Genomic DNA, 40,420 nt, shown 5'->3' with positions numbered 1-40,420 from the left:
TCGGGCGGATAGACCTTCTGGATGCGAACCGTTCCGACGGCCCAGAGCAACCCGAGAGCCGAGAGCGCTTGGCGGAAGGGAGCACTGATGCCGTAGCCCGCATCGGCCAGAACCGCCCCGAAGCTCACGCCCGCTTGCATGATCCGCTCAAGTTCGGCCAGCGCGATCTCGGGCTTGGAGCGCTCTGTCCAGAATGCCTCGGGCACACCCGCGTGCTGCAGGCGTTTGGGATCGTGGATCCAGGTGTCGGGCAGGAACAGCCGCAACAGAATGGGGATCGGCACCTCATCTTTGGCCAAGGTGAGCGAGACCAGGGTCTGACAATTCGCTTTCTTGCCCAGAGCTCCGGCGTATTGCGGACCGACACCGACCGAATGAATGCCCTTCTTCGGCAGAGCGGTGTCATCGATCACCAAGACAGCCTCGGGGCCACCCACGAGCCGGTTCGCCTGGGCCAGGAGTTCGGCTTCGAGCGGTGCCTCGTCCCAGGGGCCGACCGCCACGAAGTGGTGCAGTTGATCGTAATCGGCGGGCGCGAGCCGCGCCGCAATGGGCTGCAGGCTCTTGCGCTCACCCGGACCGATCAGCCCGGCCACATAGAGCGGGCCCATGCGCCGGCGCGCCGGATGATGAAGATGGGCGAGGAAGGGTTCAAGCCAGGACTGGAGCCCGCGTTCCCAAGCGACTGAAGGGCTCATGGCTCGCCTCCAACTGAGATCCCTCAGCCAGAGAAGTCGGCAAAGCTCATCCAGCTCCTCAAACCTGCCAAAGTAGTGCTAGAGCATCGTGCGGAAAAGTGGACCCGGTATTCGCTAGCGCGGCCCTTCGGGTCGCTGACGCGGACCTCCGGTTCCGCATCAACGATGCGCTCGTCAATGGGAGAGAGCATCGGATTGACCCCAAAAGTGGATTCCACTCTTGGGTCCGATGCTTTAGAAACCAGTTCATCTTTCTTCCTCGTCTTTCGGATCCACTCAGATCTGCGATAATGTTGTCAGTGAGCGTCGCAGCAGATGGGCCTCATTGTTTGCGAACAGGTGTTCCGTGCGAGAATGAAACCGGCCCCAAATGGGGATGGCAGCGGCCAACAGGTCTTTGCCGGTCGGCGTCAGCGTGAGCGTACGGCCGCGGCTGTCGTCCGGATTGACCGTAACCGCGACAAGTCCGCGTTGCGTCAACGGCTTGAGGATTGCGGTAATCGTTGTGCGATCTCTGCCGAGACGTTCGGCGACCGCAGCAATCCGCCCTGCGGGTGTCCGCCTGATCAAGACGAGGAGCTCAAACTGTCCGTTGGTCAGGTTGAGCGGTCGTAACGCTTCGTCGAAGCGTCGCGCGGCCACGCGGGCGGCGCGCTGCAGATGCAGGCCAAGGCAGTGATCGAGAATGTGGCGGGTTGTCTCGAGCGGAACGTCGTCGTGCACCTGAAATACTTGTCATCGTTCAGAGCCCATGGCTCAGATCTGCGCTATTCAGCTGCCGCAGCAACGACGGGAAGCCTTTGCGGCTCAGTGCCTTGCATTGCCTCATGTTCCTCATTGACGACCTCAGGCTTGATCCGGAACCACGCCGCATAGAGCGCAGGGAGGAAGAGCAGGATCAGCGCCGTGCCGACCGCAGTGCCGCCGATCAGCGTATAGGCCATCGATCCCCAGAAGACGGAGCTCGTGAGAGGGATGAAGGCCAGCACAGCAGCAAGTGCGGTCAGGATCACGGGCCTCGTGCGTTGCACCGTGGCCTCGATGACGGCGTGATAATCGCCGAGGCCGGCAGCGCGGTTCTCCTTGATCTGTTCGGTCAGGATCAGCGTATTGCGCATCAGGATGCCGGCCAGTCCGATCAGGCCCAGAATGGCGTTGAATCCGAAGGGCTGGTTGAAGGTGAGCAACATAGGCACGACGCCGACGAGGCCAAGCGGTGCCGTCAACAGCACCATGGCCATTGTCGAGAAGGATCGCACCTGCAGCATGATGACGATCAGCGTGACGGCGATCATGGCCGGGAAGACTTTACCCAACGCGGCGTTGGCCTTGGCCGCCTCCTCGATCGATCCACCCAATTCGATGCGATAGCCGACCGGAAGGGATGCGATCAGCGGCTGAAGGGCCGTCATGATCTGCTTGGAAACCTCTGGAGGCTGGGTCGCCTCATTGATGTCCGAGCGGATCGTGATGACGGGCGTGCGATCGCGGCGCTTCAGGATCGGCTCTTCCAGACGGACTTCCGAATGGCCGATCTGGTCGAGCGGAATCTGGCGGCCGTCCCGGCTCATCAGTGAGAAATCCGCCAGACGCGTCGGATCCAGCCGCTCGCCGCCGGCGCTGCGTGCCACGATGGGGACATTGCGGATGTCCTCGCGGACCTGCGTAACGGCGATGCCGGTGAGGAGGAACTGGAGCTGCCGGCCCACCTCCGCCGGCGAGAGGCCGATGAGGTTCAGTCGATCCTGATCCGGAATGAAGCGCAGCACGGGCGTGCGGTTGCCCCAATCGCGGTTGGCCTGCCGCACGTCCGGGACGCCCCGCATCGTATCGAGGGCTTTTTCAGAGATCGCGTACAGTTGTGCGGGATCAGGTCCCATGACCCGGAACTCGACCGGGAACGGCGTGTAGGGTCCGAACACAAGCTGAGTGACGCGCACATAGGCCTCGGGTGCGAGCCCCTGTGACACCGCCTCTCGGAGCCGGCGCTTCAAAGCCTCGCGCGTCTCAGCGTCCGGTGTCAGCACGACGATCTTGGCGAAGGCAGGATCAGGCAGCTCCGGCGCCATCGCGAAGAAGAAGCGGGGAGCGCCCTGACCGACATAGCTCGTGACGATCTTGGCCTCGGGCTGGTCGTCCAGCCAGTGTTCGAGCTTCTCGACTGTGGCGGTCGTCGTCTCGATGCTGGTGCCTTCCGGCAGACGAACCTCCACCAGCACTTCGGGGCGGTCGGATGTCGGGAAGAACTGCTGTTTCACGGCACTCATGCCCACGCCAGAGAGCGCGAAGGCGATGCCGACGATGCCGCAGGTGACGAACTTGTGGCGCACGGCAAAGGTGATGAGCCGTCGCAGGCGCCGATAGTTCGGCGTGTCGTAAATCGCGTGGTGACCGCCTTCGATCGGTTTGATCGCGGGCAGCATCTTGACGCCGAGATAGGGCGTGAAGACCACCGCCACGATCCAGGAGACGATGAGGGCGAACCCCACGACCCAGAAGATGTTGCCGGCATATTCGCCGGCCGTCGAGCGTGCGAAGCCCACCGGCAGGAATCCGGCGATCGTCACGAGTGTTCCGGACAGCATCGGCGCCGCCGTGTGGCTCCACGCATAGGCCGCCGCCTTGATGCGGTCCATGCCCTCTTCCATTTTAACCACCATCACCTCGATGGCGATGATCGCGTCGTCCACGAGAAGACCAAGCGCCAGGATGAGGGCGCCGAGCGTGATGCGGTCGAAGAACCGGCCGGTTTCGAGCATGATGAGGAACACGACGGCAAGCGTCAGAGGGACGGCGGCCGCCACAACGATGCCGACGCGCCAGCCGAGGCTGAGCAGGCTCACCAGCAGCACCACGCCGAGCGCCATCGCGAACTTCATCATGAATTCGTCAACCGCCGAGGTGATGTTGACGGCCTGGTCGGTCACCTTATCGAGCGTCATCCCGAGCGGCAGTGTTTGTGCGATGGCCGCCGTCCTGTCCTCCAGCGCCTTGCCGAGTGCGAGACCATCCCAGCCTTCCTGCATCACCGCCGCGAGCATGATGGTGGGCTCACCCTGACGTCGGATGAGGTAGGTGGGAGGATCCTCGTAGCCGCGGCGGACCTCGGCGATGTCGGAGAGCTTCAGCGTCCGCCCCGCAGCGACAATCGGCGTGTCGGCGATCGCCTGGACACTGTCATAAGCGCCGTCGACCCGGATGAAGACCCGCGGCCCCCGGGTGTCGATCGAACCTGCCGGTGTGACGGTGTTCTGCCGCTGCAAGGCGGCGACGATGTCCTGTGCCGATACGCCGAGGGTTGCCAGTTTGGCATAGGAGAATTCGACGAATATCTGTTCGGGGCGTTCACCGAGAATGTTGATCTTCTTGACACCGGGCACATGCAGGAGGTCCTGGCGGATCACCTCGGCCTGCCGAACCAGCTCACGCATCGGCATGCCCTTCGCCTTGAGGGCGTAAAGGGCGAAGCTCACGTCCGAATATTCGTCATTGACGAAGGGGCCGAAGACGCCGGACGGCAGGTTGCGCGCTTCGTCCCCGAGTTTCTTACGGGCCTGGTAGAACTCCTCCTGTACGACAGATGGCGGTGTGCTGTCCTTCAGCGTAACCGTCATATACGCATAGCCTGGCCGTGTGGTCGTCTCCACCCGGTCGTACCAGGTCAGTTCCTGAAGCCGCTTCTCCAACGGTTCGGCGACGAGGTCCTGCATCTCGCGCGCGGTCGCGCCCGGCCATGCCGTCGTGACCGTCAGGGTCTTGATGGTGAAGGAGGGGTCCTCCGCCCGTCCAAGCATGACGAAGGCGTAGGCGCCGGCGGCCACCAGTAGGAGGATGAAGAACAGGGTGACGGCCCGTTCGCGAACGGCGAGAGCGGAAAGATTGAGGCTCATCAGTTGCTCCTGCTTTCAAACGCAGTCCTGACGCGAGCGCCCTCCTGCAGGAGATGAGCGCCGAGCGAAACAATCGGATCACCAGAGCTCAGTCCGGAGATCACGGCGGTTTCGCCGCTCACCCGAACAAGCTTGACGGGCTGAAAGCGTACGGTCGAGGTGGCGCTGTCCAAGACCCAAACGCCGGTCTTCCGGCCGTCGTCGAGCACGGCTCCCAGCGGCACCTGGACTTCCGGCTGGCCCGCCTGGCTGGCCAGCCGAATGGTTACCGTCGCGCCAAGCGGTGCTGCCGCGGCCTCACCGTCGAGCACATAGCGGGCCTCATAGGTACGGGTCTGGGCATCGGCGGCGTCCGATAACTGCCGGAGATGTGCCGTATAGCGATGTCCATCGCTTCCATACACGCTGGCCTCGGCCACCGAGCCGATCGCCGGCCGGATCGTTTCGGGAAGCGCGACCACTGCTTCACGGGGGCCGGCCTGGGCAAGCCGAACCACGGTCTGGCCGGCGGAGACGACCTGTCCCGGCTCGCCAAGCGTTTCAATGACCGTTCCATCCGCATCCGCCACCAGGACCGAGTAGGTCGCCTCGTTCTCGGCGACGCGTGCTTCGGCTTCAGCGGCGGCGAGTTGCGCCTCGGCTGTATCCGACGCGGCTTTCGCTTGCTCATAGCGCTGTCGGGAAGCCCATCCGTTGCTGACTAAGTTGGCGTATCGCCGCTCATCCGCATCCGTCTGAACGACGGATGCACGCGCTGCGGCAACGGCGTTGCGCTTCGCCGTGAGCGCAAGGCGAAGGTCGGTTTCGTCGATCCGCATCAGCGGCTGACCGGCTTTGACCTGCTGACCGACATTCACAAGCCGTTCCACGATCTTGCCGGCGACGCGAAAACCGAGGTTGCTCTGCACCCTTGCCCCTATGATGCCCGTGAAGCTGCGTTCGGATCCGGTCACCCGCGCCGCCGTCACCAATCTGACGATCGGTGGTTCCTGCCTCGGGTCGCTCACGGCAGAGGCTTCCTGCGGGCGAAAGGAAAGAGTGAGGACTGCGGCCATCCCCAACCCAGCGGTTAGGACGCCTGCCAGCAAAATTGCGGGTCTCTTCTTCATGCCCGTCGCCTCGATAAAATTAGATTGCGTTCACACTCTATATCGGATATAGATTACGAATGCAATCTAAAAAAGAGGAGATCGACGATGCGCGTGAGTCGCGTTCAGGCTGAGAAAAACCGGCAAACCGTGATCGATGTTGCCAGCCGCCTCTTTCGGGAACACGGCTTTGACGGCATCGGCCTCAAGGACCTGATGGAGAGTGCCGGGCTGACTCAAGGCGCGTTTTACAAGCAGTTCGCATCCAAGGACGACCTGGCGGCGCAGGCGTCCAGACGGGCGTTGGAGAGTGCCTCCCGCCGGTGGTCCGCTGCCGCCGAGGCTAATCCGCAGGACCCGCTTGGCGCCGTGGTCGGGTTCTATCTCAGCACGGGGCATCGCGCGGAGAGGATGGACGGCTGCCCGGTGGTCGCGCTCGGCTCGGATGCCGCGAGGCAGGGCGCCGACGTGAAGGCGTCATTTGAAGCCGGGGTCCGGGAGTACCTCAAGATGCTCGGCAGCTGGGTTGGTGAGCCGGGCGGCGAGGAGCCCAGCGGCAAGGCCATGGCCATTCTCTCGACGATGGTCGGTGCGGTGCTCCTCTCTCGCGCCGTCAACGACGAGCAGTTGTCGAAGCGGTTCCTGCAGGCGGCCGCCGAGAGCGTGCTGACGGAGTCGTCTGCCGGCGATGCCCAACGAGGATCGCTCCAATGACGATGGATTCTCCAACCGAGGCGCGCAACGCAACGGCTCCTATCGCGGAGTTGGCGCGATGCTCCGGGCTTGAGCTCGTTGCGAGGCTGGCAGACGGGAGCATCCGCCGCCCATCGATGGCGGAAACGCTCCCTTTCACCCTGCTCCCCCCGGAGGAAGGCAAGGTCGGGCTCCTGGCCACCCCCGAGCCGCGCTTTTGCAATCTGACGAATACCGTCCACGGCGGCTGGATCATGACGATGCTCGATACCGCCATGTCGCTTGCCGCCCAGACTACTCTTTCGCCTGGCGAAACCTGTCCGTCGCACGAAACCACCGCCAAATTTGTCCGCCCGATATTCAGCGATTCCGGCGTAATGCACGTCATCGGCCATGTGGTTTCGCGCGGCCGGACCGTCATCACGCTGGAGGGCAGGATCGAGGACGCCGAAGGCAGGCTCCATGCTCATGGCACGTCGACATGCCTGGTCGTGAGCAGGAAGTCGTGATGTCCGCGCTTTTGATCACGAAACCCGCGCCCTCCGAGCGCCGTCTGACCGGGGGAATCCTGTTCCTGCTCGCCGGGCTGGCCGCGCTCGGCGCACTTGCCACCAACATCGTCCTTCCTGCCTTTCCACGGATTGGCGCCAGCCTCGGCGTTTCTTCCCAGGAACTCGGCCTGACGTTGAGCAGCTTCTTCGTTGCCTTCGCGTTCGGACAGCTTCTGGCCGGACCGCTCTCCGACCGCTTCGGCCGCAAATGGCTGGTGCTGGGGGGCCTTGCAGTCTTTGCCGCGGGCAGTGGCCTTTGTGCCTTCGCCGACACCTTGTCCTTCCTGGTCCTCGGCCGCGTCATCCAGGCGCTCGGGGCTTGCGCCGCCTCGGTCCTGTCGCGTGCCATCGCACGTGACCTGTTCGACGGTGAGGCGCTCGCGCGGGCTCTGGCGCTGACCATGATCGCCGGGGCGGCTGCACCGGGCTTTTCGCCTCTGCTCGGAAGCGCACTTGACAGCCTGTTTGGCTGGCGGATCACCTTCCTCGTCGTTGCGGCATTTGGCGTGCTGCTCGCGCTGCATTATTCGACGAGCGTCGGCGAAACTCATCTGGTCGACCGCAGGTCGTCCCTGGCGGCTTCGGCCGCGACATCAGCCTATGGCCGCCTGGCCGTCGATTCGCGCTTTCTCCTTCCCGCCGTTTCAGTGAGCCTTGTCATCGGCGGGCTCTACACCTTCTTCGCGGCGGCGCCCGCCATCCTGATGAGTGAGCTGGGCCTTACTGCCTTTCAGCTCGGATTGTCCTTCGCGACGACGGTTCTGATCGTCTTCGTGGCTGGGTTTCTCGCGCCGCGCCTGGCTCACCGCTGGGGCCAGCGCACCATTGGCATGATCGGCCTCGTCATCGCGCTGGCTGGCAGCCTCTTTCTGTTCGCATTCGCCGCCGCGCCGGCCTTCATCCCCTTCACCACGGCCATCGCGCTGTATCTGCTCGGCATGGGATTGATCAATCCGCTCGGCACCGCGATCGCGCTGCATCCGTTTGGAAGGCAGGCCGGGCTGGCATCCGCGCTGCTCGGTTTCCTGCAGATGGGCTGCGCGGCCATCGGCGCGTCGTTCGCAAGCATTCTGCCTCTTCAGCCGTCTGCTTCCCTTGCTGTCATCCTGACGACGGGTTCGGCGCTTGCCCTTCTGGTCTTTCTCCCTGTCGCAAAGCGTCAGCCCAAAACGGAGGTGCAAGCATGAAACACGTTCAGCGCGACGCTCTGTATCGCAGGAGAAGCAAGCGGCGGTCGCGAGCGCGTGTCCGCACAGGATTGAGCCACGGCTGGGCAGCGCTGCCCACGGACCCAGATCGAGAGGAAGAGTGATGCGACGGGTTGTTGTAACAGGGATGGGCGCGGTCACGCCCCTTGCCGCAGATGTCGAAACGTCCTGGTCGCGTCTCCTGGCCGGTCGCTCGGGCATCCGGAGGCTTCCGGACGATATGGTGGGAGACCTGCCGGCGAAGATTGGCGGCGTAGTTCCCTCCTTGGAAGAAGACCCCGACGCCGGCTTCGATCCGAATACCGTCTTTGCGCCGAAGGACCAGCGCAAGGTAGACCGGTTCATCCTCTTCGGGCTCGCCGCTGCACAAGAGGCACTCGCTCAAGCGAAGTGGACACCCGTCTCGGAAGCGGATCGCTTGCGCACAGCCACGATCATCGCTTCGGGCATCGGCGGGTTCCCCGCCATCACCGAGGCGGTGCGCACGGTCGACCAGCGCGGCGTCCGCCGTCTGTCGCCTTTCACGGTGCCATCCTTCCTCGTGAACCTCGCGGCGGGCCACATCTCGATCCGCTACGGCTTCAAGGGGCCACTCGGCGCACCGGTGACCGCGTGCGCGGCCGGCATCCAGGCGATCGGCGATGCCGCTCGTCTTATCCGCGCAAGCGAAGCCGATATCGCCGTCTGCGGTGGAACGGAAGCATGCATGAACATCGTCAGTCTCGGTGGTTTCGCCGCAGCACGCTCTCTTTCCACCGGCTTCAATGAGACGCCGGCTCAAGCCTCGCGCCCCTTCGACGTGTCGCGGGATGGCTTCGTCATGGGCGAAGGGGCCGGCATCCTGGTCATTGAGGAATTGAACCACGCGCTTGCGCGCGGTGCGAAACCGCTCGCTGAGTTCGTCGGCTACGGCACGACGGCGGACGCTCATCACGTCACCTCCGGTCCCGAGGACGGCGATGGTGCGCGCAGAGCCATGGAGATCGCGATTGCCCAAGCCGGCATTTCTGCGCGTGAGATTCGCCACCTCAATGCGCACGCGACCTCCACGCCAGTCGGCGATCTGGGGGAAATCCAAGCGATCAGAAGGGTCTTCGGCACCGATTCCACCCTAGCCGTCAGCGCAACGAAGTCGGCAACTGGACACTTGCTCGGAGCCGCCGGCGGGCTTGGAGCCATCTTCGCAATCCTGGCGCTCAGGGATCAGGTGGCGCCGCCGACACTCAATTTGGGCGCTCCCGATCCAGCCGGCGACGGGATCGACTTCGTCGCAATCCAGGCCCGGCCATTGGAGATGGACTACGCGATCTCCAACGGCTTCGGCTTCGGAGGCGTCAATGCCAGCGCGCTATTCCGACGCTGGACGGACGAGCTGGCCGGCGCGAGCGCCGGAGGGTCCCAACATTGAAGCCTTGCCTCCAACCGTTCCTGTTGTCCCAAGCCACTGGAGCTGCGGCTGACGAACAGGTCAGGGACGACGAGGCAAGCGATCCATCGCACTCCCGATAAGAAAGATGTGAATTCCATGAACAAGACCAATCTCGGCGTCGCCCTGGTGACGGGGGCATCCACCGGCATCGGGCACGCCACGGCGAAAGCCCTGCAGGATGCGGGCTTTCGCGTGTTCGGAACCAGCCGTCGCGCGGCCGCCGAACGATCCGACAGCGTAACCATGCTGTCCTGCGACGTGACCGATGACGCGTCCGTGGCGAAACTGGTCGATGAGGTGCTGGCCAAGGCCGGGCGCATCGACCTGCTTGTCAATAATGCCGGAATTGGCCTGCTCGGCGGCGCGGAGGAGTCCTCGATTGCCCAGGCCCAGGCGCTGTTCGACGTGAATGTCTTCGGCGTTCTGCGCGTGACTAACGCGGTGTTGCCGACAATGCGACGTCAAGGGATGGGCAGAATCGTTAATTTGAGTTCGGTGCTGGGTTTAATCCCAGCTCCCTATTCCGCACTTTATTCGTCGACCAAACATGCCATTGAAGGCTATTCCGAATCGCTTGACCATGAACTGCGCCCGTTCGGGATTCGCGTTGTGTTGGTTGAGCCTGCATATACCCGTACGTCATTTGAAGAAAATCTCGCCAAGCCGGATCAGTTGCTTGATATCTATGATTCCGCGCGCGCCGGCATGAATGGGATCCTGCGGAAAGCGATGGCAACAGGCGATGCGCCCGAAGTTGTAGCCAGGACGGTCTTGAAAGCAGCCACCGATACCGTCCCGAGGAGGCGCTACACCGCTGGAAAAATGGCGCGCCAAGTCAGTATCCTGCGCCGTTTCGTCCCCGCATCCGCCTTCGACAAAAGCCTGCGAAAGCAGAACGGGCTGCCGGTCTGACGTCGATATCAACGACATCCTGTTTCGCTCGATGCGGCAGGAGTTGTGAGCGCATCTCAGGAGGTGATACTTTTGGTGTTGCGCGAGGAAGGCGCGCATCTCCCAAGCGCCCGCATCCGCGACTGAGGCGGGCGCTCTTCCACATTCACGAAAGGACATCCCATCAAGATCGGGATCATCGGCGCTGGAAACATCGGCGCCACGTTGGCGCGAAAGCTTGCCGCCAGCGGCCATGAGGTCAAACTCGCGAACTCGAAAGGACCGGACTCCCTTCGCGGCCTCGCTCATGACCTCGGCGCCGTCGCCGTCAGCAAGGAGCAGGCGGTCAAGGACGTCGATGTCGTCGTTCTGTCGATTCCGTTCGCGAGGTACCCTGATCTGGCCGGTCTTTTTAAGCGATGTCCCGGCCAAGGTCGTGGTGATCGACACCTCGAACTACTATCCCTTCCGCGACGGCGCGATCACCGAGGTCGATAACGGCAAGCCCGAAAGCGTCTGGGTCAGCGAACAGATTGGCCGACCGATCACCAAGGCGTGGAACGCGGTGCTGGCCGACACCCTGTCCGACAGGGGAAAGCCGGCAGGCACGCCTGGACGCATCGCCATCCCGGTCGCCGGCGACGACGCAAACGCAAAGGCAACGGCGTTCCGGCTGGTGGACGCCACGGGGTTCGACGCGCGGGATGCGGGCACGCTCGCCGAGTCCTGGCGTCAGCAGCCCGGCACCCCGGGCTACTGCACGGAACTCACACTGAACGAATTGAAAGCCGCTCTGGTGGCCGCCGACAGGCGGCGCGCTCCGGAGAACCGCGAGGCGCTGGTCAAGGCATTCACAGCAGTGGGCGCCAAGTTCACCCATGACGAGATTGTCGCCCGAAATCGCGCCGTCACTGCGTGATGGCCAAGTTGCTCACCTCTGACAGGACGAAAGATGTATTGGTTTTGTCGGCTCGGGCTCAATAGCCCGACGCCGACGCGCGAGTTCAGCGTGGTGGACACAGCGCTCTCGTGGCGAATTCACGCGGCCTGGAAACGATCGCGACCGGGAAGCGGGATCATGCGGTGGGTATGTATGTCCGCACTGGGTCAGACACAGCCATTCAGCGCGGCCGTGACAAGGTCCGCTCTTCACGCCTGACCTGCCCTCCCCTCTCCTGCTGCCGTAAATGCCCATTGGACAGCCAATAGTTTCGCGCCCTTGCTCTGATCGTGACAGCAGAAGCGCCGTGCGGGTCTCTGCGGCCCCAACTCGGGTTTAGGCGGGCAATCCAGAATGGTTAGGAGTACCGCCGGACTACTTGGTGACCAGCAGCATCGGCGGCAGCGGATTTGGTCGTTAGCCTTCCTTGAAAACAGAACTTCAGTGGATGGGTACTATTGGCTCTCGCGCACGCGTGCTGTTGGCGCTGATTGTCAGGATACACCTGCTGGAGGCTATCGGAAAACCACGGTCTTGTTCCCGTTCAGGAGCACACGGTGCTCGATATGGAATTTGACCGCACGCGACAAGGCGAGACTCTCCACATCACGACCAATGGCGGTCAGGTCGTCCGGCGAGTGCTCACGGCTCACGCGCTGCACCTCCTGCTCGATAATCGGACCTTCATCCAGCTCAGGAGTCACGTAGTGAGCGGTCGCACCAATGAGCTTGACTCCACGGGTATAGGCTTGGGTGTAGGGAGCAGCACCCTTGAAGCTCGGGAGGAATGAGTGGTGGATATTGATCGCCCGGCCCGACAGGTATTGGCACATCTCGTCGGACAGCACCTGCATATAGCGGGCCAGCACGACCAGGTCCGCGCTGGTGGCCTCGATGATGTCACGCAACTGCGCTTCCTGCTGCGCCTTCGTCTCTTTCGTTACAGGCAGATAGTGAAATGGGATGTTGCGGCTCGTTCCGAGATCCTCAAAGTCCCGGTGATTGGAGACGATACCAACCACGTCCATGTTCAAGGCGCCGATGCGCTGGCGGTAGAGAAGATCGTTGAGGCAATGCCCGAAGCGCGACACCATGAGCAGTACCTTCGCCCGGGTGCTTGTCTCGTGCAGGCTCCAGTCCATCCGGTAGCGCTCGGCGATCGGCTTGAAGAGTCCCTCGAGCGCCGAGCGCTCCGTCCGCGGATCGATTGGCGTGAAGGCGACGCGCATGAAGAAGCGCTCCGTCTCGCGATCGCCGAACTGCGAACTCGTCACGATGTTGCAGCCATTATGAACCAGAAAACTCGATATAGCCTGGATTATGCCAATCGTGTCGTAGCACGAGAATTTCAGAACATAGCGTGGATCTTCGAGCTTCATGATCTGCTGTCTCGGTCCAATGTTAGGCTTTCGATGTTGATCAGGCCTTGAGACGGCGGAGGTTTGCCCCGCCGCTCTCCAGGCCTGTCGTGCCCGATGGCGTCCGTCACCTGTAGATCGGGAATTGGCCGCAGAGCGCCTTGACCTCCCGACGGACCTGCCTCTCCGTTGCCTCGTTGGCCGTCTCGCCATTCTGAGCGAGTCCAATCAGCACCTGGGCAATCCAATCGCCGACCTGCTCGAATTCCTTAGTGCCAAACCCGCGAGAGGTGGCGGCCGGCGTACCAAGACGGATACCCGACGTCACGGCCGGCTTCTCGGGATCGAACGGAATGCCATTCTTGTTGCAGGTAAGCCCGGCCCGCTCAAGGGCAGCTTCGGCGGCTTTGCCGGTCACCCCGATAGGGCGCAGATCGACCAGGACGACATGGCTGTCCGTGCCACCGGATACGATAGCGGCGCCGCGCTCGACCAAGCAGGTAGCCAGCGCGCGGGCATTCTCCACTACGGCGGTAGCATAGGCTTTGAATTCAGGTTGCAGTGCCTCGCCAAAGGCTACTGCCTTGGCGGCAATTACATGCATTAGCGGACCGCCCTGCATGCCGGGGAACACCGCGGAGTTGATCTTTTTGGCGATGGCCTCATCGTTGGTGAGGATCATTCCGCCGCGTGGACCACGGAGGGTCTTGTGCGTTGTAGTTGAGACCACGTGGGCATGCGGAAACGGGGATGGATAGACGCCTGCGGCCACGAGCCCGGCGAAGTGAGCCATGTCCACGAACAAATAGGCACCGACTGCATCTGCAATCGAGCGGAAGCGTGCGAAGTCGATGATACGGGGATAGCTGGAGCCGCCAGCAATGATTATCTTGGGCTGATGCTCCTGCGCTAATCTTTCGACCTCGTCATAGTCGATCTGCGCGTCATCTCGGCGAACGCCGTAGCCTACGGCCTTGAACCACTTGCCCGACATGGTCGGCGGGGCTCCATGGGTCAGGTGGCCGCCGGCGGACAGTGCCATACCCAGGATTGTGTCGCCGGGCTGCAGCAGGGCCATAAACACGGCGCCATTTGCTTGAGCGCCCGAGTGCGGCTGCACATTGGCAAAGCTGCATCCAAACAGCTTGCAGGCGCGATCGATCGCAAGTGCCTCCACTGTATCGGAGTGCTCACAGCCGCCGTAGTAGCGCCGGCCTGGATAGCCTTCGGCGTACTTGTTGGTGAAGACCGAGCCCTGAGCTGCGAGGACTGCTTCCGACACAATGTTTTCGGATGCGATCAGCTCGATCTGATCCTGCTGCCGTTGCAGCTCAGCGCGTATCGCGTCAAAGACCTCCCTGTCATACTGCCCTACGCCCGGCAGGTCGCTGTTCACGAGAGGCGTCGCGAGTGGATGCGTAAACATATCTGATCTCCCTTAACATTCGGCAACATTGACAGCGAGCCCGCCTAACGACGTCTCCTTGTACTTCGACTGCATGTCCAAACCGGTCTGACGCATCGTCTCGATCACTTCATCGAGGGATACGCGATGTGTTCCGTCTCCGCGCAGCGCGAGTGACGCAGCTGCGATGGCCTTGTTTGCGCCAAATGCGTTTCGCTCGATGCAGGGGATCTGCACCAGTCCACCGATGGGATCGCAGGTCATGCCAAGATGGTGCTCGATGGCAATCTCCGCGGCGTTTTCGATTTGGGCTGGCGTGGCGCCCAGCACTGCCGCCAAGCCGGCGGCGGCCATCGAGGCGGCAGATCCCACCTCGCCTTGGCAGCCGACCTCGGCGCCTGAGATCGAGGCATTGCGCTTGATCAGGCTGCCAATTGCGGCGGCGGTCAGCAGGAACGTGTGACTGCCTTCCGGCGTGTACTCGGAGCAGAAATCGCGGTAGTAGCGCAGGACCGCCGGGACGATGCCAGCGGCACCGTTCGTGGGGGCCGTGACCACGCGGCCGCCGGAGGCATTCTCCTCGTTGACAGCGATGGCGTAGGTGCTGATCCAGTCCATCACCTCGTGCGAGGTGCGCTGGTTCTTGTTGCGCCTTTCCTGCAGTTCGTCGTAGAGGCCTTTCGCCCGGCGCTTGACCCGAAGGCCGCCGGGCAATTCGCCCTCCATGCGCAATCCCCTATCAATGCAAGCGAACATGGCGTCGCGGATGGCATCCAGGCGCTGATCGATCTCCTCGCGGAACCTTGCGGCCAGCTCGTTGGCGAGTTGAACCTCGGCGATTGTCAGGTTCTCTTTCGTGCAGATGTGCAGAAGCTCTTCGGCCGTGCAGAACGGGTAAGGCACGGGCGTGACCTTGCCGTCCGCAGGCTCGCCCTCGAGCACGACGAACCCGCCGCCGATTGAGTAATAGATCTTCTCGGAGATGACGGAGCCATCCGCGTCGAGGGCCGAAAAACGCATGCCATTGGAATGACCTGGCAACACGTCCTTCATGTTGAAGATAATGTCCCGGGCCGGATTGAACTCAGCCAGGACGTTGTTACCAGCCGGAACCTGCTTGATCTCTTGAACATGATGGACGAGATCCGCGACCCCGTTCGGATCAACTGTGTCCGGGGCCTCACCGAGAAGGCCAAGGCAAATCGCCGTATCCGTTCCGTGCCCGCGGCCAGTCCAGGCCAGCGATCCGTAAATCTCGGCCTCGATCCGCCTCGGAACGAGACCATCACGCTCCAGCGCATCGATGAAGCGCTTCGCGGCCACCATGGGGCCTACCGTATGCGAGCTTGATGGCCCGATGCCGATCTTGAACAGTTCAAAAGCACTGGTCACGGGAGCCTCGCGTCTCGATCAGGCGATGGAAGGTTCGAACTCACGGGCCGCTTCGATCAGGTAGTCGTGCACGTAGGTCGAGAACGATCTCCAGCACTCCACCTGGTAGGTCGGCGTATCATCGAGCCTCATGAGCACGATCTCGGCCTTGCCCATCAGCGTGCGGGTCGCCATGCCTGCTGGAAATGCGGCCTCGGCGAGATCCAACGGGCAGCCACTGTTGAGCACGTCGGCCGCGCGACGACCGGAAACTATGAAGCCAACATTGCGATGGCTGACATCCACGAGGGTGTAGAAGCGGCCGCCGAGTGCCGCGTCGATCTGGCCCGCGATGACTTCCGCATCGCGGTAGGGTCCGGTCAGGAGCCACTCGTTGGGTCCGAGGCGGATCGAGGACCGCTCGGCCAAACCCAAGCGGGTGTTGATCGGAATATCGAGGGTGAACCCCGCGGCAGTCTCGGCGCCTTCCAGATCGGCCTCATTCAGCCGAAGCGAAAAGCGAGCCTGGGTCGGAAGAGGTCGGATCAGGACCTGCGCCGTTGTGTCAGGTCTCGCGACAGGTTGCTCGATCAGCAGCGACAGATCGCGGCGGGCGGCATGGCTGGTCTTAAGCATTGACGCGTTCCCCTGCAGGATCAAAGAACACCGGCTCACAGACCCTCGCGGTCGTAAAGCCCATCGGTGTCGTGACATAGACGCGGTTGCCCATGCGTAAGCGTCCCCCGGCCAGCAACGCAAGCGCGATGGAGCGATCACAATTCGAGCTCCAATAGCTGGAGGTCACGTGTCCCACCATCCGCATCGGAATCGCCTGGTTAGGGTCCATCACGATCTGAGCGCCCTCTTCGAGCACCTCGTTCGGGTTATCCGTCACCAGCCCAACCAGCTGCTTGCGACCTGCGCCCACAATGTCAGGACGCGAGAGCGAGCGCTTGCCCACGAAGTCGGGCTTGGTCTTGGCAATGAGACCCGACAGGCCGAGATCGTCCGGCGTCACGGTTCCGTCCGTTTCCTGGCCGACGATGATAAAGCCTTTTTCGGCTCGCAGTACATGCATGGTCTCGGTGCCGTAGGGCGTGATGCCATAGGGTTTGCCGCGTTCGAAAATCGCCTCCCATACGGATTGCCCATAATCAGAAGGGACGTTGATCTCGAAGCCGAGTTCGCCTGTGAACGACACGCGGAAAAGGCGGCAGGGAATGCCGCAGATGAAGCCAGTTCGCACGGACATATGCGGGAACGCCTCGGGCGACAGGTCAATGTCCGTCACCAGCGGCTCGATCACCTCCCGAGCCTTCGGGCCTTGGAGTGCGATGACTGCATATTGCTCGGTGATCGAGGTCAGGAACACCTTGAGGTCTGGCCACTCGGTCTGGAGGTAGTCCTCCATATGGGCGAGCACACGGGGCGCACCGCCAGTCGTCGTGGTCACGTGGAATCGGTCATGGGCAAGACGGGCAACGACGCCGTCATCCATGATGTAACCGTCTTCCTTCAGCATCAGGCCATAGCGGCACTTGCCCGGCTCGAGCTTCAACCACGCATTCGTATAGATGCGGTTCATGAACTCGGCTGCGTCCGGGCCCACGACTTCAATCTTGCCAAGCGTCGAGGCATCGAAGATGCCGACACTCGTACGTGCGGCCTTGCACTCGCGTGCCACGGCGGCATGCATATCCTCGCTCGCTTCCGGGAAGTACCAAGCGCGCTTCCACAGCCCGACATTCTCGAACTCCGCCCCATGGGCCGCCGCCCATTCATGGATCGGCGTGGTGCGGATCGGATCGAACAGGTGGTGACGGCTCGGACCGACAAAGGTGCCGAAAGTGGTCGGGGTATAGGGCAGCCGGAAGGTGGTCGTGCCGACGGCCGGGATCGGACGGTCGAGAATGCCCGCCACCAGGCCGAGCGCGTTCATGTTCGACGTCTTGCCCTGATCCGTCGCCATTCCGGTGGTGGTATAGCGCTTGACGTGCTCGATGGACTCGAAGCCCTCGCGCACCGCAAGCCTGATGTCCTTTGCCGTCACGTCGTTCTGGAAGTCGATGAAGGCACGCAGGCGTTTCGGATTGACGTCGGTCGGGAGTACCCGCACCGGCTTGAAGCCGACCGGGCTGTGGGTGGCATCAAAGGTCCGCTCGGACGCATGCTCCGCCGCTTCAGCACCGGCCATCCAGCCCTGCCTTAGACACTCGCCAAGCTGGTATGCCCCCTTGGCGGCGCCGGCCGAACGCTCAGCCTGCACTGAAGTGCCCGGCACGAAGGCGTCCAACGAGGGCTCGTAGAGGGCCTTGGCGCGTGATTGAGAGAACAGGTGGATAGCGGGTGTCCAGCCGCCGGACATGCCCACGCAGTCGCAGCGCAGCGTGCGGCGTGCGCCGACACGTCCATCCGCACTGACTGGAGCCACGATGAGGCCGGTAACGCGCTTGCGTCCCTGCGAGGCGACGACGGTATGGCCGGTCAGCACCTCGCAGCCCATAGACCGCAACTTAGCGACCTCCGGTCCACACTCCGCCTCACTGCGGAAATCGACCACCGAGACGGCGAGCCCCGCCACCTTGGCATCAGCTGCCGGTGTGTAAGCGGATGAGCCGCTGGTGGCGAACACGATCTGGCGCCCCGGCGCGACGCCGTAGCGATTGATAAAGGCACGGACGCTCTCCGCCAGCATGATGCCAGGACGATCATTGTCGGCGAAAACGAGCGGGCGCTCATGAGAGCCAGTCGCGAGGACAACCTGCTTGGCACGCACCTGCCAGAGCCGCTCGCGCGGGAGGTTCGACGATGGATCGGCTAAGTGATCCGTCACGCGTTCCGCCAGGGCAATATGGTTGTGATTGTAGTATCCGAAGGCCGTCGTGCGGGGCAGCACCACGACGTTTGCACGAGAATCCAGCGTATCGACCGCCTGCCGGACCCAATCCTGCGCCGGGATGCCGTCGATCAGCGAGGTCACGTCGTGCAGAAGGGAACCACCAAGTTCAACCTGCTCATCGATGATGATGACCCGCTTTCCGCTCTCGGAGGCCGCCAGAGCCGCAGCGAGACCAGCCGGCCCGGATCCGACGACGAGCACGTCGCAATGGGCATGGCGATACTGATAGCGATCCGGGTCCGGCACTGTCGGGGCGCGACCGAGACCGGCGGCAGCGCGGATGCGCGGCTCGTAGACCTTCGTCCAGAACGTGCGCGGCCACATGAATGTCTTGTAGTAGAACCCTGATACGATCACCGGCGAGAGGAGATCGTTCACCTCGCCGACGTCGAAGTCGAGCGATGGCCAGTGGTTCTGCGAGGCGACTGAGAGGCCGTTGAAGACCTCCACGACCGTAGCGCGGTTATTCGGGTCGGAGCGTCCCCGTCCACGATCCACATCCAACAGAGCATTTGGTTCGTCCGAGCCGTGGGTGACAATGCCGCGAGGCCGGTGATACTTGAACGAGCGAGCAACCAGATGGATGCCATTGGCGAGCAACGCGGAAGCAACGGTGTCGCCCGCATAGCCCTGCACGGTCTGCCCGTTGAAGCTGATTGAGACAGGCTTCGTTCGGTCGATGCGGCCACCTTTGGGGAGACGGTATGCCTGGGTCATCAGAGCCTCTCCTGCCCGGGTGCACGGTCGGGCCGCTTTTCACCCATTTTGTAAGTATCAATGAACTGGTCGCTGGCAGTGTCACGAAGGGCATTGAACCAGCGCTGGCAGCCATGGGCGTGATTCCAGCGTTCGGCGAAGACGCCCTTCGAGTTGGTGCGGACGAACAAAAATTCCGCCCATTCCTTGTCGCTGAGCTTTGAAGGCTCAACCGGGCGAGCAATGTGGGCCTCACCGCCGCAGCGGAACTCGATTTCCGGGCGGGGTCCACAGTAGGGGCAGGTCACGAGCAGCATGATGCGCCTCAATGTGCAACGGCCGCTGCCGCCGCCTCATCGATGAGGCGGCCAGTACGGAAGCGGTCCATGGTGAAGGGGGCAGCGATTGGATGGGGCTCGCCCTTGGCGATGGTGTGGGCGAAGACGTGACCAGAACCCGGTGTCGCCTTGAAGCCGCCGGTGCCCCAACCGCAATTGACGAACAGGCCTGGCACGGGCGTCTTGCCGATGATGGGAGAGCGATCCGGGGTCACGTCGACGATGCCGCCCCAGTTGCGCAGCATGCGCATGCGGGTGAATTGCGGGAATAGCTCGCAGATCGCATCAAGTGTGTGCGTCGCGATGTGGATGCCGCCCTGCTGGCTGTAGGACACGTACTGGTCCGTGCCTGCGCCGATGACGAGTTCGCCCTTGTCCGATTGCGAGATATAGGCATGGACCGCGTTCGACATGACCACGCAGGGAAAGACCGACTTGACCGGCTCGGAGACGAGCGCCTGCAGCGGGAAACTCTCCAGCGGCATGCGGACACCGGCCTTTTCCATAATCACGCTGGTGTGGCCTGCCGCCACCACGCCGACGCGAGGCGTGCGGATGAATCCTTTGGTCGTCTCGACCCCTTCAACCGCGCCACTGAGGCCGCGGCGAATGCCCGTCACCTCGCAGTTCTGGATGATGTCGACCCCCATCGCGTCCGCGCCGCGGGCATAGCCCCAGGCGACGGCATCATGGCGGGCCGTGCCGCCGCGCCGCTGCAGAGCCGCGCCCATGACCGGGTAACGCAGGCTCTTGGAGATGTTCAGGGGCGGACAGAACTCTTTGGCTTCCTCTGGCGTCAGCCACTCGTTGTCGATGCCGTTTAGGCGGTTCGCATAGACGTGGCGCTTGAAGCTCTGAACGTCATGGACGTTGTGCGCGAGCATCATCACGCCCCGGGCCGAATACATCACGTTATAGTTAAGCTCCTGGGACAGACCCTCCCAGAGCTTGAGCGCATGCTCGTAGATGGCGGCGCTCTCGTCATAGAGGTAGTTGGAGCGGATGATGGTGGTATTGCGGCCCGTGTTTCCGCCGCCGATCCATCCCTTTTCGAGCACTGCGATGTTCCGCATGCCATGCTCTTTCGCCAGGTAATAGGCCGTGGCGAGGCCGTGGCCGCCGCCACCTACAATCACGGCGTCGTAGCCGACCTTTGGCTCCGGGGCGCGCCATTGACGTCCCCATCCCTGGTGAGCATTCGTCGCCTCCTTCAGAAGCGTGAGAAGCGAAAATCGGCGCATTGGAACACCCTCGTGCTGTCCGCTTGTTATGCCGTACATTGGCCGCCGGACTTCGTATTTGCGCGACATTGGGGTAGAATGGATGCGACAGAGGATGGAAGATAATGGCGCAACCCGGTCGCAAGCTGAAAGTTGGCTTCGTGCTGATGCCAAAGTTCACCCTGACGGCTTTCTCAACCTTCCTGGACGTGCTGCGCCTGGCGGCCGACGAGGGGGATCTCAGCCGGCCGATCGCCTGTGCATGGGAGGTCATGAGCCCGCAGCGCCGGCCGGTCCGGTCCAGCTGTGGCATCGACATTCAGCCATCGTCGGATTTCGTCGACCCAAAGACTTTCGATTACGTGGTGATTGTAGGAGGGCTGCTACATGGCGCTCACGGGCTCCCTCCCGAGATCGCTCAATATCTGAGAGCCGCAGCCCAGGCTGGCGTGAAGCTCATCGGTGTCTGCACTGGCAGCTTCGTCCTATGCCGCTTGGGATTGATGACCGATCGCAAGTGCTGCGTCAGCTGGTATCACTACCGGGACTTTCTGGAGGAGTTTCCAGACCTCGTCCCGATTGCCGACCGCCTTTACGTGATCGATCAAGACCGCATTACGTGCTCCGGCGGGGCCGGCGTGGCTGATCTTGCGGCTCACCTGGTCAGCGACCATCTGGGACCGGCTCAGGCTTATAAGGCTTTGCACATCCTTCTCGTTGAACGGCCACGTCCAGGAGATACTGCACAGCCCGCGCCGTTCGTTGCTGCCACAAAGGATGACCACCTCGTCTCGCGGGCCCTGCTCCTCATGGAGCAGAATCTCATGGAGCCTCTCTCCGTCCAGGATCTCGCTGGGGCGCTGTCATTGAGCGTACGCCAGCTTGAGCGTCATTTCCGCAACCATTTGGGCGAGAGCCCACAGGAGAGCTACATGGCCCTGCGCCTCAAGCATGCGCGCTGGATGCTGGAGCATAGCGCCCTTCCGTCCGTCCTGATCGCGGCGGAACTCGGCTTCTCGGACAGCTCCCACTTCGGGCGCAGTTTCAAGGCACGCTATGGGATGACCCCTGCCCAATTCCGACAGATGAGCCGTCACGGTGATACGAAACCAGTCAGACGCCCATCGGCTCATGCATACGCTGGCGATAACGTTGACCGGCGGGTTTTCGACCAGAATCATGAGTCGGACGCATAAACCGAGAGGCAAGCGGCCCCAAAAGGACGAGAGCACTGGCTATCGCGGAGCTGAACCAAGCTCGTCCCCGATGCCCCGTCCGGCCTTATGCGTTTGATCACTCTGCTCCACCGCAGATTATTTAATCTGGAATCCGTGCGCCAGTGGATCCCGGTCGTCGACAAAGATCGTGTTGTGACCGGTGATACGGGCCCATCCCCCTATGCTCGGCGTGATCCCGTCGTAGGGTCCGACGGGGCTGGAGGCCTCGACTCGACCCTCAAAGATCGTGCCGATCAGGCTCTCATTTCGGTAGCTGTCTCCGATCTTCAGCCTTCCCCTCCCATACAGCTGCGCCATCCGGGCTGATGTTCCCGTCCCCCCAGGCGATCGGTCGATTGCCTTATCGCCATAGAAGACGGCGCTACGGCCATCCGCGACCTCGTTTCGTGCGTTGTCGCACCAGATTACGTGATGGACGCCACAGATTCTGTCGTTTTCGGGGTGCACGGGGACGCAGGTATCGGCGAGTGCCGCGCGAAGCCTTTGACTAAAGCCCACAAGCTCCCCGGCCGTCATGCTGTCCAAGCCAGCCCAATTCTCCTGTGGTTCGACAACTGCGTAGTAGTTACCGCCCCAGGCGATGTCCACGAGCAGACGTCCGACGCCCGGAACATCCACGCCGATGTCCGCGCTGTGCAGATAGCTTGCAACGTTGAAAAGGCGGACCGTCTCGACGAACTCGCCCTGCATCTCGTACTTGATGCCCACTTTCCCAGCCGGCGTCTCGATCGACAACGTCCCAGGGACCCTCGGGGTGACCAGTCCCTCTTCAATCGCCACCGTCACGAGGCCGATCGTGCCCGCTCCGCACATCGGAAGGCACCCGCTGACCTCAATGAACAGCACGGCAAAATCGCAGTCATCTCTGAACGCAGGGTAGATGATCGCGCCGGACATCACATCATGGCCACGCGGTTCGAACATGAGTGCCTTGCGGATCCAGTCGTGATCCCGCACAAAGATGTCACGTCGCTCCGCTATCGGAAGGTGCGGCAGCAACGGCCCGCCGCCGACCACAACGCGGACGGGGTTCCCGCACGTATGGGAGTCGATACAATAGAAACTGCGCCGCATTGGGTGCCCTTCCGATATGAGTGGCCGATCTCAGGTTGCTGCTGGCACGCGCTTGCGCTGAAGGGCGCCGCGCGAAATCCTGTCCAGAAGAAGCGCGACCGCAACGATTGCCAGTCCCGCTCGAAGGCCAAGTCCCATCTCCATTCGCGTCAGCCCTCTCGTAACCTCGGCTCCAAGACCGCCAGCCCCTACAAGTCCGGCCAATACGACCATCGCCAGGGAAAGAAGGATGCATTGATTGAGGCCAACGAGCAGCGTCGGCTTAGCGGAAGGAATCTCGATCTTGAACAGGATGGAGCGTGGGGATGCCCCGATGGCTCGGCCAAGCTCAAGCAGGTCCGCCGGAACCTGATTGAAGGCGAGCGTGGTCAACCGAAGCATCGGTGGTATGCCGTAGACGATGGTCGCAATGATTGCAGGAACGCGACCAAGGCCGAAAATCATGACGGCCGGAATTAGATACACCCACGGCGGCACGGTCTGCATGATGTCGAGAACGGGACGTATCGCCGCCTCTACCGTCTTGACCCGCGAAGCAAGAATCCCAAGCGGAAAGGCAATCAGCACGGAGATGGCTACAGCAACCGACACAAGTGCGATCGTCTGCATCGAGGCGACCCAAAGATCGGCAAAATAACAGAAGGTTAGCGCAACCACAGCGAGGATAGCAGTTCGCAGATTGATAAAAGAAAATACAAGGACGGCCACTGCGGCGACTAATATATATGCTGGAACTGCGAGGAGCGCTGCTTCGATCCCGGCTAGGATTGTCTCAGTTAGGTTAGTGATCAGCGCGAATAGCGGATGGAGGTTTCTATTGAGCCAATCGACAGCTGGAGCGAGAAAAGCGCCCGGCGAAAACTGAAGCATCGAAGGATTCATGGTTTACCTCCATCGCCTAAGCGGGCTGCACTCTGCGTTAGGCGATCAAGAACCATAGTGAGAGCTTGAGGCCGTTGCCGACAAGCTGGAGACGTTGATCAGGGAGCGCGGCGACCGGGGCATGAGCCGCTACGAGATGGGGCAATACTGCCGCCAGTTCAAGCGTCTCAAGATGTCTGAGGCGGATGAGGTGATCAAGCGTCTGGAGTCGTACCACCGGGTGCGCTTCCAGGCCATCAAGACTGAGAGCAAGCCGCGCAAGGCGTGGGTCTACGTAGGGTGATCAAGATGCCGGATACAAGAAAAGAGGCCCTCGTTTGGGCCGCGCTGAGACTGTCCGAGAAGGAAACGGATGCGTCGGTCGTCAGGGACATGATATACGCTGCGATCAACGACGATGGCCTGGAGGTCATTCACGCGATCAGGATTAAACAGGTACTGCGCAAGTGGTTGGATGATAACGAGCACATCGTCCGCTTCCACATGAAGGACTTCTGGCCTGTCGCATTCGAGCTGGACTCCAAGCCGCCACATGCAAAGGGATTTGAACTCGCTTTCAAAGCGCTGGTCGAACAGAGGATCTTAATAGAGGGGGCTCGTGAAGGCACATACACGGTGCGACGAGACAACCTGATCTGAAACGACGAGCCCCGCTTCGGCGGGGTTTTTTATTGCCCAGAGTTTCCAAGACGCCTTGCAAGACAGATTCCAAGGCGGGGGATGCCTTGGAATCTTTCGAGGTGTAAGTCGTTGAAGCATTTACCAAAACGAGCAAATCATAGAGGATTCCAAGACACCAAGACACCACCCCCTTCTCCCGCCCCTTCGAGGTTGTTTGAGAGGCAGCGGGTATATGGGGGGTGTCTTGGTGTCTTGTTTTCTAAGAGGATTTTATAAATTATTATTATTATTCAGCACGTTACACCTCGGAAGTTTCCAAGACAGAGGCGTCTTGGAATCTGTCTTGGTGTCTTGGAATCTCTGGGAAACGCTCGTGTTGCCTCGAAACCCTGCTGTTGTCTCATGCTGTCTCACGCGAAATGCCTGTTGCTGTCCCATGCTGTCTCAGGTACATATGTGCGGCACCCCAGAACATCGTTGGAAAAAACTTTGAAAACGGTGGCGGATCGCGCTCAGCGGCCCCCGCGACAGTCAGCCCACACTTGGAAGGACCCAAAGCGAGATCGAGGGTTCAGTCACACGGCCGTATCTCTCCCTGCCCAGCCCTGTTTCAAACCGTCTCATGTTGTCCGTCGCCACCTGCTGATAACCCAAAATGCTCACTCTTTGTTCTTTTGCATTAGTCCGGATTAAAGGCTGGTGTGCAATCATCTTTCGCACTTTCGCGCGAGGCGCCGGAGCAGGATGCGGCTCATGGCGAGATAGAGCAGCATCTCGTCGGTCTCGAGCAGGCGTTCGTAGGTCGGTGACAAACGCTCTGAGCGTCTGATAGCCCAACGAGGAATGCGGCCTCGCCGTGTTGTAATCCTCAATCCAGGCCGCGATCAGCTGGCGGGCATGGCCCAGACCGAAGAACAGGCTCTCGTTCAACAGCTCATCCTGCATGCCTGCTCCGAGATGCCGACCTGCCGGATCAGGTCGGCCACTGGCAGACCCAGCTCCGCCGACCTCAGGATTGCCACGATCTGCTCAACCGAAAACCGCTTCTTGCGCATGACAAACCGCCTTCACCAAAAAGGAAATCTGCCGACCAGACTAACAGAACGGCTGGATCACTTCGCCCGTGTCACCTCATATACAAAAACGGGCCGCGCAGCCGCTTGGATTCGCTCAGACATGTCTAGTTGATACTGGCCTCTTTTCTTCGGGGGACGTCGGAGCGACGGCGTTATCTGGAGGAGAAGAAACGTTCATAGAGGTTTCGGCCAGACCGCAGTCTATGATGCGGGCGCGGATACGCTCCCGGTGCATGATGTAAAGGCTCGACGCAATGACGATAACTGCTCCGACGACTACATTGGGTCGTAGAGGGTCATTGAAAAGCATAATGCCGTACAGGAGAGCCCAGACCAACATAGTGTACTGCATGGGCGCGACGCTTGCAGCCGGTGCGCGGCGAATGGCTGCGAGAGCCAGGAATTGGGCAATCCCCATGATCAGACCGGCCAGAGCGGCCAAGCCGACATCGGACGCATCCGGAGCACGTCCGACGAGGGCGACAGCCGGAATACTCACCGTCAGAAGACCCAGCATCACCGCCGCCACCATGACGCCTCGTTCCTCCTCATGCGCGATGCGCCTCATGATGAGCACAACGCCAGCGCTTGTAAAAACGTTGCCAAAGGCCGCGGCATGCCCGAGAGAAATAGGTGCGACGCCCGGCTGCACCATAATAAGAATGCCCATGAACCCGATAATGACGGCACTAAATCGGTACTTACCAACCTTTTCGCCGAGTAGCGGGATCGACGCCAAGGTCACGACCATCGGTGCGCAAAAGGTGATGGAATAAACGTCTGCCAGTGGCAGGACGGAGAAAGCATAAAAACCACAGACTGTTCCGACGCCTGCGAAGAGGCCACGCAAGAAGACAAGAAACGGATTCCGCACCTTCAAACGGGTAAGAGTTCCATCGCGCAGCAGCATGATGCTGAGCGGAATGCAGGCAAACGTCACCTGCATGAAGATGACCTGGAACACCGAATAGCGCATGGTCAGCGTCTTCACAATCGCGTCGCTCGATGTGAAGAGAAAGTTAGCCAGTAGCGCAAGCGCAACTCCGGTGGATGCGCTTGCGCCCGGACTATTTGGATGTGCTGTCAACTCCTGCCTCATCTGTTCCAAGAAGAAGGGAGCTTCCCAGTTGGTGGCGGTTTTACCCCTCCGACGCAGATATAGCGCTTCCCAGATCTGGAATATCTCCCGCGTCAGTCGCTTATTCTCAACCTCATCGCAGAGGCCTCACGGGTCGGAGGCCACATACTGCATTTCATGCAAACGGGACGGGTGAAGTAGGCCTCCGATGCACTATCATCCCTTGCTGACCGGTTCGTGGTGCTCTCCGCATGAACTCTGAGCCGGAACGTTCCGATGTTCGGCTTAAATCTGCACCCGCGACAGGTCCCTGCTTACTCGGTTGCAGGCTGTCACCAGTTGGTGACCGAGCCGTCCCGCCTCCGCAGATGCGGCGCTTCCCAGAACTCGAAGCTCTGCTTCGCGATCAGCTCCTCGTTGACCTCGATCCCAAGACCGGGCGCATCGGGAACGGGGTAATGCGCCCCCACCAGCCGCGGCTGAACCGGGAAGAAGTCAGAGTTGTCGAAACCGAGATGCGTTTCCGCGGGGCTCGCGCGGGTTTCGAGCCAGGAGAAGTTCGGAACAGCCGCCGAGAAATGGATGGTCGCCGCTGTGCAGACGGGCCCGAGCGGGTTGTGCGGCATCATGTCGACGTAGTGCGTCTCGCTCCAGGCGGCGACCTTCATCGATTCTGTGAGGCCGCCGACATTGCAGACATCGAGGCGGTTATATTGGTGGATGTCGCGTTCGATATAGGGCTGGAACTGCCATTTCGACGCGAACTCCTCGCCGATGGCGAAGGGAATATCGGTCAGCCGGCGCAGTGCTTCATAGGAACTCGGCGACTCGTCGCGGATCGGCTCCTCGAGGAAGTCGAGGGTGCCGGACGGCATCTTCTGGCAGAAGCTCGCCGCCTCCGCGACGCTGAGGCGATGGTGATAGTCGATGCCGAGAACGACGTCCTGGCCGAGCGCCTCGCGGGCCTTCACGCACCATTTCGCGGTCGTCGCGATATGCTCGCGCGGCTCGTAGATGTCCTTGTTCTCATGACCGGAGGGCGAGAGACGCATCGCGGTCCAACCATGCTCGATCAGCATCCGCGCCTGTTCGATCATTGCCGGACCGGGCTCCGCGAAGGTCGTCGCGAAGGTCGGGATCCGGTCGCGCTGCTTGCCGCCGAGCAACTCGTAGACGGGCACGCCGAGGGCCTTGCCCTTTATGTCGTGGAGCGCGATGTCGATAGCCGAGATCGCCGCCTGCAGCACCCGACCGCCCTCGAAATACTGGCTGCGGTACATTTCCTGCCACAGGGCGCCGATCCTGAACGGATCGCGGCCGCGCAGGAATTCGGCATAATGCTCGAGCGCGCCGACGACGGCTTTCTCGCGACCGGAGAGGCCGCTCTCGCCCCAGCCGAAAATGCCCTCGTCCGTCTCGACCTTCACCAGAAGCTGATTCCGGATGCCGACCTTGACAGCATAGCTCTTGATCGCAGTGATCTTCATCGTGTCCTCGTCACCAGTGCCACAGCGTGCCGTCTTCGAGACGGTTCACCGGCAGATAGGCGCGCTGGTACGGGAACTTCTCCGCCAACCTCTCATCGATATCAACGCCATGACCAATGGCGTCGCCCGGATGTAGGTAGCCGTCGGAAAGACTCCAGGCGCTCGGGAAGACTTCAAGGATCTCTGGCAGATAGCCGGAATATTCCTGGATGCCGAAATTGGGGACCCACAGGTCGAGGTGCAGGTTGGCGCCGAGGCAGATCGGCGACATGTCCATGGCGCCGTGACAGGCGGTGCGGACATTGTAGACGCTCGCGAAATCCATGATGCGGCGGAGTGCCGTCACGCCACCCGCATGCACGGTCGTCATGCGGATATAGTCGATGAGTTGCTCTTCCATGAGAAGCCGCGCATCCCAGATGGTGTTGAACACCTCGCCGACGGCAAGCGGTGTCGTGGTATGCTTGCGGATCAGCCGGAAGCCTTCCTGGTGCTCGGCCGCCACGGCATCCTCAAGCCAGAAGAGGCGCGCGAATTCCAGGTCCTTGCCGAGCCGCGCGGCTTCGATGGGCGTCAGGCGATGATGCGCGTCGTGCAGCAGCTCGATATCCCAGCCATGCGCCTCCCGCACCGCCTTGAAGAGTTCGGGCACATAGCGCAGGTATTTCGATGTCGACCAGGTTTCCTCGTGCGGGACCGCATCGTCGAGAGCGTTGTTCGTGACCGATTTCGCGCCCGTGCCGTAAACGTCCGGGAGTCCGGGAATGCCGACCTGGACACGGATCGCCTTGTAGCCCTGCTCATTGCGCCTACCGACGGCCTCCACCGCCTCGGCAATGTCTCGGCCCTGGGCATGAGTGTAGCACAGCACCTTCTCGCGGCTTGCGCCGCCGAGGAGCTGATACAGCGGCATGTTGGCGGCCTTGGCCTTGATGTCCCAGAGCGCGGTGTCGATGCCGGCGATCGCCGCCATGGTCACCGGGCCACGCCGCCAGTAGGCGCCCCTGTAGAAATACTGCCAGATGTCCTCGATCCGGCTCGGGTCACGGCCGATCAGAAGCGGTGCGAGATGGTCCTGAAGATAGGCGGCAACAGCCAGCTCCCGGCCGTTCAGCGTCGCGTCGCCGACCCCGGTCAGCCCCTCGTCGGTGAAGATCTTGACCGTGACGAAATTGCGCCCTGGCGAGCAGACGATAACTTTCACGTCGGTGATTTTCATCGATTCATCCGTTGGCTGAAAGCGTGCGGCCGGCGTCGTACCGGAACCGGGTGTGTATGCGCCGATTGCGTGGGTCGGGATGGGGGATGGCGGAGAGCAGCGCCCGCGTGTAGTCGTGCGCCGGGTTGTTGACGACCTGATCGGTGTCGCCCACCTCGACGATCTTGCCCCGATACATGACCGCGACGCGGTCGCACATGTAGCGGATCACCGACATGTCATGGGAAATGAAGACGTAGGAGAGACCGAGCTCGTCCTGCAGCTTCATCATGAGGTCGAGCATCTGGGAGCGCAGCGAGACATCGAGCGCCGAGGTCGCCTCGTCGGCGATGATGAGCCGCGGGTTCAAGGCGATCGCACGGGCGATGCCGATGCGCTGCCGCTGCCCGCCGGAAAAGGCATGCGGATAGCGCTCTCGCCAGGCCGGCTCGAGCCCCACCTGCTGCATCAGGTCGGCGACACGGTCGTTGAGCTCCCTGCCCTTCATGCCGGCGATCTTGAGCGGCTCGGCGATGATCTGGCCGACGGTCTTGCGTGGACTGAGCGACCCGACTGGGTCCTGAAAGATCATCCGGACCTCGCGGCGGATCTTCTCCAGGGCGGCCTTGTCGGCGGTGCGGATGTCGACTGTCTGGCCGTCCGGGCGGCGATAGTCGATGGCGCCGGCCTGTGCATCGTAGATGCGCAGCAGACAGCGTCCCATCGTGGTCTTGCCCGAACCGGACTCTCCGACGATGCCGAGAGTCTCACCAGGGCGCACGGTCAATGAGACATCGTCAACCGCCTTGAGGCCGGAGGGGAAGGTGAGCGAGAGGTTCCGCACATCGAGAAGCGGAGGAGTTGCAACGGGGATCGCCGGTCGCGCCAGACGAACCTCCGCCTTCTTCTCCAGCTTGACGACCGATCCGATCAGCCGGCGCGTATAGTCGTCCTGCGGCGCGTGGAAGATCTGCTCCACCGGCCCCCTCTCCCTCACCTTGCCGCGATACATGACGAGGACCTCGTCGGCAATCTCGGCCACGACGCCCATGTCATGGGTGATGAAGAGCACGGCCATGCCATGGCTCTGCTGCAGCTTCTTGATGAGGTCGAGGATCTCGGCCTGGGTCGTGACGTCGAGCGCCGTCGTCGGCTCGTCGGCGATGAGTACCGAGGGGTTGCAGGCGAGCGCCATGGCGATCATCACGCGCTGGCGCATACCGCCCGAGAACTCGAAGGTGTAGCGATCGATCGCCGATTCAGGGCGCGGAATTTCCACCTGTCGCAGGAGTTCGAGAACGCGCTCGCGCTGTTCGTGCTTCGGGGTTCCGAAGTGGATGCGTAGCGCCTCGCCGATCTGCGTCCCGATGCGGTGAACCGGCGAGAGCGAACTCATCGGCTCCTGGAAGATCATGGCAATCTCCTTGCCGCGCACGTCGCGGATCGCTCTACCCCGCGGGTCGAGCTTGGCGAGGTCGGTCGTCGAGCCGTCGGCACGCGTCAACAGGACCGAGCCGCCCTCGATGCGGCCGGGCCTGTCGACGATCTGCAGGATCGAGCGGGCGGTCACCGACTTGCCGGAGCCGGATTCGCCGACCACGCACAGCGTCTTGCCGCGTTTCAGCTCGAAGGAGACACCATCGACCGCCTTGAAGAGACCGGTGCGGGTCGGGAAGTAGGTCTTGAGGTCCCTGACCTCCAGGATTGTGTCCTTCGTCATGCTCATGACACCGCCTCGTAGGGATCTGCGGCATCGCGCAAGCCGTCGCCGAGGAAATTGAGGGAAAGAACTGAAATGACGATGGCGGCGGCCGGCGTGAAAAGCAGCCACGGCGCCTGGGCGACCGCGCGAATGTTCTGGGCCTCCTGCAGGAGCACACCCCAGGAGACAATCGGCGGCTGCAGGCCGATGCCGAGGAAGGACAGCGCCGTCTCGGCCAGGATCATCGAGGGGATCGCAAGCGTCAGTGTCGCGATGATATGGCTGATGAAGGACGGCACCAGATGGTGGAAGATGATGCCGATTTCGCTCATGCCGTCGAGGCGCGCGGCTGTCACGAAGTCCTCGTTTCTCAAGGACAGGAACTTGCCGCGCACCTCGCGCGCCAGGCTCGTCCAGCCAATCAGCGAAACGATCAGCGTGATGACAAAATAAGTGCGAAGCGGCGGCCAGCCCACGGGGATCGCGGCCGCGAAGCCCATCCACAGAGGAATGGTCGGGATCGAGCGCAGCAGCTCGATGAAGCGCTGGATCGCGAGATCGATCCAGCCACCGAAGAAGCCGGAGATGCCGCCGATGGCCACCCCGAGGATCAGGCTGACGAAGACGCCTACAAGGCCGATCGACAGCGAAATCTTGGCGCCATGGACAACGCGCGAGAAGATGTCGCGACCGAGGCGGTCGGCGCCGAAGATGTACATGCTGTCGCCCGGCTTAGGGTTCGTGAGGCCGAAGAGCTTCGTCTGCATCGGAATGAAGCCCAGCACGTAATAGGGCTGCTGCGCCGGGACGAAGAACGACACTGAGATGGGCTTCGTTGGGTCGGGCGTGAACTCCCGGCGCATCGACTCGGTGTTCAGCGTCATCTTGAGCTGGTTGACATGCGGCTTGAACGAGCCGTTCAACATCAGTGACAGGCCTTGGGGTGGCGCATAGGTGAAGCGCGAATTGGTAGCGTTGGGATCGAACGGCGCGATGAAATCCGCAAATGCCGCGACGAGATACATGAACACGATCACGACGAGGCTCACGAGCGCGATCTTGTGTTTCTTGAACTTGAGCCAGAACAGGCGCCACTGGCCGGCCACGGCCATGTCCCTGCCGTGCAGATCGAGCGAGGCCGCGGTCTCGGGCGGGAGGCTGGTGATATCTGTCATTGGAGTCGGATCCGCGGGTCGGTAATCGCCAGGAGAATGTCCGAAATCAGCGTGCCGATGATGGTGAGCACGGAGATCAGCAGGATGAGCGAGCCGGCGAGATACATGTCTTGGGCGAGCAACGCGCGAAGCAGCAGCGGCCCTGTCGTCGGCAGGCTCATGACGACGGAGACGATGATCTCGCCCGAGATCACGGCCGGCAGGATCCAGCCGAGGGTCGAGATCAGCGGGTTGAGGGCAAGGCGCACCGGATACCGCAGCAGGAGCTCCAGTTCGGACATGCCCTTCGCGCGTGCCGTTGTGACATAGGGCTTTGAAAGTTCATCGAGCAGATTGGCGCGCATGATGCGCACCAGCGCGGCGAGTGATCCGAGACCGATCACGACGACCGGCAGCCAGACGTGCTGGGCGAAGTCGACGAGCTTACCAAAACTCCACGGCGCATCGACATAGTCGGGCGAGAACAGCCCCCCGACACTCTGACCGAACCAAGCGGACATGATGTACATGGCCGAGAGCGCCATCAGGAAGTCGGGCACGGCGAGGAAGAAGAAGGCCAGGAAGGTCGCCGTGTAGTCGGAGATCGAGTACTGGCGCACCGCCGACAGGATCCCGATCGGGATGGCGATCGCCCAGACGAAGCAGAGCGTCAGAACCGAGAGCAGCAGCGAGAAGCCGAGGCGGTTCCAGATGAGTTCCGTGACCGGCTTGCCGAAATCGAAGGAGATGCCGAAATCGCCGTGCATCAGGATGCCGGCCATCCACTTATAGTACTGAAAATAGACCGGCTGATCGAGACCGTAGCGATCCCGCATGGCAGCGACTGTGCCCGCTTCCACCGCACCGCCTTGGCTGGCCCATTCGGCCATCAGGGTCGTGAGATAATCGCCCGGCGGGAGCTGGATGATGATGAAGGCGACGATGGAGACGGCAAACAGTGTCGGAATCGCGAACACCATTCGCTTGGCGATGTAACGAAGCATGAGCCTGACCGTTCGATGAAATCGAAGGATTAGCCGGCGGCAGAATGGAAACCGCCGCCGGCACAGGGAGGAGCCTTCCGAGAAGCCCTACTTGGTTGGCTTGTCGAAATACCACTGGGTCAGCGTCGGAGCCGGGTGCCAGAGGTTGCCGGCGATCGGAAGCCCGTTGACGACGTTCTTCAGATTGTTCGATACCATCATGTACTTCGGCATGGGACGCGAGATGCCGATGTTGAGAAAGTTGTCGGCCGAAAGATTGAGGAATTCCTTCATCTTCTCGCGGCGGTCGTCATCAGTGACGGCGGCATTGACCTTGTCATAGGCGGCCATCAACTCCTTAATGTTGGCTGGCGGCTCTTCGCCTGTATTGTGATTGGAATACCATTCGGCCCAGCGGACAGCGAAGAAGATGTCGGCCTTCTGGAAGGGCATGTAGCAGCGGACATCCGTATAGGCGTCTGAAAGTCCACCAACACAGTTCCAGATGTAGGCATCCTGCTCGTTCGCAGCCCACATGGTGTTGAGGCGGGCGCGGTCGGTGGTACGGATCTGAATATCGATGCCAACATCCTTGGCGTATTGCTGTACCATCTGCATGATATCCGGGTAGGACAGGCCGAAGACATCGGCTACCATGAAGTTGATGGTGAAGCGCTTGCCTGTTTCATCCAGACGAAAGCCTTCGGCATCCTTCTTCGGCATGATCTTGTCGAGGATTTCATTCGAGCGCTTGGGATCGTACTCAGTATATTGCTTCGCCTGGCGCTCGTTGTAGAGCTCGTGCTCAGGCTGGGCGGCCACCTGGGCGGGAGCGCCCTGCCCCACATAGACGAGATCGATGATTTCCTGCCGGTTGATCGCGTGGCTCAGCGCGATCCTAAAATCCTTGTTCTGGAATATCTTGCGCTTCACCGGATCGGTTGAAGTCAGGTTTAGTAGGATAGCGGCATCACTTGCCGGCAGGTCCTTGACGTCGACAATACGGTAGTTGCCCGTTTTCTGTCCATCGAACAGCACCGACTTGAAGGTGGAATTGTTGATGTGGCGGAACGCGAAGTCGAACTCGCCCGACGTCATCTTGAGCGCCATCACCTGCGGGTCGTCGAGCTTCGCCCAGGTAACATTGTCAATGTAGGGGAGCTGGTTTCCGGCCGTGTCGACCTTCCAGTAATAAGGATTGCGGGTAGCAGCGACGCGCTCGCTGTCCGCATAGGGAACGGTCAGCACCCAGGGATTGAGGGTCGGCAGATCGAGATTCTGCCAGAAGGGCGGCTGGAAGGATAGCGAGACCTTGGAGTTGAACAGCGCCACCCAGTCGCCGGCTGCCGGATTTGCCTTCAGCAGCGCCGGGATGCCCTCCTTGTTGTACTTCTCGTGGAACTGGCTGAGATAGTGCTTGGGATAGATGACCGGCAGATGGCCCTGGCCGTAGGCAAGCTGCTGCAGGAAGAGGCCGTAGGGCGACTCGAACTTGAACTCCACCGTCTGGTCGTCGATCTTCGTTACCTTCACGGGCTTGCCAGCCACCGTGAAGGTCGGGTTCTTGGCGGGCGAGAGCGCGTTGTTCATGAACACGTCCTCGTACCAGAACATGATGTCGTCCGCCGTGAACGGATGACCGTCGCTCCACTTCAGGCCCTTGCGGAGCTTGAACGTGTAGGTGGTCGCATCGTCGGACGCCTTGAACTCCTCGGCAAGCGACGGCATGACCTTCTTCCACTGCGGATCCCAGCGCACGAGCAGCTCGTTGGCGATGGTGCGGGTCAGGTTGTACTGGTCGCCGTTGGCCAGGATCGTCGTGCGCAGGGTACCGCCATATTTGCCGACGCCGTCGACCATAGTTTCCACGTAGGGCTTTTCCGGAAGGCGGTTAGCAACGGCGGGCAGCTTGCCTGCCTTGACCTGCTCATCGAGCATCGGCGCCTGCTTGTAATCCGCCGCCCAGGCGGGGGCGAACGAACCTAGAAGCATGATACTCAAAAGCCCCGTCGACGCGACGACGCCAAGCAGCTTTTGCTGGTAACGCATTTTTTCCTCCTGTTGCCCAGCTTCCTTCGCCGGTTTCCTTTTGGGACGAGCTTATTGCGGCTCTCATATTCAAAAGCTCGCAAATTACACATTATCTGTCAATTCGAATGTGCGAACTGAGACGTATTACTCTCAGTCAGGTACTGGAAAATGCGTCGAGATTAAGCTCGTTAGGATAGCGAGTGTCATTCGACGGCCTGTTCTCAAGTACGAAACTTAGTAGACGACAGCGTCCCCTTCTGTGAGAAGAGCTGCGAGACAATGTCTTTCGCGAGAGAGGCAGGCAAAACAGGCATCTTTGAAGCCCTGTATGTGGGACTCACGTTGTCGCACCATCTGATCAGCCATGAAGTCGATGTTTCGGCGGCTGTATATGGACCTGAATCTGCCAGTTATGAGAGTCGTTGGCGCGACGCTCTGTCTCTTCGGCAGGTTACGCACGAGCTTCAGGCCAACTTCAGGGTCGCACATTATCGGATCGGGGCGGCCGCCGGCGCAGGTTGCAGGCGAACGCCGGTGCGAACTTGAGTACTGATCGCCTGATCATCTCATAGGGACGTCGAGCCTACAACTGGCGATGAAGCCGGACGAGGTCCACGATAAACTCGGGCGGAAAGCGATGGCGTTGGTAGGAGATGGGTTGCATTCCCCTACCATATTGCGTTTTGACCCAACCCATCGTCTTTCGTGCAACAAGACCTTTATGAGCTGCGCAGGAGGAACCCTTTGTGTCCGGACCTACCAGTTTGTATAGCTGCCATCCCGTCGCCTGAGATGCGGGGGCTCCGAGAAACGGAAACTCAGGGAACGGACATAGTTCTCATCAACGTCGGCACCGAGCCCTGGCACGTTAGGGACAACGTAATCGCTCCCTTGCAGTGCCACCTGAACGGGAAAGATCTCTGTGTTGTCGAACCCGAGTTGCTCCACGGGTGAAGACCGACATTCCAGCCAAGCAAAGTTGGGGACTGACGCAGCCAAGTGGACGCTAGCAGCCGTGCAGATGGGTCCAAGTGGATTGTGAGGCATCAGGTCGACATAGTGAGCCTCGCTCCAACCTGCCACTTTCATGGCTTCAGTAAATCCTCCGACATTGCAGATATCAATGCGGTTAAACTGATGCAGATTTCCTTCGATATAAGGCAGAAATTGCCACTTGGAGGAGAACTCCTCGCCGATGGCGAATGGAACGTCAGTCAACTGCCGAAGGGATTCATACGCCGATGGGGTCTCGTCACGGATCGGCTCCTCGATGAAGTCTAGTGTACCCGATGGCATTCTCTGGCAGAAGGCTGCCGCTTCTGCGACGCTGAGGCGATGATGATAGTCGATGCCGAGCGTGACCTCTGGGCCAAGCTCCTCGCGCGCGCGTACCATCCACGGCGCCGTCTTGGCGATGGACTCGCGCGGCTCAAACCGATCCGTTGCATGCTGGCCCGCCGGCACGAACCGAATGCAGCTCCAGCCTGCGTCCTGTAACTGCTTGGCCTGCTCGATCATCTCGGGGCCGGGCTCCGCAGGAGCCGTGGCAAAGGCCGGGACCCGATCCCGCTGCTTACCGCCGAGCAGCTGATAGACGGGAACGCCGAGCGCCTTCCCTTTGATGTCGTACAGAGCAATGTCGATTGCGCTGATTGCAGCGGAAAGAACTCGGCCCCCTTCGAAGTACTGACTGCGATAGAGCTCCTGCCAGAGCGCACCAGCCTGCATCGGATCACGGCCGATGAGGAACTCTCGGTAATGGTCGATCGCCCCCATGACGGCGCGCTCGCGACCGGAGAGACCCGACTCGCCCCACCCGTAGATTCCCTCGTCCGTTTCTACCTTGATGAGCAGTTGATTGCGCCACCCAACCAAAATAGGGAAGCAATGAATAGCCGTGATCTTCATTGGTCTGACCTTGAGATGCTTTCTTGTTAGAGCGGCGACGGTTCGCCAAGGCATGAAAGTGTTGGATTGGCTCGTGACACTAGGCACTGATGGTGCTCGCGGACTCGCATGTTTACGGTTAGTTGGTGGCCTGCCGGTTTCGGGCCTCAGAGCCATGCAATCATCGGTGACGGCGCGATCAGCTGATCCGAGACCACTTCAGCTTAGAGGAATGGATGTTTCGTCCAGACTGCCTCACCAGTTCAGGATCGCGCCATCCGCCGAAAGAGCTTCTCGCGCGGGGATGACCTCTGGCTCGAACGGGTGCTTGGCCGCGGCAACTTCGTCGAGTTCAACTCCTAAACCGGGAGAGGTCGGCACCGCCCAGCGGCCATTTTCAAGCACAATCGGGTGTTGCACCACCTCATCATACCAGTCGACGAGCCCGCGCGCCTCCTCCTGTATGACGAAGTTCGGCGTGGCCACGGCAAAATGTAGTGCGGCAGCCCCGCTGATCGGTCCCAAGGGATTGTGAGGTGCAACGCCCATGTGGCCAACTTCCGCGATGGCAGCGATTTTCTTCCCCATCGTGAAGCCGCCGACATGGCAGAGATCAGGCTGCACGATGCTCACTGCTTTGTGCGCGGCAAGATCGAAGAACTCCCTTGGCGTAAACAGGCGCTCGCCTGTTGCCAGAGGGGCCTGGACTTTGGAGGCGACCAACGCCATGGCCTCGTTATCGCCCGGCTGGATTGGCTCCTCCACGAAGAGGGGCCGCATCGGCGATATCGCATCGATGTAGGCTACGGCAGCGCTGATGGAGCCGCACCGGCCGTGGAAGTCGAACATGATGTCGATCTCATCACCAACCGCGAGGCGGATCCGCTCCACAAGCCTGGCGACGTGTTTTACCTCGGGGATCGGCGCGTCGTAATGAGTGTAGGGAACGACGCCGAGCTTCACCGCCCTATAACCCATCGCGACTGTCGCCTCGACACCGGCCACATAGCTCTCGATATCCTTCGGGTCAACTTGTGCTCCGATCTTGCCACGCTGGAAATGCGTGTAGACACGGACCCAGTCGCGGCTCTGCCCGCCAAGAAGACGCCAGACGGGCACGCCCAAATCCTTAGCCGCGATATCATGGAGTGCCATCTCGATGCCGCTGATCGCCGATAGCCCGATCACACCCAGTGGCCAGAAGCTATGCATCTGCATCTTCCGTACCAGATGCTCGATTCGGCGTGGATCCTCTCCGATCACGAAGGCCGCGAGATCCTCGACAGCGCCTACTACTGCTCGGGTCTTCCACTCGAGAGTGGCCTCACCCCAGCCATAGAGGCCAGGCTGGTCGGTCAGCACCTTTACGAAAATCCAGTTGCGGTGAATTGCGTTCACGATCTTTGTTTCGATGCCTGTGATTTTCATCCGGGTGTCCTTTTCGAGCTGGTAATCAGAGGTAGTAAGATCCGGTTGGCGGCCATCTGGATAGTGCTTGGAAGGCGATCAACAGCATCATCACTGCTGTAATCTCCATCGTCAGGGGAAGGAGCACAGCTCTCAGCAGTGATGTTGCCGCTACGTATGACAGCAATGAACGCCACCTTTGCTGGTGGAGTGGCCGGTATGATCGACGTGGCTGCTTGAAGCGGATTGATGCCGAGTCGCGTAATAGGCAGCATCAGAAAGGACAGGCAGACGCTGATTGTGGCGCCAATGTCTGGAACCATGGCAGGGATCAGCATCAACACTGTGTTGACGAACAGGTGAGCCTCGAAGTTTTGCGCAGAGGCGGCAATTGCGCCGGAAATGGCGAGCAGACCGAGCGTTTAGGAATGAATAGAAGTGGCGGCTACCGAAAGATGAATGCTCGCACAAGTTCTCGATCGGGCGGCAAATGCCGTCCACAATAGGCAGATGTCGGCCTTGCGGATAATGAGTAGATGGAGCGTGACCTTGGAAGCGCGAAACACCACGCTGCCCATGGTGGTGAAGGACGCAGGGCCCACGAGCAGGGTCTAGAGCGCCACACAAGGGGCTCCTTAACTGCTTGCCAAATCGGATTCGTGGAAGCCCTTTGGGAACGCCGGCGCTCACTGTTTCCTCGACCAATTTCATAAGATTCTTTGTTTTTGATACTCTAACTTACCTAAATTGTACACAACCTGTCAATCCTATTGTGCGAACTTGCATGAGTGCTGGTCTTCGTGACATGATTGATTTTGGTGCCGGATAGTACGTAGCCGGCAGGTCGAGTCATACAGAAGCGCAAGAGTTCGGGCATGGGCGGGAGAGCGGTGCGAATTGTCAAATCGGTTCAGGACGGAGAAGCAACTGGCCAAGATCGAGGTCAGTGCCTTCATGACTTGATCCGGGAGGACATTGTTGAAGGGCGTCTTGAACCCGGCGCTCGCCTCAAAACGGCGGAACTCGCAAAGCGCTATGGCACGAGTACAAACCCCGTCCGCGAGGCCCTTCATCACCTACAAGGGGAAGGAATTGTGATCATCTCGCCGAATAGGGGTGCACGTGTACGCCCTATCAGCGAGGATTTTGTACGCAACATTTACGAAATCAGGGCGCTTATCGAGCCGTATCTCGTCCGCTGGTTCGTCAACTATGCGACGGATCGTGAGATCGAAGCACTCGAGATCCTCCAACGAGACATCGACGAAAACCGCAGCGACTATCAGGGGTACTGGCAAGCCAACGAGCAGTTTCACAACATCATCTACGGGCGGCATTATAATCAGGAGGCTGTCGAGCTGGAAGTCCAGCAGCGTAAGGTGCTGCACATCCTCACTCGCCGATTTGCGATCAGCCGCGCACGTTGGCAGGCCATCACTCGAGAGCACTGGGATATCATTGAAGCAATCAAGCGCCATGACGCTGATGAAGCGGCACGCGTCATGGAACAGCATGTCCGAGGGGCCTGTCAGCACCTGATTGAACAAATGCGGGCCGCCTCAGTAAACAAGGCTCTTCATCGCCCATGAGGTAGTGACAATACTTGTTCTTCTCGGCCGTCACCTGATGCTTGAATCTAGTTTTTGTGTCTATGCACCCACCACTTGCAAGCAGCGAGGCCATACCGAGTCTTCCGCAGCAGCTGGAGGGTGCCATTCGCTCTAATCCGCCTTGGTCTTTCCCTCGTGCTTCCTGGCGGGCGAGAACAAGCATCTTCAACATCAACGAATGGGCTTGCAGGATTACTGCAAGCCAGTTCCATCCCCTGCGCTTATGTAGAGATTGCTAGCACATGAAGATCACGGCAATCCGGTCCTACCCTGTCTGGGTTGGCGATCGAAACCAGCTCATCGTCAAGGTTGAAACC

The 40,420-nt window shown here is 61.0% G+C and carries 31 protein-coding genes and 3 pseudogenes; 10 read left to right on the top strand and 24 right to left on the bottom strand.

From position 1 onward, the window contains the following. The 4 genes from DC522_RS23835 to DC522_RS23820 all read right to left on the bottom strand — a co-directional run. Positions 1-698, bottom strand: a 698-nt coding sequence (locus DC522_RS23835; protein WP_116531104.1) for an IS701 family transposase, incomplete at its 3' end; no start/stop codon positions are given. A 276-nt stretch (positions 699-974) separates the two neighbouring features. After that, positions 975-1,421 (bottom strand): MarR family winged helix-turn-helix transcriptional regulator, encoded by a 447-nt coding sequence (locus DC522_RS23830; RefSeq protein WP_116531103.1) that lies wholly within the window; start codon positions 1,419-1,421, stop codon positions 975-977. Positions 1,422-1,465: 44 nt separating this feature from the next. After that, positions 1,466-4,588 carry an efflux RND transporter permease subunit gene (locus tag DC522_RS23825; protein ID WP_116531102.1) on the bottom strand — a complete coding sequence of 1,041 codons (3,123 nt, stop codon included), beginning with the start codon at positions 4,586-4,588 and terminating at the stop codon, positions 1,466-1,468. Then, the gene (locus DC522_RS23820; protein WP_116531101.1) at positions 4,588-5,697 is read right to left on the bottom strand and encodes an efflux RND transporter periplasmic adaptor subunit; all 1,110 of its coding nucleotides are present in this window, start codon (positions 5,695-5,697) and stop codon (positions 4,588-4,590) included. The genes DC522_RS23825 and DC522_RS23820 overlap by 1 nt, the downstream gene beginning before the upstream one ends. A gap of 87 nt (positions 5,698-5,784) precedes the next feature. Between DC522_RS23820 and DC522_RS23815 the strand changes: the two genes are divergently transcribed. The 6 genes and pseudogenes from DC522_RS23815 (at position 5,785) to DC522_RS23790 (ending at position 11,367) form a co-directional block, all read left to right on the top strand. Next, positions 5,785-6,390: a TetR/AcrR family transcriptional regulator gene (locus DC522_RS23815; RefSeq protein WP_116531100.1), complete on the top strand. Its 606-nt coding sequence runs from the start codon at positions 5,785-5,787 to the stop codon at positions 6,388-6,390. Then, positions 6,387-6,878 (top strand): PaaI family thioesterase, encoded by a 492-nt coding sequence (locus DC522_RS23810; RefSeq protein ID WP_245444455.1) that lies wholly within the window; start codon positions 6,387-6,389, stop codon positions 6,876-6,878. Before DC522_RS23815 ends, DC522_RS23810 begins: the two co-directional genes overlap by 4 nt. Next, the gene (locus DC522_RS23805) at positions 6,878-8,107 is read left to right on the top strand and encodes a multidrug effflux MFS transporter (protein ID WP_116531099.1); all 1,230 of its coding nucleotides are present in this window, start codon (positions 6,878-6,880) and stop codon (positions 8,105-8,107) included. Before DC522_RS23810 ends, DC522_RS23805 begins: the two co-directional genes overlap by 1 nt. Positions 8,108-8,231: 124 nt before the next feature. After that, complete coding sequence (gene fabF, locus DC522_RS23800; RefSeq protein ID WP_116531098.1) at positions 8,232-9,536, top strand: beta-ketoacyl-ACP synthase II; 1,305 nt, start codon at positions 8,232-8,234, stop codon at positions 9,534-9,536. 117 nt (positions 9,537-9,653) lie between these two features. Beyond that, complete coding sequence (locus DC522_RS23795; protein WP_116531097.1) at positions 9,654-10,469, top strand: oxidoreductase; 816 nt, start codon at positions 9,654-9,656, stop codon at positions 10,467-10,469. Positions 10,470-10,631: 162 nt separating this feature from the next. Next, positions 10,632-11,367, top strand: a pseudogene (locus DC522_RS23790) (NADPH-dependent F420 reductase). A 536-nt stretch (positions 11,368-11,903) separates the two neighbouring features. Here DC522_RS23790 and purU read toward each other — a convergent pair. The 7 genes from purU to DC522_RS23755 form a co-directional block, all read right to left on the bottom strand. Next, the gene (gene purU, locus DC522_RS23785) at positions 11,904-12,767 is read right to left on the bottom strand and encodes a formyltetrahydrofolate deformylase (protein ID WP_116531096.1); all 864 of its coding nucleotides are present in this window, start codon (positions 12,765-12,767) and stop codon (positions 11,904-11,906) included. A 106-nt stretch (positions 12,768-12,873) separates the two neighbouring features. Beyond that, entirely contained in the window at positions 12,874-14,172 is a 1,299-nt protein-coding gene (gene glyA / locus DC522_RS23780) for a serine hydroxymethyltransferase (RefSeq protein WP_116531095.1), read from the bottom strand. Between the two features lie 12 nt (positions 14,173-14,184). Continuing rightward, positions 14,185-15,543 (bottom strand): L-serine ammonia-lyase, encoded by a 1,359-nt coding sequence (locus tag DC522_RS23775; RefSeq protein WP_116531094.1) that lies wholly within the window; start codon positions 15,541-15,543, stop codon positions 14,185-14,187. An 18-nt stretch (positions 15,544-15,561) separates the two neighbouring features. Next, entirely contained in the window at positions 15,562-16,158 is a 597-nt protein-coding gene (locus DC522_RS23770) for a sarcosine oxidase subunit gamma (RefSeq protein ID WP_116531093.1), read from the bottom strand. Continuing rightward, entirely contained in the window at positions 16,151-19,138 is a 2,988-nt protein-coding gene (locus DC522_RS23765; protein WP_116531092.1) for a sarcosine oxidase subunit alpha, read from the bottom strand. The genes DC522_RS23770 and DC522_RS23765 overlap by 8 nt, the downstream gene beginning before the upstream one ends. Next, a complete protein-coding gene (locus DC522_RS23760; protein ID WP_116531091.1) occupies positions 19,138-19,434 on the bottom strand; it encodes a sarcosine oxidase subunit delta in 297 nt (98 codons plus the stop codon). Before DC522_RS23760 ends, DC522_RS23765 begins: the two co-directional genes overlap by 1 nt. A gap of 8 nt (positions 19,435-19,442) precedes the next feature. Further along, complete coding sequence (locus tag DC522_RS23755) at positions 19,443-20,696, bottom strand: sarcosine oxidase subunit beta family protein (RefSeq protein ID WP_116531090.1); 1,254 nt, start codon at positions 20,694-20,696, stop codon at positions 19,443-19,445. A 104-nt stretch (positions 20,697-20,800) separates the two neighbouring features. On the opposite strand from DC522_RS23755, the gene DC522_RS23750 reads away from it, so the two are divergent. Next, positions 20,801-21,871 (top strand): GlxA family transcriptional regulator, encoded by a 1,071-nt coding sequence (locus tag DC522_RS23750; protein WP_116531089.1) that lies wholly within the window; start codon positions 20,801-20,803, stop codon positions 21,869-21,871. Positions 21,872-21,988: 117 nt separating this feature from the next. Here DC522_RS23750 and DC522_RS23745 read toward each other — a convergent pair whose 3' ends face one another. Next, entirely contained in the window at positions 21,989-22,987 is a 999-nt protein-coding gene (locus tag DC522_RS23745) for a 4-hydroxyproline epimerase (RefSeq protein WP_116531088.1), read from the bottom strand. Between the two features lie 30 nt (positions 22,988-23,017). Continuing rightward, positions 23,018-23,869, bottom strand: coding sequence for a proline/glycine betaine ABC transporter permease (locus DC522_RS23740; protein WP_116531087.1), 852 nt, complete (start codon positions 23,867-23,869; stop codon positions 23,018-23,020). Positions 23,870-23,963: 94 nt separating this feature from the next. On the opposite strand from DC522_RS23740, the gene DC522_RS23735 reads away from it, so the two are divergent. Next, a complete protein-coding gene (locus DC522_RS23735; protein ID WP_116531086.1) occupies positions 23,964-24,152 on the top strand; it encodes a hypothetical protein in 189 nt (62 codons plus the stop codon). A 5-nt stretch (positions 24,153-24,157) separates the two neighbouring features. Continuing rightward, positions 24,158-24,508 carry a hypothetical protein gene (locus tag DC522_RS23730; protein ID WP_133239356.1) on the top strand — a complete coding sequence of 117 codons (351 nt, stop codon included), beginning with the start codon at positions 24,158-24,160 and terminating at the stop codon, positions 24,506-24,508. An 804-nt stretch (positions 24,509-25,312) separates the two neighbouring features. On the opposite strand, the pseudogene DC522_RS23720 reads toward DC522_RS23730, so the two are convergent. The 11 genes and pseudogenes from DC522_RS23720 to DC522_RS23670 form a co-directional block, all read right to left on the bottom strand. Continuing rightward, positions 25,313-25,435 (bottom strand): annotated as a pseudogene (locus tag DC522_RS23720) (transposase); the annotation flags it as partial. A 2-nt stretch (positions 25,436-25,437) separates the two neighbouring features. Next, a pseudogene (locus DC522_RS37385) lies at positions 25,438-25,545 on the bottom strand (transposase); the annotation flags it as partial. 115 nt (positions 25,546-25,660) lie between these two features. Beyond that, on the bottom strand, positions 25,661-26,653 hold the full coding sequence (locus DC522_RS23710) for a DMT family transporter (RefSeq protein ID WP_165820276.1): 993 nt from the start codon (positions 26,651-26,653) through the stop codon (positions 25,661-25,663). Positions 26,654-26,976: 323 nt separating this feature from the next. Beyond that, positions 26,977-28,131 carry a mandelate racemase/muconate lactonizing enzyme family protein gene (locus DC522_RS23705; RefSeq protein WP_116531083.1) on the bottom strand — a complete coding sequence of 385 codons (1,155 nt, stop codon included), beginning with the start codon at positions 28,129-28,131 and terminating at the stop codon, positions 26,977-26,979. A gap of 10 nt (positions 28,132-28,141) precedes the next feature. Beyond that, a complete protein-coding gene (gene manD / locus DC522_RS23700) occupies positions 28,142-29,350 on the bottom strand; it encodes a D-mannonate dehydratase ManD (protein WP_116531082.1) in 1,209 nt (402 codons plus the stop codon). A 4-nt stretch (positions 29,351-29,354) separates the two neighbouring features. Then, entirely contained in the window at positions 29,355-31,055 is a 1,701-nt protein-coding gene (locus DC522_RS23695; protein ID WP_116531081.1) for an ABC transporter ATP-binding protein, read from the bottom strand. Continuing rightward, entirely contained in the window at positions 31,052-32,206 is a 1,155-nt protein-coding gene (locus DC522_RS23690; protein WP_116531080.1) for an ABC transporter permease, read from the bottom strand. The genes DC522_RS23695 and DC522_RS23690 overlap by 4 nt, the downstream gene beginning before the upstream one ends. Continuing rightward, positions 32,203-33,189 (bottom strand): ABC transporter permease, encoded by a 987-nt coding sequence (locus DC522_RS23685; RefSeq protein WP_047187352.1) that lies wholly within the window; start codon positions 33,187-33,189, stop codon positions 32,203-32,205. Before DC522_RS23685 ends, DC522_RS23690 begins: the two co-directional genes overlap by 4 nt. A gap of 87 nt (positions 33,190-33,276) precedes the next feature. After that, complete coding sequence (locus tag DC522_RS23680) at positions 33,277-35,217, bottom strand: ABC transporter substrate-binding protein (protein ID WP_116531079.1); 1,941 nt, start codon at positions 35,215-35,217, stop codon at positions 33,277-33,279. A 738-nt stretch (positions 35,218-35,955) separates the two neighbouring features. Then, positions 35,956-37,107: a mandelate racemase/muconate lactonizing enzyme family protein gene (locus DC522_RS23675; protein WP_116531078.1), complete on the bottom strand. Its 1,152-nt coding sequence runs from the start codon at positions 37,105-37,107 to the stop codon at positions 35,956-35,958. Positions 37,108-37,341: 234 nt separating this feature from the next. After that, positions 37,342-38,514 carry an enolase C-terminal domain-like protein gene (locus DC522_RS23670; RefSeq protein ID WP_116531077.1) on the bottom strand — a complete coding sequence of 391 codons (1,173 nt, stop codon included), beginning with the start codon at positions 38,512-38,514 and terminating at the stop codon, positions 37,342-37,344. An 869-nt stretch (positions 38,515-39,383) separates the two neighbouring features. Between DC522_RS23670 and DC522_RS23665 the strand changes: the two genes are divergently transcribed. Next, positions 39,384-40,082, top strand: a complete 699-nt coding sequence (locus tag DC522_RS23665) for a GntR family transcriptional regulator (protein WP_245444453.1) — start codon at positions 39,384-39,386, stop codon at positions 40,080-40,082. Positions 40,083-40,420 lie beyond the last annotated feature (338 nt).

Source organism: Microvirga sp. KLBC 81 (genome assembly GCF_003075415.1).
Lineage (GTDB): Bacteria > Pseudomonadota > Alphaproteobacteria > Rhizobiales > Beijerinckiaceae > Microvirga.
Note: the sequence above shows the minus strand (reverse complement) of the source record. Positions and strands in the feature narration are given on the sequence as shown.

Bases quoted from the DNA above. Each gene is read 5' to 3' on its own strand.
- DC522_RS23825 (WP_116531102.1), bottom strand. From the start codon at position 4,588: ATGAGCCTCAATCTTTCCGCTCTCGCCGTTCGCGAACGGGCCGTCACC.
- DC522_RS23820 (WP_116531101.1), bottom strand. From the start codon at position 5,697: ATGAAGAAGAGACCCGCAATTTTGCTGGCAGGCGTCCTAACCGCTGGG.
- DC522_RS23815 (WP_116531100.1), top strand. From the start codon at position 5,785: ATGCGCGTGAGTCGCGTTCAGGCTGAGAAAAACCGGCAAACCGTGATC.
- DC522_RS23810 (WP_245444455.1), top strand. From the start codon at position 6,387: ATGACGATGGATTCTCCAACCGAGGCGCGCAACGCAACGGCTCCTATC.
- DC522_RS23805 (WP_116531099.1), top strand. From the start codon at position 6,878: ATGTCCGCGCTTTTGATCACGAAACCCGCGCCCTCCGAGCGCCGTCTG.
- fabF (WP_116531098.1), top strand. From the start codon at position 8,232: ATGCGACGGGTTGTTGTAACAGGGATGGGCGCGGTCACGCCCCTTGCC.
- DC522_RS23795 (WP_116531097.1), top strand. From the start codon at position 9,654: ATGAACAAGACCAATCTCGGCGTCGCCCTGGTGACGGGGGCATCCACC.
- purU (WP_116531096.1), bottom strand. From the start codon at position 12,767: ATGAAGCTCGAAGATCCACGCTATGTTCTGAAATTCTCGTGCTACGAC.
- glyA (WP_116531095.1), bottom strand. From the start codon at position 14,172: ATGTTTACGCATCCACTCGCGACGCCTCTCGTGAACAGCGACCTGCCG.
- DC522_RS23770 (WP_116531093.1), bottom strand. From the start codon at position 16,158: ATGCTTAAGACCAGCCATGCCGCCCGCCGCGATCTGTCGCTGCTGATC.
- DC522_RS23765 (WP_116531092.1), bottom strand. From the start codon at position 19,138: ATGACCCAGGCATACCGTCTCCCCAAAGGTGGCCGCATCGACCGAACG.
- DC522_RS23760 (WP_116531091.1), bottom strand. From the start codon at position 19,434: ATGCTGCTCGTGACCTGCCCCTACTGTGGACCCCGCCCGGAAATCGAG.
- DC522_RS23755 (WP_116531090.1), bottom strand. From the start codon at position 20,696: ATGCGCCGATTTTCGCTTCTCACGCTTCTGAAGGAGGCGACGAATGCT.
- DC522_RS23750 (WP_116531089.1), top strand. From the start codon at position 20,801: ATGGCGCAACCCGGTCGCAAGCTGAAAGTTGGCTTCGTGCTGATGCCA.
- DC522_RS23745 (WP_116531088.1), bottom strand. From the start codon at position 22,987: ATGCGGCGCAGTTTCTATTGTATCGACTCCCATACGTGCGGGAACCCC.
- DC522_RS23740 (WP_116531087.1), bottom strand. From the start codon at position 23,869: ATGAATCCTTCGATGCTTCAGTTTTCGCCGGGCGCTTTTCTCGCTCCA.
- DC522_RS23730 (WP_133239356.1), top strand. From the start codon at position 24,158: ATGCCGGATACAAGAAAAGAGGCCCTCGTTTGGGCCGCGCTGAGACTG.
- DC522_RS23705 (WP_116531083.1), bottom strand. From the start codon at position 28,131: ATGAAGATCACTGCGATCAAGAGCTATGCTGTCAAGGTCGGCATCCGG.
- manD (WP_116531082.1), bottom strand. From the start codon at position 29,350: ATGAAAATCACCGACGTGAAAGTTATCGTCTGCTCGCCAGGGCGCAAT.
- DC522_RS23695 (WP_116531081.1), bottom strand. From the start codon at position 31,055: ATGAGCATGACGAAGGACACAATCCTGGAGGTCAGGGACCTCAAGACC.
- DC522_RS23690 (WP_116531080.1), bottom strand. From the start codon at position 32,206: ATGACAGATATCACCAGCCTCCCGCCCGAGACCGCGGCCTCGCTCGAT.
- DC522_RS23685 (WP_047187352.1), bottom strand. From the start codon at position 33,189: ATGCTTCGTTACATCGCCAAGCGAATGGTGTTCGCGATTCCGACACTG.
- DC522_RS23680 (WP_116531079.1), bottom strand. From the start codon at position 35,217: ATGCGTTACCAGCAAAAGCTGCTTGGCGTCGTCGCGTCGACGGGGCTT.
- DC522_RS23675 (WP_116531078.1), bottom strand. From the start codon at position 37,107: ATGAAGATCACGGCTATTCATTGCTTCCCTATTTTGGTTGGGTGGCGC.
- DC522_RS23670 (WP_116531077.1), bottom strand. From the start codon at position 38,514: ATGAAAATCACAGGCATCGAAACAAAGATCGTGAACGCAATTCACCGC.